This is a genomic window from Campylobacteraceae bacterium, from assembly GCA_013215945.1.
Taxonomy (GTDB): Bacteria; Campylobacterota; Campylobacteria; order Campylobacterales; family Arcobacteraceae; genus NORP36.
This window is the reverse complement of record JABSOM010000006.1, coordinates 115,344-173,014: the sequence shown is the minus strand read 5'-3', so window position 1 is coordinate 173,014 and position 57,671 is coordinate 115,344. Positions and strand designations below refer to the sequence as shown.

The following is a 57,671-nucleotide window of genomic DNA, read 5'->3' as shown; positions in this document are numbered from 1 at the left end:
TCCATTAATGGTTTTTGAGTAAGAACTATAAATATCATAAAAATAGATGCCCAAAATGCTGATAAATCGGGGCTTAGTCTTTCAACTGTTAATAACCAAACCAAAACAACAATAGGTAATAAATAATGGAAACCTGATTTAACAGTAAGTCCAACTTCCGGTAATTCAACAATATCATCATCTGTTAAATCAGGTACCTTAGATGATAAATACACCAACGTTACATAAGAAATTAGAATTAAAACTAAAATAGAAATAAAAGTATCATCACCCATAGTCATTTTAATAAATGCTATAACAGGAGGGAGCACATACATTAAAAAACTAATTATAATAATAACAGATAAAACACCAATCATTTTTGCTTTTTTAGTCATGAAATGTACTCTAGGTAAACCTTTCATATCCATCTTCATTGCTTCCAAATGCACAATATAAATAAGTGCGATATAAGAAATAATTGCAGGTAAAAAGGCATGTTTAATAATCTCTACAAAAGGAATTCCTACATATTCAACCATTAAAAAAGCGGCAGCTCCCATAATTGGAGGAGTTAATTGCCCGTTGGTCGAAGCAGCAACTTCAATAGCACCTGCTTTTTCAGCCGAAAACCCAACTTTTTTCATCAACGGAATAGTAAACGTTCCTGTTGTAACAACATTTGCAATTGAAGAACCAGAAATCATTCCCGTCATCGCAGAAGATACAACAGCAGCTTTAGCAGGTCCACCTTTAAAGTGACCCATTAATGAGAAAGCAACTCTAATAAAATAATTACCTGCTCCTGCTTGCTCTAAAAGTGCACCAAAAAGTACAAATAAGAAAACCATAGTGGCAGATACACCAATAGCAATACCAAAGGTACCTTCTGTTGTAATCCACATATGAGAAACAATTTTATTAATTGAAGCTCCACCATAATCGCCTAAACCAAAATATGCATAAACTAAAGCACAAAGCGCAACTATCATAAGAGGAGGGCCAAGTGATCTTCTTGCAGCTTCAAGTAATAACCCTAAACCAATAAGAGATGTAATTAAATCAAGTTGATTTGGAACTCCTAATCTCATTTCAAATACTTCTGAATTCCATACTTGATTGTAAATTAAATAAGAAACACATAATAATAATAATATTCCCATAATCCAGTCAGTAATAGGAACATAGTGTTTTGGAGAATTTTTTAATGGCAAATAACTCATATAAGCAAGAAAACCTGCAAACATTAAGTGAATTCTTTTAACAACATCGGCATTCATCCATGGTGTAAACTCTAATACCAAAGGGGATGAAACATATAGTTGGAATACAGACCATGCTAGCGCTAAATAAACAATAAAATTAGCTAAATTAGGGTTAGAGGGTGTTCTTCCTCCTGATTCTGATTCTGCTGCTATTTCTGCACCAGAAAGTTCAGGTTTTTTTTCTTCATTCATAAATACTCCTTATGAAAATGAATTTTTAAATCTCAAAGATGTGACAAATAAACGAAATGAATTTTAAAAATTAATTTTGTAAGGGAAATTTCTTTCCCTTACGTGTAAGTTTAATGAAAGCTGGGCTTACAGTAAACCTGCTTCTTTATAATATTTGATTGCGCCTCTATGTAAAGGAGCTGATAAACCATTTTTAATCATTGCTTCTTTAGTAAGATTAGTAAATGCTGGGTGAAGTTTTTTAAATGCTTCAAAGTTTTCAAATACTGCTTTAACTACATTATAAACAACTTTTTCAGAAATTTTTGAAGAAGTTACAAATGTTGCAGCCATTGAGAATGTATTAATATCATCAGGGTTTCCTCTGTACATTCCACCAGGAACAATATCTTTTCCATAGTAAGGATGAGCAGCAAGCATTTTCTCTAAATTTGGTCCTTCAAATGAAACTACTTTACTATCACAAGTAGTAGTTGCTTCTTTAATCGCTCCAGATGGATGTCCAACAACATAAATCATTGCATCAATTTTATTATCACAAAGTGCTTTTGATTGCTCAGATGCTTTTAATTCACCTGCTAATTTAAAGTCAGATTTTGTCCAACCATTTGCTTTCATTACAACTTCCATAGTACTTCTACTACCAGAACCAGGATTTCCAATATTAACTCTTTTACCTTTTAAATCAGCAAGTGTTTTAATTCCAGAATCAGCTCTTGCAATAACAGTAAAAGGCTCTGAATGTACAGAGAATACAGCTCTTAAGTTTTTATCTGCACCATTTGCTTTAAATTTATCACTACCATTGTATGCATGATATTGCCAATCCGCTTGTGCAACACCCATATCTAATTCGCCAGCTCTAATTGTATTCAAGTTATACGTTGACCCACCAGTTGATTCTACAGAACATCTAACCCCATGCTCTTTTTTACCTTTATTTACTAATCTACAAATTGATCCACCTAGTGGGTAATAAACACCAGTAACTCCACCAGTACCAATTGTTATAAATTCTGCCGCGAAAGCTGGAATTGATATTGCACCTGCTAAAACAATAGTTGCTAATTTTTTATTCATTATATCTCCTTTAATTTTAATGCTAATTTATATGTATTTCATAAATAACAAATAATCTATAAAATTATAATAGAAGTGGTTTTTTTTGAAAAACCGAACTTCTTTGCCTATAATTTTATATTTATTGCGCTAATTTTATAAATGTTTACGATAAAGATATCTTCATCTTATAAACTATCACCATTAACATTGATAAAGTATATAAATAAATAATGACATGATTATGACAAAGTAAGATTATTAAAAGAAAATAAAAATTATTAATTTAAATATAAAATTACAATGTAACATGATAATGTAAAGCTAATTTAAGTTATTAAAAAGAAGGATTCTTTCAATGCAATTGTCAGCTCCTCTTTATTGGAACTTAGCTAAGATACTTAAAAAATAAGGATGATAATGCAGCATTTAATTACTAGCTCTGATTTTACGAATGAAGAAATTTTAGACTTATTTGCAGAAGCCAAAATATTTAAAGATTTGACTACAAATAAGGCTCTTAGTGGAAAATTAATAGTAACTTTGTTTTTTGAAAACTCAACGCGTACGAGGTCTGCTTTTGAAATTGCTGCTAAACGATTAGGGGCGGATATTGTTTCTTTGGATATTGGAACTTCATCTGGTTCTAAGGGTGAAACTATTTTTGATACAGTTGCTAATATCAATGCTATGAAACCAGATGCTATTATAATTAGACATTCTGAATGTGGTTTACCTGCAACACTTGCACAACATGTCGATTGTCCTTTAATTAATGCAGGGGATGGGAAAAATGCCCACCCTACACAAGCTTTGTTAGATTTATTCACCATAATGGAACATTTTAATGATGATGTAAAAGGAAAACGTATAGCAATTGTAGGAGATGCTAGAACATCAAGAGTTGCAGGTTCGAATAAAATGCTTTTACCAAGATTTGGAATTGATGTTTGTTTTGTAGCTCCAGATTGTTTTAAACTTGAAGGAAATGATTTTAAACAATATGACAATTTAAGTGAAATTATTGATGATATTGATATTGTAATGAGTTTAAGAACACAGCTTGAAAGACACAATGAAATCTACTTTGCTTCCATTCAAGAATATGCAAAAGATTATTGTATTACTAAAGAAGTTTTTGGAGATCGAGACATTTTATTATTACATCCAGGTCCTGTAAATAGAAATGTAGATATTTCAGATGAAATGTTAAAAGATAAAAGAAATAAGATTCTTGAACAAGTTTCAAATGGTGTAGCTGTTAGAATGGCAATATTAAAAAAATTAATAAAGTAAATGATTAAAGAAAATCTTAAAAACAAACTTAATCACTATGGCTCATTAAAAGAGCCCTTTTTATTTATTAATTCATATGATTCTTCTATGAATGATTTTTTCTTACTAAAAGATCTTCCACAGGATGTAAATTTTGAAATGAATGTAAAAGTTTCTTCAAAAATAAATAAAAATATTCAAATAAAAAAAGAGCTGATCTCTTTTAAAGCCTATAAAAAAAAATTTGACACTATTCAAGAAGAAATAAAAAGTGGAAACTCCTATTTATTAAACTTAACCTGTAAAACAAAAATCAACTGTGATTTATCTTTAGTGCAAATATATGATTTAGCAAAAAGTAAATTTAAAATAAAATATAAAAATGAATTTGTGTGTTTTTCTCCTGAGCGTTTTATTGAAATTAAAAAAAATAAAATTTCTACCTATCCTATGAAAGGCACAATTGACGCCAATCTTCCTAATGCAAAAACAAGAATTTTGGGAGATTTAAAAGAAATGGCCGAACATACTATGGTTGTTGATTTATTACGAAATGATTTATCTATGGTTTCATCTAATGTAAGGGTAAATACCTTTAGATATATTGATAAAATAAATGCAGGAAATAAAGAACTTTTACAAATAAGCTCCAAAATTTCTGGAAACCTAGAAAGTTCATGGCGTAACAATATTGGAGACATCTTAGACAAACTTTTGCCTGCTGGTTCCATTACAGGTTGCCCTAAAATAAATACTGTTAAAATTTTAAAAAACGTAGAAGCTTATGAGCGTGGGTATTATACGGGTATATGTGGCGTTTTTGATGGAGAAAATTTAGACACTTTTATAATGATTCGATTTATAGAGAAATCAAAAGAAGATTTATTTTACAAAAGTGGTGGTGGAATTACTTGTGATTCTGATGTTTCTAGTGAATATAAAGAACTTGAAGATAAAATATATATCCCTGCTTAAGGAAAATAATGGAATATTTTGAGACAATTAAATGCGAAAATTTGGATGTATATAATTTACACTATCATGAAAAACGTATTATGAATGCTATATCAAGAAATTTTTCTTTAAGTGAATTTATTTATCCTCCTTCAAAAGAATTATTGAAATGTAAAGTAATCTACAATGAAGATGAAATTTTAAGTATAGAATTCTCACCTTATATAAAAAAAGAGATTAAACGTTTTAAATTTGTTCGTGATAATAAAATAGAGTATTCTAAAAAAATGTTAAACAGAGAAAAAATAAATCTTTTGTATCTACAAAAAGAAAATGCTGACGAAATTATTATTGTTAAAAATAATTTGATAAGTGATACTTCAATAGCGAATATAGCAATTTTTGATGGGGATATATGGTTAACACCTAAAATACCTTTATTAAAAGGAACTATGAGAGAAAAGTTACTGCAAAATGGTGAAATATTTGAAATAGACATTAGTGTAAAGATGTTTAAAAAAGCAAAAAAAGTAGCTTTACTTAATGCAATGATTGGTTTTGATGTACTTAAGACTTATTCGTGTTTATCATAAACTCTTGTTAATAATTCTTCCCACTTATTGTTACCTTTCCAATTAATTCTAACTTTTTTTCCAAAACTTTCATTTGAAAGTAAATAAGAAGCACTTTCATTAAAAGCAAACTTTGGACTTAATTTTTTTCGTATGGTCAAAGGAACAACTTTAAAACTTAAGTTATCCATAACCAAAGGAATGGCTTTTTTATGTTGTAAATACAAAAGAACCATATGATCTGTTTTTGCGCCTTTTACTTTAACAACAGATAAATAGAGTTTTTTCTTTGGAATTCCTAATTCAATGAGTGAAAAGTATTTTGCAATAACATAATCTTCACAATCTCCTTTTCCTTGAATTAAAAATTCTTTTCTTGTTGCCCAATGATCGCCAATTTTATATTGTGTTTGGTCTAAAACGGGCATAATCTTATTGTAAAAAGCATTAATATGAGAGAGTTTGCGTATTGTTGAATAATCTTTTATTTTTTCTTTTAATTCATTGTACATAAGGATACGTTTTAATGCAGCTTTTTTTTGGGGTAAGTGTTTTATTGTTTCCACATCTTTTTTTGTAAAACTTAAACGATTAGCCTCTAAAACATTAAAAAGCAAAATTAATGATAAAATTAGTTGTTTCATAAGTTAGTTTAGCATAAAATTGTACTTTAAAGAAATAAATATGAAAAAAATATGGAGTAAGAATATGATAAATAATATATTAAAAGATGAAGAATATAAACACTTAATTTTAAAACAAAGCAAAGAAACAATTGAATTATTAATGGCAAAAAACGTTGAGTTCGCAGTTACAGCAAATTTAAAAGGTTTGCATTTTGAACCAGACTTACCTAAAAGTATTAAATCCAAGTTGGCTAATTTCTCACTATTTGTTTTAAGTAATTATACTTATACTACAATATCCTTAAGCGATACGACTATGACTTTTGAAGCTGGTTTTGGGGCTGAAAACTTTGCTACAATAGTAAGTGTTCCTTATATTTCGATTTTTCAAATCGTTATTGATGAATCAATTATTTTCATAAATACGCTTGCAACTATGGATGATTTACAAGAACAAAATAACTTTCATGACAAATCTATGAATGTGTTTAAAAACAACCCATCTAATAAAGATTTATTGGATTAATGCAAAAAGAATTTAAAAAAGCTTTTGAGGTCTCTATTCCCGTAATGATGGGATATTTGGTTTTAGGCTTTGCATTTGGTCTTTTATTGGTTTCTATGTCCTATGATTGGTATTTAGCACCCCTTATGTCTGTATTTATTTATGCAGGAGCTTTACAATTTGTTGCCATTGGTTTTTTTAATGCAAAAATGGGGTTTATTGATATTGCTATTGCTTCTTTATTCATTAATATAAGACAGAGTTTTTATGGTTTGTCTTTATTAAAACGTTTTAAAGATACTAAACCCTTTAAAAACTATTTAATTTTTGCATTAACAGATGAAACCTATGGTTTATTAACAAGTATAAAAGAGGATAAAACCTTATCCAAAAAACATTTTTATTTTTATTTAGCCGCGCTTAATCAATCCTATTGGATATTTGGTACACTTCTTGGTTCAATTATTGGTCTAAATATTCATTTTAATACAGCAGGTTTGGAATTTTCTCTAACCGCCTTATTTGTTGTTTTATGTTTGGAACAATATAAAAATTTAAGAAATATTTACCCTTTTCTTATTGGTGGGAGTTCTGCTTTATTTTCTTTATGTTTTGTAAGCAGTGATAAAATGTTAATTGCTTCTATTGTGATTTCAATAATATCTCTCTTAGTATTAAAATCTAGGGTGATTAATGAACAATAATGAGATATATATAGCCATAGTTATTATGGCACTTGTTAATTATGCGACAAGATTATTTCCTTTTTTATTTTTTAGAAAAAAAGAACTGCCGGCATTTTTGGTTTATATTGAAAAGTACTTTCCTGCTGTTATTATGACTATACTTGTATTATATACGCTAAAAGACATCTCTTTTGTTACTGTTCCTTATGGGTTTAAAGAAATAAGCGGAATTGTTTTTACTGGACTTTTACATATATTTTTAAGAAACTATTTAGTGTCTATTTTTCTAGGAACACTGTTTTATATGATACTCATACAATATTTTTAAAGAAAGAAATAATAGAAATTCTTAGCTTTGATAACAACTCTTTTTAATAACATAAATCTTTTTTTAGATGCAAGTTTACTGACAGCATTCAATGTTAGAATATTTTTGTAAATTAAAGGAGTTATTATGAATGTGAAAAATGTTATTGCAAGTACTCTTGCAAGCGTTGTTTTTTTTGCACCCTTAAGTGCAAAAGAATTAGAGAACAAGTTAGTAGTTATTACGTCTTTTCCTAAAGATTTAACAAAATCTTTTAAAAAAGCCTTTGAAAAAAAATACCCCAATGTTAAAGTGGAGATGTTAAAGAAAAAAACCACAGCAGGTATTAAATACATCCAAGAAACAAAAAAGAATAATAAAGCAGATATTTATTGGGTCTCTGCTCCAGATGCTTTTGAAGTATTAAAAGACGATGATTTGTTGCAAGTGTATAAATCAGTGACAAAAGGAATTCCTGAAACAATTGGATCTTATCCTTTAAGTGATCCCGATGGTTTTTATTCAGGAGTAGCAGCTGCTGGATACGGAATTATGTGGAATAATAGATATTTAAAAGCTAAAAAATTACCAGCGCCACAACAGTGGAAAGATTTATCCAAAGCAATATATTATAGACATATAGGTATGTCCGCACCTTCTCGTTCAGGTACTACGCATTTAACTGTTGAAACCATGCTTCAAAGTGATGAAGGTTGGAAAGGTGGTTGGAGAAATATTAAACGAATGGCTGGAAACTTTAAAACAGTAACAGAGAGAAGTTTTGGTGTTCCAGATGGGGTTAATACTGGTTCTTTTGGTATAGGAATTGTGATTGACTTTTTTGGTTTAAGCTCAAAAGCAAGTGGTTTCCCCGTTGATTTTACCTACCCTAGATATACAGCTGTTGTTCCTGCAAATGTTGGAATTATTGCCAATGCACCTCATGTAAACACGGCACGTGCTTTTGTAGATTTTTTAAGATCAAGCGAAGGTCAAAGTATTTTATTGGAACCAAAGATTTCCAGATTACCTATTAATCCAGATGCATATAAAAATGCGCCTGCAAATTTTCCTAATCCTTTTAAAGACTCTAGTATTGGGCAAGATATTAATTTTGATGTAAAATTATCAAAATCAAGATATAACCTAGTAAATGCTTTGTTTGATGTGATGATTACATATAGATTAGCAGATTTAAATGAAGCTACCAAAGCTTTACAAGAAGCTGAAAAACTATTAGCAAGTAATGGGAATGACAAAGCAAAAAAATTAATTGCAGATGCTTGGCTTTTAATAGATAAAACGCCAGTAAGCGAAGAATTGGCATTAAATGATGATTTTACAGCTATTTTTAAAACCAAACGTAAAAAAAGAACAGACAAAGTATTTGGAAGACAAGCTCAAGTTGAAGAAAAATGGGATCGAGAAGTAAAAGACAATTACCAACAAGCAAAAACCTTAGCTAATTTAGCTATTGATATTTTGAATTAGTCTTAATATGGCTAAGAACGGTACATTAGGTGAAAAAGGGTTATTTTTAATAATAGCCCTTTTTTTACTTGTTTTTTTAGTAGGACCTGTTGTACAGGTCTTTTATGTTGCATTTATTGATGTTAGCACAGGTAACTTAAGTCTTATTAATTTTGTGGACTTTTTTAATACCTCTTTATTTATGGAATCATTTTATAATTCTTTTTATGTGGCATCAATGTCTGTTGTTGTGGCTTCTATTATTGCACTACCTTTGGCGTATTATACTTCACGCTTTGATTTTAAAGGTAGTGTAATAATACAAAGCTTAGGATTTATTCCGTTAATTATGCCTCCTTTTGTAGGTGCCGTTGCAATGCAGCTGTTTTTTGGAGAAAATGGAAGTGTAAATTTATTTTTAGAAGATACTTTGGGATTTAAAATTCCTTTTATGGATGGTTTAAATGGAGTAATATTTGTACAAAGTATTCATTATTTTCCTTTTATATTATTAAATCTTTCTGCTGCATTAAATAATATTGATAGAAGTATGGAAGAATCAGCTCAAAACTTAGGATCTTCTGGTTTTGGTTTATTTAGAAAAATTGTATTTCCTTTAGCAATGCCTGGTTATATAGCAGGGGCTGTTTTAGTATTTATAAAAGTATTTGATGATTTAGGAACTCCTTTGTTATTAAATGTAAATAATATGCTTGCACCTCAGGCGTATTTACGAATTTCTTCTATTGGTATTGATGATCCTATGGGATATGTTATTGCTGTTGTATTAGTTGTATTTTCTTTGGGGGCGCTGGGAATTGCAGGCTGGGCCTTAAAAGGAAAAGATTATTCAACCACACAAAAAGGTGGGGGTGGTCTTAATAAAAGGAAAATGACAACAATGGAAGCCATTGGTGCCTATAGTATTGTTATTTTTACTTTGTTGATTGTTTTATCACCTCATTTTGCTTTGACTTTATTATCTTTTGCAACAATTTGGTCTTATAGTATTTTTCCAGATGCGTATACAACTGCACATTATGCAGAAGTATTTACAGAAACACCTGAGTTTATTACCAATACACTTATTTATGCTTCAGGCGCAGCCATTATGGATATTATTTTAGGCGTTAGTATTGCTTATTTAGTAATACGAAGTAAAATAAAGATTAGAAAAACTCTGGATTACGTAGCTATGTCAGCCCTAGCAGTTCCTGGTTTGGTTCTAGCTATTGGTTATTTAAGAACGTTCTCAGATGTGGAATTACCAAATGGACAAATGTTAGCTTCTTGGTGGTTAATGTTAGTGATTGCTTTAGCTGTAAGAAGATTACCTTATGCACTTAGAGCTTGTACTGCTGCCATGCAGCAAGTTTCTGTTTCTTTAGAAGAAGCCAGTGAAAATCTTGGTGCTTCAAAATTTAAAACCATGAGAAAAATTACTATTCCTTTAATGGCAGGAGGAATTTTAGCTGGTTTTGTCACCAGTTTTGCAACCGCTGCTGTTGAATTATCAGCAACGATTATGTTGATTTCATCCGAATCAGATGCCCCTTTAGCTTATGGTATTTATATTTTTATGCAAAGTGCATCGGGAAGAGGTGCCGGAGCAGCTTTAGGAATTATTGCTGTTGTTATTGTAGCTCTTGGAACGTATATATCGTATAGATTTATGGAAAATAGTAGAAAACAAAGAGAAGTGGAGAGTAAAGATGAGTAAACATGGAATTTCACTAAAAAATATTGAATTGTCTTTTGGTTCAGTAAAGGTTATTAAAAATGTCAGCATAGAGATAAAGCATGGAGAGTTTTTTACTTTTTTAGGCCCCTCTGGGTGTGGTAAGTCCACTTTATTACGACTAATAGCTGGTTTTGAGCACTGCCAAAAAGGTCAAATACTCATAGAGGGGAAAGATATTACCAATCTTCCTCCTTGGAAAAGAAAAGTAGGAATGGTTTTTCAATCCTATGCATTGTGGCCACATATGACTATTAGACAAAATATTGAGTTTGGATTAAAAGAGCAAAAAATGCCGCAAAAAGAAGTAAATTATAAAGTTGACAAAGTTTTAGAATTGGTTTCATTAACAGAGTTTGCTTCAAGGTATCCCAATCAATTATCTGGAGGTCAACAACAAAGAGTTGCACTAGCTAGAACAGTAGTTACTGAGCCTAAAGTTTTACTTTTAGATGAACCCTTATCCAATCTTGATGCTTCATTAAGAGTTGAAATGAGGCAAGAATTACTTTCTTTACAAAGAGAATTAAATCTAACAACTATTTTTGTAACCCATGACCAAGAAGAAGCCAATACGACTTCTGATAGAATAGCTTTGCTTAAAGCAGGAATTGTTCAGCAAATAGATACGCCTAATAATCTTTATGATACCCCTAAAAACTTATTTGTTGCTAACTTTATTGGTTCTGCTAATATTTTAAAAGGAAATGTTGTTAAAGAAAATGGTGAGTGTATTTTTATTACTTCTGATAATTTTAAGATTCCTGTAAAAACAGACATTCTTGGGAAGTGCAGCATCCTTTTACGTCCGCATACGCTTGTAGTAAGTACGAAAGAGGATTGTCATTTAGAAGGAAAAGTAATAAATAAAGAATTTTTAGGAAATATGGTTCGATATTTTGTAAAAGTCTTAAACAATGAATTAATTATTGACTCAATTCATTTTAAATCGAGTGTATTGTTAGATATAGGAAAACTTATTTATATTAAAACAAATGAAAATGAAAATTATATTTTAAAAAACGAATAAAATTTTACCTAAGATAAAATCTTAGGTAAAACAAGGAAATAGAATGTTAGAAACGAATATATATTTAATCAGACATGGACAAACCAAATGGAACCTTGAAAAAAGATGGCAGGGTTCTTTAAATGCAGACTTAACACAAGAGGGTATATCTCAAGCGCATAAAGCAAAAGATTTGATGCAAGAAATTACACTTCATAAAGCTTATGTGAGTCCTTTGAAACGAACAATAGATACTATTGCCATTATTTTAAAAGAATCTAACTTAGAAGCTATTTGTGTAGAGGGATTAAAAGAGATATCTTTAGGTGTTTGGGAAGGTAAAACGCAAGATGAGATCAAAAAAAATGATGCAGTACAAACTCATAACTTTTGGAATGAATCTCATTTATTTGATGTGATCGGGGCGGAAAGTTTTTTAGAAGTACAAGAACGTATGATAAAAGCTTTGGAAAATATTTTTGAGAATAATCAAGGAAAAAATATTGTTGTTGTTTCTCATTGGGTGGCAATTAAAGTGGCACTGGCACACTATTTAGAAAAAGACTTAAGCGAATTATCAAGTATCGCTGATCCCCAAAATGCACAAATACTGCGTTTCCAAAAAATAGGAGAGAAGGTTAGTATTCTTTAAGTATTAAAGAGTTCTTCTTTCTTAAATTCAATAATAACACAAAACTCATTTTCTGTATTTTCTAGCGATACCTTAGCTTTATGTAGTTCTACAATTTGAGCTACAATATTTAATCCTAAACCCGTACCTTGAGTATTACAATCTAATCGTACAAAACGCTCAAAAACATTTTTATGATGTATTTCTTCAATACCTTCTCCTTTATCCTTCATAATTAAATAGACACAATCTTTTGATTCTTTTATTTCAAAAGTAATTAAATCTTCTCCTAAAGCATTTTTAGCATATTTTAATGAATTATTAATTACATTACTAACTAAGGCTTCTATTAAAATAACATCACAATTAATATTAATCTCTTTTCTTGAATAAATAAATTCAAATTCAAAATTATTATCGTAAATTGTTGGCACAATTTTCTCAAATATGTCTTGGCATAAAGATACAAGATTAACAGTTCTAAAATGTTCTTTATTAAAAGCACCAGGATTGGTTTTAGCATAAAATAAAAGCTGATTAACAGTATGCGCCATGCTATCGATTAATTTTATTTTTTTATAGTAGTTTTTATCTACTTTTTTATCATTGAGTTGTACAAAAGCTTTTAACTCAGCAAGTGGTGTTCTTAATTGATGAGAAACGTCAGCATTAAAACGTTCCATATAAGAAATATTGCCTTTGATTCTTTGTAATAAAGCATTAATACCATCAATCATTATTTGTACTTCATTTGGTACTTTTACATGGATGGGATTTAGATCATGTGCATCCCTTGATTGTAATGTTTTTTGTAAACTGTATAAAGGGGAAAGGGCATTTTTAACTCCCCACTTTGAAATAACAGTTGCTGTAATAATGATAATAAGAGAAATGAAGATTACAAGTAATAATATCTCCCTTAATACTTCTTCTCTATTGTCTAAGGTTACAGCTAATTTAATGGTTGCATTATAAATAGAGTCTTTTTGCAAGATTTGTGTTTTTAAATAAATAACTCTGACTTCTTTATCATAATAGTTTGCATAATAAAATTGTATTTCATTTTCTTTATTTAATGGATCTGGAATATTTTTAAAACCAGCAATTATTTTGCCATCTTCATTTTGAACACTATAAAAAGCATGTCCTTTATTGTTATTTTCAAGCATATCAATAGAAAAATAAGGCAGATTTACAATTAACTTATCGTATTCAACCAGCGTCTTTTCTTTAATACTTTTTGCGGCTGCTAAAAGATTGTGATCAAAAAAGGTATTTACTTTTTGCCCAAATAATAAATACACCAGAGCAAAAATAAGTATATTAATTAAAATCATGGGGATGATAAGACGAAGTATTAATCTGTTGTATATCGAGTTATTATTCATTGTAGAGAGGTTTTTTTAAAATATATCCCAAGCCCCTTATTGTTTTTAAATCTATAGAAGTATTTAATTTTTTACGTAAACGCGAAATATAGGTTTCTATAGCGGTTGGATTAAAATCTTCATCAAAAGAAGTAATATATTGAGCAAGATTGTTTTTTGAAATAATGTTATTCGCATTTTTTAATAAGTATTCTAAAATATCATTTTCTCTTTTACTTAAATTGACAATAATATTGTTTTTTCTGAGTGTTTTTGTAAATAAGTCGAAGTGCAAATCATTGTGTATAATGCTTTTTTCCACTTTTTTATTTTTTCGTCTTAATACAGCTTCTATCCTGGCTAATATTTCTTCAAATTCAAAAGGTTTACAAATGTAATCATCTGCTCCTGAGTGTAATCCCAATATTCTTTGATCCAATTTATCTCGAGCTGAAATAATAATAACTGGAATATCATTTTTCTCTTTTCGTAATTGCGTTAAAATATCAATGCCATCAAGTTTGGGAAGTCCTAAGTCAAGAATTAATAAATCATACACATGGTTCTTTAATGCATAAATACCTTCTTCTCCATCACTAAATACATCTACAATGTAATTGGCATGAGTAAGTATAGATTCAAGTGCATCTGCTAGGGTAAAATTGTCCTCAATAACTAGTATTTTCATAACTATACATTATCATAAAGTACTTAATAAAAGAGTGAAATAGGGTTTAGTAGAAGTATTTTGGCATAAAAAAAGCTTGAAGAAATCTTCAAGCTTTTTTTAATCAAGAAATTTTATTCTTTTCCTGCAAAAGGAAAAAGAGCAGAACCCCAAGTAAGACCAGAACCAAAAGCATCAAATAAAATAGTATGACCTGCTTTAATTTTACCTTGTTCATAAGCATAATTCATAGCCATAGGAATAGAAGCTGCTGATGTATTACCGTATCTATCAACAGTTACAACAGTTTGTTCTTCAGTAAGTTTTAAAGCAGTTCCAACAGCTTTAATAATTCTCATATTTGCCTGATGTGGTATAAAATGATTAATATCTTCATTAATTAAATTATGTTTTTTCATCATAACTTGAACATCAGAAGTCAGGGTTTTAACTGCAAGTTTAAAGGTTTCATTTCCCTTCATTTTAATGCAAGCCATTTTTTGATCCAAAACTTCTTGGCTGCATGGATGCAAACTTCCGCCACCAGGAGTTTTAATTAAATCACTATAATTACCATCACTGCAGCAGTTAACATCAATAATCGCTTCATCTTTATTAGACGTAGCACATATCATTGCAGCACCGGCACCATCTCCAAAAATAAAACAGGTTCCCCTGTCTGTATAATCTAAAATAGAAGTGTAGGTTTCAGCTCCAACTATAAGAACATTTTTTTTCATTCCAGCTTCAATAAATGCTTTTGCAATACTAAGAGCATATACAAAACCAGTACAAGCAGCTGAAATATCAAAAGCTTGAACAGGTGGTAAATCTAATTTTGATGCGATTAAACATGCTGTTGAAGGCATGCATAAATAATCAGGTGTCACAGTAGCACAAATAACCAAATCTATATCTTCTTTGTTTATGCCTGCTCTTTTAATAGCAACTTCTGCTGCTCTGTATCCTAAATCAGATGATGCTTCATTTTCTTCAGAGATTCTTCTTTCTCGGATTCCTGTTCTTTTGACAATCCATTCATCGGTGGTATCGATAATTTTTTCAAAATCTGCATTCGTCATTATTTTTGGTGGAATATAAGCACCAATAGACTTAAAAGCTGCATAAGCCATATATCTTCCTTAGTCTTTGTATTTTTTTAATCTGTCTTCAATATCTTGGTTGAGATTTGAACTAGCTGCATTAATTGCTTGAAAAATAGCATTTTTTATTGCTTTTGGATTGGATTTTCCATGGGCAATAATAACAGGAGCTTTAACCCCTAATAAAGGAGCTCCACCATATTCAGCATAATCAACTCTAACTTTTAAACTCTTAAATACTTTTCTCATTAAAACAGCACCAGCTATTGATATTAATGATCTTTTTAGATTCTTTTTAAGAATCAAACCAATAGTATCAGCAACACCTTCTGCTGTTTTTAATACAATATTTCCAATGAAACCATCACACACAACAACATCAACAGTACCTTTAAAGATATCAGCACCTTCAATATTACCAGCAAAATTTGGAAGCGCAGAAATTAGCTTGTAAGCTTCTTTTGTTGCTTCGTTCCCTTTTGATTCTTCTTCACCATTTGATAATAAACCAATAATTGGTTCATCAAGTTCTAGTACATCTTCTGCATATACTTGTCCCATAATAGCAAATTCTAAAAGGTTTTTTGCATCACAATCTACATTCGCACCAACATCTAAAACCAAAGTATTTTGATTTTCACTTGTTGGCATTAATGTAGCAATTGCGGGTCTAGTAACCCCTTTAATCCTACCTATTCGTAAAGTAGCTAAAGACATTGAAGCGCCTGAATGTCCTGCTGAAACAACAGCTGCTGCTTCATTATTTCTTACAAGTTCAATGGCTTTATAAATAGTTGATTCTTTTCTTTTTAATGCATCAGTTGCAGAATCAGACATAGATATTACATCTTTAGTATCAAGTATTTCTATTCTATTAAGGTATTTTTCGGGGATTAATCTTAGGAGTTGTTCTTCATCACCTACAGCAATAGCTGTAAATTTGTTGTTGTTTTTGAGTGCCGCTAAAAGTCCATCTACAATAGGCTCGGGACCAAAGTCCCCACCCATCGCATCAATTGCGATCTTTAACATTAGTTTTTGTATTCACCAGTGTTAGGGTTAACCGTATGAGGCATCTTCCAAGTTCCATCAGTATCTTTAACAGGTCTTTTTAATGTAATCTTGTAATGTGTTCTTCTTTTAGCCGCTCTGGAATGAGAGACTCGTCTTTTTGGTACTGCCATAATATTTCCTTAAAATTCTTTTTCGAAGTCCTCATTGTTTTCTTTGCAGGTATCACATAAGTAATACTCACTTTGAAAAGATGCGACTTCACTTTGTATAATTTCATCAAAATCAATGATGTCATTGTTTAGTTCTATGATTAAATCTTCCGATTCTTCATTTTTGTGTACTCTATCGCTTACTAAAAAATCAAACGTTTCATCAAGGTCTAATGTATCAGTTTCGCTACATCTACAACACGCACACTCAATTGTTCCACGCAAGGTGGTTTCAAATTTCGCTAATGTTGATGATATCTTACAGAAAGTACCTTCAAATTTAACTGAAAGCAAAGAAGTTGAGAAATCTTTCTTTACTGTTGGTAACTTTCTAAATTCAATTTTCATAATAATTACTTATTAAGAAAGTTCTCTTGTTGCAAAATAGAAAGCGATTTCATTTTTTGCATTTTCAACAGAATCTGAACCATGAACTGCATTTGCATCAATTGAATCTGCAAAGTCTGCTCTAATTGTACCAGCTTCTGCTTCTTTAGGGTTAGTAGCACCCATTAAGTCTCTATTGATTTGCATAGCGTTTTCACCTTCTAAAACAGTTACAACAACTGGCCCAGAAATCATGAATTTAACTAAATCAGCGAAAAAAGGTCTTTCTGCATGAACTGCATAAAAAGCTTCTGCATCAGCTTGGCTTAATTGTAACTTTTTTGTAGCAACAATTCTTAAGTTTGCAGCTTCAAATCTAGATAGAATTTGACCAACTACATTTTTTGCAACTGCGTCAGGTTTAATGATAGATAATGTTTGTTCCATTTATATTTTCCTATTTTTTGTTTTTAAGTCGCGGATTATACCTAAATAAAATTTAAAAGGCAAGGCTTGATTTCTTATTTAGTAAAAAGAGCTGTATTTACTCTTTTTTGCATAAAATAAAATTTGTTTAAGTGAAATAAAGGTTAAGTTTTACTTAACCTTTATATAAAGAATACTTTTTATTCTTCGACTACTGCTTCATTATGAACAGCACCAGATGTAGTTGGATTATCCCAAACAATACATCCTTCTGTTGGACAGGCTTCTGCACATGCTGGTTCATCATTATCTCCAACACATTCTGTACAGGTTTCTGGGTTTACATAATAAATATCTTCACCAGTTGGGTTATCGTCGTTGTCCACAATTGACTCTGTTGGACATTCATCTAAACATGCATCACATGAGATACATGTATCCGTTATTCTTACTGCCATATCTTTTCCTAATGTATTTATATTTTACTTTATCACAGTAATAATAAATATTTCTTTAATATATACAGTATATTAAGTACTAAAGCAGAGTATTATGTATCAAAAAGAAACATACTATAGACAAGTTTTTTGCTTGTGATTAAAATTTATCTATTTTTATTATTAAAAATGATAGTAGTTCTTACTTTAAAGGATAAAAATTATCCATAAATAAAAATTATCTTAAATTTAAAAATTTATTCCTAAACTGTGTTTAAATTTTAGAATTTTATAATACAATACTGCAAAAGAAAAACAAAACTTTTCTTAAATCAAATTAATTATAAACAAGGAATTAAATATGTTAGTAACAAAAAAAGCTCCAGATTTTACAGCTACAACTGTACTTGCTGATGGTCAAATCGTTGACAATTTTAACTTATATGAAAACTTCGGAGAAAACGGTACTGTTCTATTCTTTTACCCACTAGACTTTACTTTTGTTTGTCCTTCAGAAATCATTGCTTTCTCTAAAAGAGTAGCTGATTTTAAAGAAAGAGGTGTAAATGTTATTGGTGTTTCTGTTGATTCACAATTTTCTCACTTTGCATGGAGAGAAACTGATGTTAAAAATGGTGGAATTGGAAGAGTTAATTTTCCATTAGTTGCTGATATCACTAAATCAATTGCTAGAGATTATGATGTTTTACTTGATGATTCAGTTGCATTAAGAGGATCATTTTTAATTGACAAAGACGGAACTGTTAGACATGCAGTTATTAATGATTTACCATTAGGTAGAAATATTGATGAAATGGTTAGAATGGTTGATACTATGTTATTTACTAATGAGCATGGTGAAGTTTGTCCTGCTGGTTGGACTAAAGGTGACGAAGGTATGACTGCTACAACTGAAGGTGTTGCAAAATACTTAGGTTCTAACGAAGACAAACTATAAGCCTTTTGTAAATAAAATTATTTACATAGCTTGGCAAAAAGCATTAATGCTTTTTGCCACTTCTTTTAACTCTTTTCCCCTTAATTAATATTATTTAATGAATAATTTGACAAAATACTAAATATAGACTACAATAAGGTAATCTAAAGAATCATCAAATTAAACTACCAAAATCTACATACTTAATGTAAAAATAAAAAGGTCATATTTCATATGGAAGAGCCAAAAACTCAAGCAAACCCGAATGCTAAACAAAATATAAAAGCAAAAAATACGAAGAACAGTCCTAGGAAACCTAGAACACATATTCCTGTTGATGGATATAAAATTGAAAAATTAAGACAATTAACATTAGAAGAGCTCTTGGTTATTGCCAATGAAGTTGATGTTGAAAATCCTCAAGAACTCAAACGACAAGAATTGATGTTCGCAATTTTAAAATCTCAAATTGATGCAGGTGGTTTTATACTTTTCACAGGTATTTTAGAGATAAAAGACGGAGGTTTTGGATTTTTAAGAGCAATGGATGGAAATTTCTCTGATACCTCTAATGATTCTTATGTATCTGCTACGCAAATTAGAAAATTTGCTTTAAGGACAGGAGATATTGTAACTGGACAAGTACGACCTCCTAATAAAGAAAGTGAAAAGTATTACGCACTTCTAAAAATAGAAGCTATTAACTACCTACCTATAAAAGAATCAAAAAACAGACCTCTCTTTGACAACTTAACTCCTTTATACCCTACTGAACGTTATACTTTTGAATATGAATCAGAAAGAATGACAGGACGAATGTTAGATTTATTTGCTCCTATGGGTAAGGGACAACGTGGTTTAATTGTTGCTCCTCCAAAAACAGGAAAAACAGAGTTATTAAAAGAACTGGCACATGGAATTTCTAGAAATCATCCCGATGTACATTTAATGGTTTTATTAATTGATGAAAGACCAGAAGAAGTGACTGATATGCAACGTTCAGTTAAAGGAGAAGTGTATTCTTCTACTTTTGATTTACCAGCACATAATCATGTACGAGTGGCTGAAATTGTAATTGAAAAAGCAAAACGTTTAGTTGAAATGAAAAAAGATGTTGTTATTTTATTAGATTCTATTACGAGGTTAGCACGGGCTTATAACTCAGTAACACCTAGTTCTGGAAAAGTACTTTCTGGTGGAGTTGATTCAAATGCTTTACACAAACCAAAACGATTTTTTGGAGCTGCACGTAATATTGAAGAGGGTGGTTCTTTAACAATTATTTCTACTGCATTAATTGAAACAGGTTCTAAAATGGATGAAGTTATTTTTGAAGAATTCAAAGGTACTGGAAACTCAGAAGTTGTATTAGGTAGAAAAGCTGCAAATAGAAGAATTTATCCTGCCTTAGATATTATCAAATCAGGAACAAGAAAAGAAGAATTATTATTAGATCCAGAAATTTTACAAAAAACGTGGATTTTAAGAAATGCAATTGCTTCTATGGATGAAGTAGAAGCACTTAAATTCTTATACAGTAAAATGAAAAAAACAAAAAATAATGACGCCTTTTTTGCAGGTATGAACGAATAATATCTTTTGTGAACTCCAATACTATTTGGAGTTCTTTCTTATATAAAAATCACTTTTAAAACAATAAAAATTTTAATGCAACTATAACAGATGCAAAACGAATAAGTGTTTTAAAAATACTCATATTTATCATTTTCAAGAATTTTACCCCCAAAAAAGCACCTACTACAATAACAGGAACAAAATACATATTAAGCGTAAGTGTTTCAAAAGTAATTAATCCAAGTCCAATTGAAAAAGGTAATTTAAAGAGATTTAAAATTAAAAAATACATGCTTCTTGTACCTACAAAAGTGTTTTTATTTAAACCCAATTGTAAAAAATAAATAGCAAGTAAAGGACCTGCCGCATTTGCTAACATAGTAGCAATTCCTGCACCTAAACCAACTACAATAAGAATAATATTGTTTTGATAGGGTTTAATTGTTTTATTTTCAAGGTAATAACCAATAAATAACATTAATAGAATAACAAAACCCAAGGTTTTCTCAAATACATCTTTATCTAAATTATCCATAATAAAATAACCTAAAATTACACCCATAGCGGTTGTTGGAAATATCTTTTTTAACAGAGTATAATCGCAGTCTTTTCTATAATAAAAAACAGCAAAAGCATCGGCAACAATTAACATTGGCAATAAAATGCCAACAGATGTTTTTGCATCAAAAGCCAAAGCCATTAATAAAACAACAATGATGCCAAGACCACCTACAGAAGTTTTAGAAAAACCAGCCAAAAAAGCAGATAAAAAAAGATAAAAAAGTACTAAATAAGATAATTCCATATAATCCTGCTTATTTTATTGTCTAATTATTTAAAAGGTTTATAATATTAGCGTAAGCACAATATAAAAAACAAATGAAAATGAGTGTTTAAAAGAAGGAGATTATTATAGTATAGGTGAAAATATTATATGTTTGAGAACTGTCATCTAATAAAATTAAAATTAATTATAAAATTATATTTAAGTTGTATAATACTAAGAGATTAATTATAAAAAAAGGATTAATATGGAAAGTATAACAATGGCAGTTTTACCTATAGCATTGATAATAATTGCAATTATTATCATAATACAGGGTTTAAAGATTGTACCTCAGTCTGATATGTATGTAGTAGAAAGACTAGGTAAGTACAATAAGGTACTTTTAGGTGGTTTAAATTTCATTATACCTTTTGTTGATACTGTTAGAACAAAATTAACAACAAGAGAACAAATGGTAGATATTCCTAAACAAGCCGTAATTACGAAAGATAATGTAAATATATCTATTGATGGCATTGTATTTTGTAAAGTTGATGATGCTAAAGAAGCTACTTATAATATTATTGATTTTAAAAAGGCTATCTCTAACCTTGCAATGACTACATTAAGAAGTGAAATTGGTTCAATGGAACTGGACAGCACGCTTTCAAACAGAGAATCGTTAAACTCTAAACTTCAAGAATCACTGGGAGCTGCAACTCAAAACTGGGGTGTTACTATTACAAGAGTAGAAATTAGTGATATATCCGTTCCTATTGAAATTGAAAAAGCAATGAATATGCAAATGGAAGCTGAGCGAGCTAAAAGAGCTACTTTAACCAAAGCAGAAGCAGATAAAGAAGCAACGATTAGAAATGCAGAAGCTTTTAAACAATCAGAAGTACTAAAAGCTGAAGCAATCGAAAGAATGGCCGATGCTTTAAAATATGAGAAAGAGAAGATTGCTGAAGGTGAAAAAAGTGCAATGGAAAGTATAAATCAAGCAATGAAAGAAAACAAAGATGCTTCTACATTCTTATTAGCAAAAGACAGTATTGCAGCATTTAAAGCACTTGCCCAAAGTTCATCTGTTGATAAAATGATTCTTCCTTATGAAGTAGCTAACAGTATAGGTGCCGTTAGTTTGATGGGGGATGCATTTTTTAAAGGAGTCAGTAATGGAAAGCCTAATTCTTAATCCTCTCGATCCTTTTCTTTTAATTGGTTTAGGGTTTTTATTAATAGCAAGCGAGATGCTTGTTACTGCATTTGTTATGCTTTGGTTTGGTCTTGGTATCATCATTGTAGGTATAATTAGTTATTTCTATTCATATACTGATGGTATCTGGCAATTAGCCAGTGCTTCAATTATTGCACTCTTGTTGTTAATAGTTTTACGAAATAAGTTTGTTCGTAAGTTTTTAAGTCCTGTAGATAAATTACCTGAAGAGAATTTCTTAAACGAAGAAGGGCAAGGAGTTATAAAAGATGGAAAGGTTTATTATAAATCTATTTTTTGGACTCCTTCTGATCTTGCGAATATTAATGATTTCGAAGAAGGTGAGGTTGTTGATGTCCTTGAGGCTTTAAAAGGCAAGGCAAAAATTAGAAAAATAATAAAAAAGTAGCCTAAGCGTGATGCAGTGATTTAACAAAATACTTAGAATTAAATTCCAGTCTTTATGTTACAATCTTGGCTTCAAAGGAATATAAATGGATTCATCTTTTTCAATTATCTCTACAGCAATATTATTGTTTTTTATTTTAGACCCTTTTGGTAATGTACCTTTATTATTAAGTATTTTAAAGAATATTGACAAAGAGAAACATCATTTCATTATTATTAGAGAGACTTTTATTGGACTTATAATCTTATTAGTATTTTTGTTTTTTGGGGAAGAGTTTTTAAGTATTTTTCATCTAGAAACTCATTCTATTACCATAGCAGGTGCTATTATATTTTTTATTATTTCTTTAAAAATGATTTTTCCTGATGCTAATTCTGAATTGTTTTCTTCTAAAAAAGGAGAAGATCCTTTGGTTGTTCCTATTGCAATGCCAATGATATCTGGGCCTGCTGCTATTGCTACTTTATTGGTATTGTCTAAAACCAACCCCAATGAAACAAGTAATTTATTTTTGTCTTTACTGCTTGCATGGTTTTTATCTTCTTTGGTTTTATTTTTTTCTCCCTTATTGTATAAAGTACTTAAAACAAAAGGACTTAATGCTTTGGAGAGGTTAATGGGAATGTTACTTCTTATTATGTCTGTACAAATGTTTGTAGATGGTATAAGAACACTCTTACCAACACTTTCGTAAACATTGAAATAAGATACTACGTTTTAAAACTTTTTTATATTGTTCAACTGTAAAATAATAAGAAGATAGTTTTCATATGTGCAAGAGATATATATGAAATTTATTTAGTATATTAATAAGACTAATTTCTTCGTAATATATAATTAATATACACTATATAATTTTCTTAAGGAATTAAGTGATTTTTGGTTACCATTCTTTCTAATATAATTATTTTTTTACTTATTTTATTCTTTTTCCCACAAATATTTGTATAGATAAATTATTTAATTAGTTATTAAGTTTTTTATTATACTATTAGATATTAATTAATTGAGGTGTAAAATGTTTAATAATATAAAATTAACAACAAAAGTCATACTTGCTGTTTTTGCAGGTGTTTTAGGCATGCTTATTATTGCCGGAAGTTCTTACAGTGGAATCTCAAAATTGGGTGTTAAAATTGAAGAAATTGCTGAATATCAAATTCCATTAAACCGTCTTATTACAGAATTAGAAAAAGATATTCTTAAAGAAGAGATTCTAACCTATGAACTAATTGTAGAGAGTAAAGATATTAATAGTACTTCTTTTAAGGAGATTAAAAAAAGAATCCTACATTTAGAAGAAGAAACGGATAAAACCTTAAGTGAAACCAAAAAAATGGTTAGCCTTGCTATCAATCATGCACAGCTTGGAAAAATTAAAGATATTTATAAACTCTTTGCTAAAGAATTACAGGTATTAGAAAAAGAGCAAGATGTATTCAAGAAAGACTTGAGTATTTTTGAAAATAATTTAAAAAATGGAAGTAAGGAAGATTTACAAAAAATGAAAGATCTCTTACATACTGAATTAGATGAAATGGATGGAAATATACAGGAATTAGTATCTCAAATGCAAGATTTATTAGACTATTCTACGAGTGAGGCAGAAGATGAAGAAAAAAATCTTTTACTTATTATTGAAGTTATTTCAATTTCAATGTTAATTTTTGTATTGATATTCTCACTTTTACTTATACGAAATATTAAAAAACTAATGGTAAATTTTAATTCAGGTTTACTAGAATTTTTTAAATATTTGAATAAAGAAAGCAATGTAATTGTTCGCTTAGATGATCGATATAGTGATGAGTTTGGATTAATGTCAAAAGCAGTAAATGAAAATATTGATTATGCAAAAAGAAATCTTGATGAAAGCCAAGCATTAATTGATGAATCAATTAATGTTTTAGGTAAGTTTGGGAAAGGTGAATTATCACAAAGAATTAATATTGATATAAAAGATGAAACACTGAATAATTTAAAAATAGTTCTAAATGAAATGGGAGCGAATACGGAAAAAAATATTGATGCAGTATTAAGTATACTTAATGAGTATTGCAAATACAATTATTTAAAACAAATTGATACACTTGGTTTAGAAGGTCATATTTTAAAACTAGCAAAAGGTATTAATTCTTTAGGCGATGCAACGACACATTTATTATGTGAGAATAAATCCAATGGTTTAAGTTTGCAAAACAGTTCAGAAGTTTTATTATCTGATGTAAGTGCATTAAACCAATCTTCAAATAAAGCAGCAGCTTCTCTAGAAGAAACATCTGCTGCATTAGAAGAAATTACGGCTAATGTAAGAGCAAACAATCAAACCATAGTAAATATGACAAGTTTTGCAAATGAGTTAAATAATTCTGCTGAAAAAGGGGAAGACTTAGCAAGCAAAACAACACAGAGTATGGATGAAATTGATACACAAGTTACAGCTATTAATGACGCCATTACTGTAATTGATCAAATATCTTTTCAAACGAATATTCTCTCTCTTAATGCAGCTGTTGAAGCTGCAACAGCAGGGGAAGCTGGGAAAGGTTTTGCAGTCGTAGCTCAAGAAGTAAGAAATCTTGCAAATAGATCAGCAGAAGCTGCAAAAGAAATTAAAGGTTTAGTTGAAAATGCAAGTGCAAAAGCAAATGAAGGAAAAAATATTTCACTTGAAATGATTAAAGGTTATAAAAACTTAAATGAGAACGTAAAAAATACAATTGAGTTAATATCCAATATAGAAACTTCGTCGAAAGAACAATTATTGGGAATTGAACAAATTAATGATACGCTTAATGCACTTGATCAACAAACCCAAAAAAATGCAGCTGTTGCTAGTAATACAGAACTTGTCGCGCAAGAAACACAAAGTATAGCAAGACTGGTTGTTTCAAATGCGGATGAAAAAGAATTTAAAGGAAAAGATTCTGTACAAGCAAAATCTTTTTCAAAAAAAATAAATCAAAATAATACAAGTACGGATGAAATAAATACTGGCATTGAAGCAAGAAGTGTAGCCCAAGCTTCACCTCTTTCTAAAAATACTGGAAGAATAAAAGACAATTCAAATTCAAAAGACGAATGGGAAAGTTTTTAAGCCATAAATACTTTTTGATATTGCTCAACTCTAAAATCAAAAGTACTGTAGTTTTTATTGTTTCTTTTGTTTTCTTTATAAATTTTGGTGCTTCCAATAAATCTGTTGGCAGCATTGGAAGGCGAGGTTAAAGAAATACTTTGAATTACCCGGTTATCATAATTAAATGAGTGTACTTTTGGTATTTCTTTATTCATAGAAATAAATTTTATGTTTTCTTCTTTGAGTATTTTCCTAAAAAAATATTCTGGGCCATTTTTTGAGTTTCCACCTGTAAATATAATCGTATCTATATTTTTGTATTCTTTTAAGTAGGACAAGATATCTCTTAATACTACATTTTGCATACCTAAATCACTGGCATCAATTTTTTCCCTACTGCAAGACTCTACAATATCACAAATGGAAATATTATGTTTATATAAAAAATCTTTCCTTTGTGTGATGGCTTTATTTGTATTTTCATATACTAAGTTTAAGGTAAAAATTCTGTCCAAACTAGGCCACAATAAACCATCACATGAACCATAAGAGAAATTGACATCTTTTACTTTTAAATCTTTTGTACAAAACCTAGGTGGGGGAAGTGTTCCTACTATCATTTTTTTTGCACTTTTAAACAAAAAAGGCTTGTGTGGGTGAAAATGCTTAAACATGTTTTTCCTCAATATTACTAAGAAATATTTTAGCTTTATTTTAACACAGTAGTTATAACTTTTTTGTTATAATAATCAAAATGTAAAATACTTAGACAAAAAGCATAAGCAGATAAAAGGCAAAATTTGAATGTTGGCATATTTGATTCAGGACTTGGAGGATTAAGCGTAGTACGTGAGATTTCTCAACGTTTTAAAGGCTTAGAAATATTTTATTTAGCGGATACTGCTTATGCTCCTTATGGAGATAAAAGCAAAGAAAAAATCTTAGCGCGTTGTATTGAAATAACATATTCTTTAATAAAAAAGCATAAGATTGATGCTTTAGTACTTGCTTGTAATACAGCAACCTCTGTTGCTATTAAAGAGCTGCGTATATTATTTCCTTCGATGATTGTTATTGGTTGTGAGCCAGGACTTAAACCAGCCACTGCATTAAGCAAAAGTTCGAAAATAGGTGTTCTTGCTACGTCTTTGACACTAAAAGGTCAAAAATACCAAGATTTAGAAAAACAATTGTCTCTAAATAAAAACGTAAGTTTTTTTGAGCAAGCTTGTCCTGGTTTAGTAGAAAAAATTGAAGAAGGAAATATAAGTAAAACAAAGGACATGTTAAGAAAGTGGCTTTTGCCAATGAAAGATAAAAATGTAGATACAATTGTTCTTGGATGTACACATTATTCATTAGTAAGTGAGATTATTAAACAAATAATGCAATATAAAATTACTCTTATAGAAACAAGCAAAGCTTTGGCTAATAGATTAATGGAATTAAGCCTTGAAAGAGGTCACTTAAATGAAGGTTTATTAACAATTAAAATCTTTTATACAGGAAAAATTAATATAAATATGGTAAATATGATATTTGAAAAACAAGAAAAAATGATACTAGGAAAATATAAAATATGAGTAATGTAGCAAATAATACGAAGGTTTTAGCCTTAAAGTACAGACCAAAACGATTTGAAGATTTAGTAGGTCAAAGTACTATTTCTCAAACATTAAGTTTAGCCCTTGATACAGATAGGTTATCTCATGCTTATTTGTTTTCTGGTTTACGAGGTAGTGGAAAAACATCAACTGCACGAATAATGGCAAAAGCTTTATTATGTGAAACAGGACCAACATCAAAACCTTGTGAAACATGTGAACATTGTAAAAGCGCTAATAGTAACAGGCATTTAGATATTATTGAGATGGATGCTGCATCCAATAGAGGTATTGATGATATTAAAGACTTGATTGAGCATACAAAATATAAACCTTCTTCTGCTAGATTCAAAGTATTTATTATTGATGAAGTACATATGTTAACTACTCAAGCTTTTAATGCTTTATTAAAAACTCTGGAAGAACCTCCTGGTTTTGTAAAATTCATTTTAGCAACAACAGATGCTTTAAAATTGCCAGCAACAATTCTTTCACGAACACAACACTTTAGATTTAAAAAAATATCTAATAAAGATGTTATTCATCATCTTTCTCATATTTTAAATGAAGAAAATGTTGATTTTGAAAGTGAGTGTTTAGACATAATTGCAAGATCTGGGCAAGGAAGTTTACGTGATACCTTAACGCTCTTAGATCAAGCTATTATCTTTTCAAAAGGAAAAATAACAACAACGAGTGTTGTTGATATGTTGGGTCTTATTGATCCAGCTTTTATGGATGAGATATTTGATATTGTATTAAATAAAAAAGACATTAATGATATTATTTTCAAACTAGAAGAATATGAAGCTAGTTCCGTATGTGATGAAATGTCAATTTATTTAAAAGACAAAATGCTTTCAAGAGATCCTCATTTTGATATTTTATTATTTGATCGATTTTTTAGAATTTTAGCAGATGCAAAACATCTTTTGGGTTTAAATTCGGATGCTTCTTTTGTAATGTTATTGTCTTTATTAAAAATGCAAGAAGCTACAAATATTAGATCAATTGACGATTTGATTAACAAAGTACAAAATGTTGAAATAATCCATCCTATTAAAGATGCAATCAATACAAATATTGTAAGTTCTCATGCAAAAACAGATGAGAAACATGTTTATGAAAACCTTAAGACTGAAGATACTCCTATTATAAAAAGTGAAAGTCAAAATCAAACAATAGAAACAAGTGAAGAAGTGAAAAAAGAAGCAACACCTACTCAAACTCCTAACAAAGAAGAAGATACAAACAACACACTTGTTTCTTTAAAAACAGAAAAAATAGAAGTGATAAATTTAACGCAAAACTCAAAAGAAGCTATTATTGAAGATATTGTTTCACATAATGCAGCCGTAAATTATGCAAATCCTTTTGATTCTCCTTCTCTTGTAATAAGTGAAAAAGTAATTATCCAAGAAGAACTTTCTTTAAATACAAATGAAAATATTACAAGTACAAATAATAATATTATTGAACAAACAAAATCCCTAGAAGATTTTTTAAGTAAAAATGATCTTGAAGCAGTAAATACTTTAAAAGAAAAAACAGTAGAAGAAACAAGTAGTTTAGAAAACGACTTAACAAAAAATTTAGAAAACAAAACAGAAGAAAAAGCGGAAGAAAAAACAGAAGAAAATATTGAAGAAAAAGTTCATGATGAATTTAAAGATAAGTTTGAACTGGTAATTAATAAAGTGTATGACAGAGATATTCAATTGGGTGAGGTTTTTGAAGAAAACTTTATTTACAAAAAGTTTGAAGAAAGTATTTTATACATCTCTTCTTTTGCACAAGGAGAAGAACGGAAATTATTATTTAAACATTTTGCACTTTTAAAATCGTTTATGTACGATGTTTATGGAAATACTATTGAAATAGAATTTGTAAAAGAAGAAATAGAAGAGCAAAAAAAAAAGCCCAGTGAGCTAAATAATGAAGTAAGTATAGATGCTAATATAGCTTCTATGGTAGAAGACGTAGTAATGGATCAAAATCCAGATAACTACGGTTCTGGATGTGTTGCTGATATGCACAAGACATCTACTCAAAGCCCTGCACAACAAGAATTACAAATAAAAGATATTTTAGAATCTCCTATGCTTAATAAAGCAAAAGAACTCTTTGATGTAAGAAAAATAACCGTTAAAACTAAAACATAAGGTAAAGAATTGAAAAAATTAGTAATTGCAACAAGAAGAAGTAAATTGGCTTTATGGCAAAGTGAATACATAAAAGCTGAGTTGTTAAAACATTATCCAGATATGGAAATTACTTTACAAGAGTTTGTAACCAAAGGCGATAAAATTCTTGATGTTCCCCTGGCTAAAATTGGTGGAAAAGGTTTGTTTACTAAAGAACTTGAAGTTGCAATGTTAGAAGGAAATGCCGACTTAGCCGTGCATTCTTTAAAAGATGTTCCTACTCAATTTGAAGAAGGTTTGACTTTGGCTGCTGTTTCTAAAAGATATGATCCAAGAGATGCATTATTAAGTAATAAATACAAAAATATTGAAGATTTACCTAAAGGTGCTGTAATTGGAACTACCTCTTTGCGAAGAAGAATGGCTCTTAAATTATTACGTCCAGATATTGAACTAAAAGATTTACGTGGAAATATAAATACACGAATTAAGAAGTTAAATAATGGCGAATACGATGCTATTATTTTAGCAGCAACAGGTGTTCAAAAACTAGGTATCCAAGATGAAGTGAAATATTTTACACCTATTGATACAAGCCTAATGATTCCTTCAATGGGACAAGCAACGCTGGCTATAGAAACGCTTGATGAACCAGAAATCATAAAATTGGTTTCTGTTTTAAATGATAAAAATGCACATATTGAATCGTTTATTGAAAGAAGTTTTGTTCATACACTAGAAGGTGGCTGTCAAGTTCCAATTGGTGTTAAAGCTACTCTTATAAAAGATGAAAAGATTCATGTAGAAGCAATAGTTGGTTTGCCTGATGGAAGTGAATATATAAAAGAAGAAATGATAGCTTCTATTGATGATTATAGTACAGTTGGCGAAGAATTTGCCCAGCTTTTTATAAAACAAGGTGCTAAAGAGTTATTGGCAAGAGCAGAGAAATTAGCGTTTAAATAGTTTAATACATTTTAAGGAGTAGATATGAGAATTAATATAGATGAGTGTTTGTTTTGTTTGGTTGATGTTCAAGAAAAATTATTCCCTTTGGTAAGCAATCATGAAGCTGTTGAGAATAACTTACTTATTTTAATAAAAGGTTTACAAGCATTAAAAGTTCCTTTTATTATAAATGAACAGTACAAAAAAGGTTTAGGAGATACTATTGCTTCTATTAAAGAGCTTGTAAAAGATGAACCTCATTTTGAAAAAGTAAGTTTTTCAATTTGTAAAAATGAAGCTATATTAGCTGCTCTTAAAAAATCAAATAAAAAAGTAGTGATAGTTGCTGGTATTGAAACACATGTTTGTATTTTACAAACGTGTTTAGATTTATTAGAAGAAGGGTTTCAGCCTGTTTTAGTTACAGATTGTATTTCTTCAAGAAGTGATTTTAATAATATTATGGCAATTGAACGTCTCGTTCAAGCAGGTGTTATTCCTACAAGTTATGAATCAATATTATTTGAATTAACTGTTCACTCAAAACACGAAGCTTTTAAAACTATTTCTTCTTTAGTAAAATAAACAAGCTTATTTACTTTTATACAAAGTGCATCTTTTTTTGTATAAAAGTAAAGCATTTAACATCTTTACCTATTTTTATTTATAAGTGTCCGCAGGTACATGCACAAAACCGTCCATAATGATTCTTGCACTTCTACTCATAGAAGCTTTTTCTACTATTAATTTATTGTTTTTTTTACTAATAATGGCTCCTACTTTCATAGCACCAGAAGGGTGACCAAAAGTCACTGTATCTTTTTCTCCGCCACCTGCTGCAATATTAACAAGCGTTCCTTGAATACAAGCAGCAACACCAATGGCAACACTCGCTGTTCCCATCATTGCATGATGTAATTGTTGCATAGATAAAGCACGTACTTGTAAATCCATTTCAGAAGCTTTTACTTCTTTTCCACTTGATGTTATAAAATCTTTTGCTGGAGAAACAAAAGCAATTTTTGGAGTATGTTGTTTTGTTTGGGCTTCTTTTGCATCTTTTATAAGACCCATTTTAAGAGCGCCTGCAATTCTGATTTTTTCGAATCTTTCTAGGGCTTTTTTATCAGAGTTGATATCCCCTTGAAGTTCAGTTCCTTTGTATCCAATTTCATGTGCATTTACAAAAATAGTAGGAATTCCAGCTGTTATCATAGTAGCTTTAAATGTTCCTACTCCTTCAACTTCTAAATCATCAACTACGTTTCCTGTAGGAAACAGGTTTTCGTCTGGATCAACAGGTTCCACAAATTCAAGTTTTATTTCTTCTGCTGCAAAAGCTACTCCATCAATAAAATAATCGCCCATTTCTTTTACCATGCCATTTTCCATTGTTACATAACAAAGAATAGTTTTTTTGATATTGGCTTGCCAAATTTTTACACAACAAACACCATCTTTGGGAACATTAGGCACTAAACCTTCATGTATTGCAAAAGGACCAACGGCTGAGCTTAAGTTTCCGCAGTTTCCGCTCATATCCACAAAATCTTTATCTATTGCTACTTGACAAAAATAATAATCTACATCATGACCTTCTACTTCAGATTTTCCAACTAAAATAGCTTTAGAAGTACTAGAACTTGCACCTCCCATGCCATCCATTTGTTTTTTGTATACATCAGGACTTCCTACAATTCTTTGAAGAAGTTTATCTCTTTTTTTTGTATCTTTTTGTACTTCTTTGGGAAGATTTTTGATATTAAAGAAAGTACCTTTTGAAGTACCACCTCTCATAAAGGTAGCTTTTACTTTAAATTGTGGTGTATATGCCATTTGAATATCCTTAGAAAATATCCCCTTTTTAAAGGGAATTATTGTTTTAGTTTTGTAAAAGTATTTAGAAAAAATTTTATAATTTCTTCTAAATACTTTTAGGGCCTTACCCTAAAAGATTTGTATTAGTTTTATTTACTTGCTACGAAATCAACAGCAAATTTTTGCAGTATCCCACCAGCATTATATACTTCAACTTCAGCAGATGTATCAAGTCTACATATAACAGGAATATTTATAACTTCGCCGTTCTTTCTTGTCATAATAACAGTAAGACTTCCTCTTGCTTCAATATCCCCTTTTACTTCATAGGATTCACTTCCCACAATACTGTAAGTATGTCTGGTATCTCCATCTTTAAATTGTAATGGAAGTACTCCCATTCCTACAAGATTTGTTCTGTGAATTCTCTCAATTGATTCAGCAATTAAAACTTCAACACCCGCTAATCTAACGCCTTTTGCAGCCCAATCTCTTGAGCTCCCTTGACCATAGTTAGTACCAGCTATTATAATTAAAGGCTGTTTTCTCTCCATATACGTCTCAATAGCTTCCCACATTCTTGACTCTTTACCTTCTGGCATTATAGTTGTAAGAGAGCCTTGTTTTGTTTGCCCCTTTTCATCTTTAACCATTTCATTAAAGAGTTTTGGATTAGCTAAGGTTGCTCTTTGAGCAGTATAATGATCCCCTCTATGTGTTGCATAAGAGTTTAAATCATTTATAGGTAAACCCATTTTTAAACAATACTCTCCTGCAGCACTTTCAGGTAAGATTGCATTTGAAGGAGATAAATGATCTGTTGTTATATTATCAGGAAATACACCAAGCGCTAACATGTTTTTCAAGGCTGGTTTTCCCATAAATTCATCGTCCCAATATGGGGGTTTATTTATATAAGTACTTTTTCTGTTCCACTTATAAAAAGGTGAAATCTCAATATCTCCTAAAATTCTTTTGGCAAACATTGGATCATAGATTTCATCAAACATTTCTGGACGAACAGATTCTTTTACTACTGCATCTATTTCTTCATCACTTGGCCATAAGTCATTTAATGTAATAGGATTTCCATCTTTATCCTTACCTAAAATACCATTTTCAATATCAAACCTAATTGTACCAGCTAAAGCATAGGCTACAACAAGAGGTGGCGAAGCTAAAAATGCATCTTTTACATAGGGATGAATTCTTCCATCAAAGTTTCTATTTCCTGATAATACGGCTGTTGTATAAATATCATTATCAACGGCTTCTTTTTGAATTAATGGATCAAGAGCGCCGCTCATTCCATTACAGGTAGTACAGGCAAAACCAACAATTCCAAAACCTAAACTTTCTAATTCTTTAAGTAAATTGGCATCTTTTAAATAGGTTTCAACTACTTTAGAACCAGGTGCAAGTGATGTTTTCACCCATGATTTTCTTTTTAATCCCAAGGCATTTGCTTTTTTTGCTAAAAGTCCCGCTGCAACTACATTTCTTGGATTTGAAGTATTGGTACAAGAAGTAATTGCTGCGATTAAAATAGCACCGTCGGGCATTTTATTTCCATCAATTGTAAAGTCTTTTATAATTCCTTCTTTTTTTAAAGTGTTAGTAGGAACTAACTTATGTGGTTTTGAAGGTCCTGCTAAGGATCTGCTTACTTGTGATAAATCAAAAATTAATTCTCTTGCATATGTAGCATCTTTTAAACTACTTGCCCACAAACCATTGGCTTTTGCATATGCTTCAACCAGTTTGACTTGTGAAGATTCTCTTCCCGTTAATTTTAAATAATCTAAGGTTTGTTCATCAATCGCAAACATAGCGGCACTGGCTCCGTATTCAGGAGTCATATTCGAAATAGTCGCACGATCGCCTAAGTTTAAATATTCTAATCCTTCTCCGTAAAATTCTAAATAAGAAGAGATAACATTATTTTGTCTTAGAAAGGAAGTTAAATTAAGAGCTATATCTGTAGCAGTAATTCCAGGGGCTCGAACTCCTACAATATTTACTCCTACAAACTCAGGAACTCTCATATAAGAAGGATTTCCAAGCATTACATTCTCGGCCTCTAATCCTCCCACTCCAAGAGCAAAAACTCCAAGTGCATCAACATGAGGTGTATGAGAATCTGTTCCTACTAATGTGTCAGGTGAGGCAATGCCATCAATATTATGAATTACTGGTGACATTTTTTCTAAATTGATTTGATGCATAATTCCATTACCAGGAGGTATTACATCTACATTATCAAAAGCTTCTTTCGTCCAGTTAATAAAATGAAATCGGTCCGCATTTCTTCTGTCTTCAATATCTCTGTTTTGTTGGAATGCATCTTCAATAAAACCACCGCACTCAACAGCTAAAGAGTGATCCACAATTAACTGTGTTGGAACAACAGGATTAACTTTCTTAGGATCTCCACCTTTATCTGCTATTGCTTCTCTTAAACCAGCTAAATCAACCAAAGCAGTAAGACCTAAAATATCATGAGTAACCACACGGCTTGGATACCAAGGGAAATCTTTGTCTGTTCTTTTTTCGATTAATTGAATTAGAGAATCTTCTAAATCAACACTTGGACATTTTCGTAAAAGGTTTTCTGCTAATACTCTGGATGTATAATTAAGTTTTGAAAAACTTCCAGGAGTAATATCCTCAACAGCCGCTTTTACATCATAATATTTTGTATTAAAACCTTCTAATTCTTTAAGATATTTTTCACTTGTCATATTTATATCCATTTACTTTAAATTAAAAAGGATGAGCATAACTCATCCTTATTTGATTGCCTATAGGGCACTTTGGTATTAAAATTGTTTATTCTTATCGCTCTTCAATAGGAACAAATTTTAAACCTTCTGGTCCTGTATAAGTAGCTGAGGGTCTAATGATTTTTCCATCTTCTCTTTGCTCAATTACATGAGCTCCCCAACCTGTTACTCGTGCAATTATAAAAAGAGGAGTAAACATATCAGTTGGAATTCCCATTTGATTATAAGAAACTGCTGAGAACCAGTCAAGATTTGGGAACATTTTCTTTTGTTCCCACATAATTGTTTCAATTCGCTCAGCAACATCATACATGTCCATATCATCATTTTCTTGCGATAAATCATGAGCAACTTTTTTAATAACTACGTTTCTTGGATCGCTTGTAGTATAAACAGGATGTCCAAAGCCAATAATGATTTCTTTTTTCGCCATTCTTTTTTTGATATCTTCTTCTGCTTGATCTGCTGAGGTGTATCTTTGTTGAATTCTAAATGCAACTTCATTCGCCCCACCATGTTTTGGACCTCGTAAAGCTCCAATAGAACCAGTAATACATGAAAACATATCAGAATTAGTACCAGCAATTACACGCCCTGTAAATGTTGAAGCATTAAACTCATGTTCAGCATATAAAATTAACGATACATGCATAGCTTTTACCCATGATTCTTTTGGTTTCTTTCCATGTAATAAATGTAAGAAGTGACCACCAACGGTATCATCATTTGTAACTACATTAATTCTTTTACCATTATATGCGAAGTGGTACCAATATAATAAAATAGATGAAAATGATCCCATTAATCTGTTAATAATATCTTGAGCTTCACTTTTATCATGTGCTTCATTTTCTTGATCAAGAGCCCCAAGAACAGAACAACCTGTTCTCATAACATCCATTGGATGACAATCTTTTGGTAATTGCTCTAAAGCAACTTTTACACCCTTTGGAATATCTCTAAAAGCTCTAAGTTTTTTTTTGTAGGCATCTAACTCTGCTTGATTTGGCAATTTTTCATGAACAATTAAATAGGCAATTTCTTCAAATTCTGCTTTGTCAGCAAATTCTAAAATATCATATCCTCTGTAATGTAAGTCATTTCCCGTTTTACCAACGGAACAAAGTGCTGTATTTCCAGCTGATATTCCAGAAAGTGCAACTGATTTTTTTGGTTTAAATCCTGTAGCTGTAGTGCTCATAATTCTTCCTTAGTATTATTTTTGTATTGTTAAATTATTTAGCTTTACCAGCAGTAAATAATGAATCCATTTTTTCTTCGTATTCATGGTAACCTAACATATCGTAAAGCTCCATTCTTGTTTGCATAATTTCCAGAGTACCTTGTTGTGTACCTTTTTCTCTTAAGTCTTGGTATACGTTTAAAGCAGCTTTGTTCATTGCACGAAATGCTGATAAAGGATATAAAACCATAGAAATACCGACACTTCCTAATTCTTCTGTTGTGAACATAGGAGTAGAACCAAATTCAGTAATATTTGCAAGAACTGGAACTTTAATTACATCTGTAAATTGTTTATACTCTTTAAGTGTATGAATAGCTTCTGCAAAAATCATATCTGCACCTGCTTCAACATAAGCCAAAGCTCGCTCAATTGCTGCTTGTTGACCTTCGCTCGCATGTGCATCTGTTCTTGCCATGATTACAAAATCAGGATCTGTTTTACCAGATACCGCAGCTCTAATACGATCACACATTTCTTCTGTACTTACAAGTTCTTTATTGGGTCTGTGACCACATCTTTTAGCAGCAACTTGATCTTCAATATGAATACCAGCAGCACCTGCTTTTGTCATTTCTTGTACGGTTCTTACTATATTAAAAGCATGTCCCCAACCCGTATCTGCATCAACTAATAAAGGTAAATCTGTAATAGAAGTAATTCTTCTAATATCAATACAAACATCTTCTAACATAGTCATACCTAAATCAGGTAAACCATACGATGAGTTTGCAACACCTGCTCCTGAAAGATATAAAGCTTTGTATCCAACTTTTGTAGCTTGTAATGCAGAGTATGCATTAACTGCTCCTACAATTTGTAAGGGACTTTCTTCTTCTAAGGCTTTTCTAAATTTTTTTCCTGCGCTCATGTGATTCCTTTTTATTCTTGTATTAAAGTATACAGGATATTGTTTGTCAGATATGTATATTTATTGAGGGAGCATTCACAATTTATTTACATAATTTGAATTTATGTACAATATTTGTTTTTATGTAAAAAAATAGTACACTGTTGAATAATTTTTGTAAGGAAGCCCATGTCATTAAAATCAGGAATAGAAAAAATCATAGAAATTTATAAACGATCTAATTTGAGTATATCAAAGTTTTCTTCACTTATAAAGAAAGACAGACGAACAGTAACGTCTTGGATTGATGGGGTAACCAGTATAGAACCCTCAGAAGAAATTAAAAAAAGTATATGTTCTATTTTTAGATATCCTGATTATATTTGGGAAGAGGGTTGTAATGATGACGAGTTTGTACGCAGCATCACTCAAATTCCACAAAAAGAAGTGCGTATTATTGATGAAGACTATTATGGTCGATTAAATTATATTATGGAAATAGAACAAAACAGACGTTTTGTAATACAGGCACAATTTCCAGGACCTATGTACAGAGATACTGCTGTGCAAAAAGTTTATAGAACAAAAAACTCAAAAGATATTGAAGACTTAAAACAAAAAAGAATCAAACAAATGCTGAGGTACGATTATGATACAACAGAGTGGTATTCTATTAAATCTATTTTAGGTTTTTGTTTTGCAAGTATTGGAAATTTCTACAAAAAAGAAGAAAAAGTTAAAATTTTAGACTTAATATATGAACTATTTCATAACAACTATAATAAAAAACTCTTTCTTTTTGATTCTTTTTCAAGAAAAATATATGGCATGGAGACTACTTATATATCTATTAATGTTAAACAAAAAATACTCTTTTTCAAATCTCCCATTGAGTCTGTTTTTATAGAAATAAGAAATAAAAACTTAGTTGAGCGTATGCATAAATATTACAGCTCCCCTATAGAAGCTCCTTCACATGTGAATTTTTTAGAATCTATTAAAATTATCAAAATCTTACAAGATGCGCTAAGATATAATAATACTTTGGTTCAAGCCTATGAAACAATTAATAGAACAACAGATTATGGGGAATTGTTTTTCAATAATTTATCTTATGATTTGCAAAAAGAAGTTACACCTCCCAAAGAGGGTCAAAAAAGACATTAAGGATAAGCATGAACAGCAAAGAAAAACTTCTTAGTATTGCTTTTGAGGAAATTTATTTAAATGGTTACCATGCCACTTCTGTTGACAAAATACTAAAAAAAGCAAATATGAACAAGGGTTCTATGTACCATTTTTTTAAATCAAAAAAAGAATTGGTATTAGCAAGTATAAACATAAATTTAGCTAATAATATGAAAAAATATGAGACTTTATTAGAACTTGAAGATAATATTATTGAGGGACTTCTTTTTATTTTTAAAAACAGAAAAGAGTTTGATGTAGCCCATGGATGCAAATTAAATAACTTAGTACAAGAACTGTCTTGCAAAGATGCAGATTTTAAAACAGCCCTAGAAAAAGTATATTTAAGATTTGAAGAAGTTATAGAAGAAGTATTGAAAAATGCCATAAAAAATAAAGAAATACAACATAAAAACAGTAAATCACTTGCTCTTTTTGTAGTAGCTTCTTTTGAAGGTTGTTTAGGAACAGGTAAAAAATCTCAAAGCTTAGCTGTATTTTCTAGCTGTATTTGTGAACTAGAGGCGTATTTAAATTCTCTTAGAGTATAAACTTGACTGCATAGTTTAATCGTGCTATAATTTCTTGACTAAACAGTCAAGGAGTTGAAATGAATATGAAATACCTAAGTTTGAGTATGCCTTTTGTTTTTATTGTTTTATATGGAAGTGGTTTTGTTTTTACTAAAATGGGTTTAGCATTTGCAAGTCCTATGGCATTTTTAATTCTTCGTTTCTTTATTGCTTTTTTAATTTTATTTATTCTTTCTTTGTTATTAAAAAGTTCTTGGCCAAAAACACAAAAAGAATTTTTGCATATAGCATTTGCTGGTACGTTAACTGTAGGAACCTTTTCTATTGGTGTATATTTGGCTTTATCTTATGGTTTATCCGTTTCTTTATGCGCTTTAATTATTTCACTACAACCTTTATTAGTAACATTAATAGCACAAAAATATTTAAATGAACGTATTAATAAATATATTTGGAGAGGTTTATTTATTGCTTTTTTTGGTGTGTTTTGTATTGTTTTATTTAAATTAAATACGCAGAATTTGAATATTCTTTCACTTTTTTGTGCTTTTGTAGCACTTATTGGATTATCCTTTGGAAATATTTATCAAAAAAAATATTGTTCTAATATGAATTTATTTACAGGGGGAGCTATTGGAACATTAAGTTCTTCGCTCTTAGTAATACCTTTTTTATTTTTAGAAGAAAGTTATATTATATATAACAAAGATTTTTTTATTGCTTTGTTTTATATGTCAATAGGTGTTAGTATTGGGGCTTTATCTCTGTTGTATTTAATGATAAAAAAGAATAATATTTCTAAAGTGGCTTCTTTATTTTATTTAGTACCTGTAAGTGCTGTTGTAATTTCATATTTTTTATTAGATGAGAGTATAGATTTATTGGTGCTATTTGGCATTGGAATGGTTCTTTTAGGTCTTAGAGAAATTCACAAAAAACAGCAAAAAACAGAAGAAATAAAAACAGTAAATGCAAAGATATAAGAAAGCAGATGACTATTATTTTATGTTACACTGCTTAGAATAAAAAGGATAAACATGTTTGAATATACTATGTACTTAAATGAATTTTTAATTTTTGCTTTTGCATTACTTTTAGCGCTTCTTTCCCCTGGCCCTGATTTTGCAATGATTTTAAAACAAAGTATTACTTATGGAAAACGCTCTTCAGTAATTGCTAGCTTTGGTGTTGGTTTAGGAATTTCTGTTCATATTATTTATACATTATTGGGAATTGGTTTTATTATCTCTCAATCGATTTTATTGTTTTCTATTGTTAAATATTTAGGTGCTGCATATTTAATATATATTGGTTACCAAAGTTTAAAATCAGCTGGTTTAAAATTAAAAAAACAGCAAGTACAAAACTACAGTGATATTTCAGATAAAAAGTCTTTTGTACTTGGTTTTTTGTGCAATGCCCTGAATCCAAAAGCTACCTTATTTTTCATCTCTATGTTTACAGTAGTAATTAGTCCAAGTACACCAATGAGTGTACAAATATTTTATGGAATTTTTGCAATGTTGGCAACAACATTATGGTTTGTATGTTTAAGTTTAATTCTTTCAAAAAACAAAGTAAGAAAGTTTTTTAATTCTTTTGGAAAAATGTTTGATAGAACAGTAGGTGCGGTACTTATTTCTATGGGTATTTCAGTGGCTTTAAGTAAATAAAAAATTAGGAAAAAATATGAAGATAATAATGTTAGATCGTGCAACCCTAGGTTTTGATGCAAAGGTAGATGTTTTTAAGGATTTAGGAGAGTTTATCTCTTATGATGTTACTTTAGAGAAAGACGTGCAAGAACGTATTAAAGATGCAGATATTGTAATTACGAATAAAGTAATTATAACTAAAGATCATATGGATAAAAGTTCTTTAAAGCTAATTTGTATAAGTGCTACGGGTATGAATAATGTGGATTTAGAACATGCAAAAAAATCCAATATTGAAGTTAAAAATGTAGCAGGTTATTCTACGTCATCAGTAGTACAACTCTCTTTTGCAATGATGTTTCATTTTATACAAAAACTTTCGTATTATAAAAAATATGTAGATGATGGTAAATGGGAAAAGTCTGATATTTTTACCCATATAGATGAACCTTTTTATGATTTAGATAAAAAAAGACTGGGAATCATTGGTTTGGGAAATATCGGAGAAAACCTTGCTAAAAAAGCCCAAGCTTTTGATTGTGAAGTCGTATATTATTCTACATCTGGAGCTAATAATAACAGTAAATACAAACAAGTAAGTTTAGAAGAACTTCTTAGAAGCTCAGATATTATCTCAATTCACTGCCCTTTAAATGATAAAACTCAAGATTTATTAAATTATGAGAATATGAAGAGCATTAAAAAAGGGGCTATTTTATTAAATCTTGGTCGTGGTGGAATTATTAATGAGAAAGACTTAGCAAAAATTATTGATGAACAAGAGATATATTGTGGAATAGATGTGGTTTCAAAAGAACCAATATTAAGCACAAACCCACTCTTAAAAGTAAAAAACAAGGAACAATTACTTCTTACTCCACATATTGGCTGGGCAAGTATAGAAGCTAGGACTAGGCTTATTAAAGCAGTGGCTAAAAATATAGAAACATTTAAGGCTAAATAATAAATTCTTTTTTTCTTAACATCGTTGAATTTTTTATACTTTTAAGTGAATAAAAAATTCAGCACCTTCGTTTTCAGTACTCTTGCACGTAATATTTCCTTTGAATCTTGAGGTAATAATATTATAAATAATATTTAATCCCAAACCAGACCCCCCATTGTTTCTATTGGTTGTAAAAAATGGATCAAATATTTTGTGCAGATTTTCTTTTTTAATGCCTTTCCCATTATCTGTATATACAATAATAAGTTCATCGTTGTTTTGTGTAATACTGATGATAATCTTACCTTTTTCTTTTTTCTTAAAAGCATGAACTATTGAGTTCATAATCAAATTTGTCATAATTTGTGAATACTCACCGGCATAAGAGTTGATAACAATATCTTTTTCACACAGTACATCTATTTGAATATCTGCTTTTTTAGTAACTGAATGTATGCTTTGCAAAATTTCATCCATGTATTCTTTTAAATTAAAAACTCTTTTTTCTTCACTGCTTTGATCAACTGCTACTTGTTTAAAAGATCTAACTAAAGATGCTGCTTTTTGCAAATTCTTGTGAATTAAATTACTTAAATCTTTTGAGGTTAATAAATACTCTTCAAAATCATTTTGAGTCATAATATCTTTATTATATTGTTTGTTTATAGTTTCAGTAAGTACTTCTAAGTGAGATATTCCAGTAAGTCCAATGCCTACTGGTGTATTAATCTCATGAGCAACTCCTGCAACTAAACCCCCTAAAGAGGCCATTTTCTCAGATGCTACAAGTTGTTCTTGTGTTTGTTTTAAATTTAGTATGGTTTTTTGTAATTCTTCATTTGAATTTTCTAATTCTTTGTTACTGTATTCTAAATCATTGGTTCTGTTTTTAATTTGCTCTTGTAATCGTTTTGTTGCAGAAATATTTCTAAGAACTACATGAATAATATTTTCATTGTTAATTTTTATATGGCTTAATACAATCTCAGCCCAAAAAATCTCGCCAGAGACTTTTTTATGTATCCATTCAAAACGATTTGAGCCATATCTAACACTGTCAATCATTTTAAGTTTTGCTTCTTTGCTGGATTTTTTATTATTTTCTTGATATAAAGGAGATATATCACTAAAACTTAAAGAGACAAGCTCACTTTTGTTTTTAAAACCAAACATACTTAGTACTGCATTATTACAATCAACTAAAAGACCATCTTTAATTAAAGCAACACCATCTGCACTGTCATTAAATAAAGTTTCAAAGATATTTTTTTGCTCTTTTAACTCCAGTTCTAAGAGTTTGGTTTTTGTAATATCTCTGCATAACATATGTAAAATATCTTCATTGAAATATTTTACTTTACTTACAACAAACTCAATCCAAAGAATCTCTCCTGAAGTTCTTCTACTTTGCCATTGAAAACGAATGTTTCCTTTTTTGTAAGCTATGTCTAAAAATTTATGCATTTCATTATGAGATAATTCTCCATTGGCCTGGTACTTAGGTGCCATTGAACCAGGAACTTGATCTAAAAAGTCTTTTTTGTTTTTTATATTAAAAAGTTTTAATAAAGAATTATTAACATTAATATACCTACCATCCTTAGCAAGTATTACAGCATCTTGTATATCCATAAATAATGTTTCAAGATTCTTTTTCTCTGCTTCAATTAAATTTTTTGCTTTGTTTAATTTTCTCATAAAAAAGAATATGATAATAAGAATAAGAATAAATACAGCTAACAATTGATACACCAGCGTGTAATCAGTAATGGTTTTTTTTGAGCTGTGAATCCATTTATTTCGAATTTTGTTTTTTTGGTCTAAAGTAATGCTTTTAATGACTTTATTTAAAATTGACAATAAAATAGGATTATTTTCTTGTACTAAAAGATGATGACTGTATTTTTTTTCTAATACCCCTGCGATTTTTAAATCTTTATAAATCGTATTGATTTTGTAAGATGCAATGGCATAATGTTCAATAGTGGCATACGCTTTTTTTGAAGAAATGAGTTTGAAAACATCTTCTTCATTTTTTGCTTCTAAAGTTTTAATATTTGGGTAGGATTTTTCAATAAATCTTTTTATCGAAAAGTTTTTTCTTAAAGCAATAGTTTTGTTATTTAAATCACTTATATTATCTACAAAAGCAGTATCTTTTTTTGTAACGATGACATATTTAAAGGTTTCATACGCATTAGAGACTAAACCTCTTGTTGGATTCAATTCAAAAGGATTATAGGATAATAATATATCAAGTTCTTTGTCTTTAAATGCCTTGACTACATTTCCCCAGTTATCATGATTAATAGATTTAATATGTTTAAATCTCAAATTCGTTTTATTCTCAATTATTTTTTTGTATTCAGCTATTATTCCTTCATCGTTATTGTCTTTATCTAAAAATGCAAAAGGTTCCCAGTTGGTTTCTGCATAAGTTACTATAGGCTTGTTTTTGATGTATTCTAGTTCTTTTTTTGTAAAGCTTAGTTGTTGTGTTAAATAGTCAAACCTTTGATAAATTTTTTTTATTTGTGGAAATATATTCAAATGCTTAAATTTTCCTATCTCTGGAATAAGCACATTATTAGAAACTTTTTCCTTGAGTTTTTTTTCATCAAAATAAATTCTAATAAAACCAACTTCAATGGGCTTAAAAAAAGCATTGTAAAAACTTTTTCCTTCTAAAAAAAACTTTTTCTCATTATTTTTAGATGTAAAAATAATCTTTCCTTTTTCATTGAATACCTCAAGTTTATCTATATAGCCTAATGCTAAAAAGATTCTAGAAATTTCTTTTATTTCTTTTATGTTATTTAATGCAATACTTTTTCCAAGTATTGCAGATAAAAAAAGACTGAGTTTTTTTTTGGATTTAATATCGTATCTTGTATAGTTATTAATTATTTCTTGATATTTTCCTGAGTCTTTTATTTCACGTAATTTTGTATTGAAGATATCTCTTAATTTCTTGTTTTTAAAAGCAACGTATAATGTGTTCTTTTCACTAAAAATATCATCAAATTTATATTCTGAAATACTTTTTGAACTTAATTCCCTCAACTGCCACTTAAAAATATTTCTATCAATGATTAATACGCTAGATTCACTATTTAAAAAGTCTTTTACTTGTTTTCTTTGTGATTTATATTCCTTATATTGCTCATTATTTGTTACCGCATTAAAGAATTCATAACCTAAGTGCTTTGTTGCTAAATTAAAAGAGAGTATTTTTTTGTTTTTTAGTGCGGAAATATCTTTAATAACTATATTGTCTTTATATCGTGTAATGGCTGTATCATCAAACGTGATAAAATTATCTGAATAATAAAAATCATTGTTTCTTTTTTTTAGGGAAAAAGCTATATCAAATTCTTTATTATTTTTAAATTCTTTATAGATATTTTCCATAGAGCTTATTCTTTCCTTATTAATAGAAATATTCATCTTCTTTAAAATAAACTCAAGTAAATCGTATTCAATACCAGTTAAAAAGGAATTCTCAAAAGAATAAGGTTCTCCATTTTGCCCTAAAATTATATTTACTTCTTTTGTTTGTTTTTTTTCTTTTATCCAGTTTTCAAATATTGCCTCTTTCTCTTTTAAAGAAATAGCACTAAGGGATTTTTTTAAAATAGAATTTAACACATAATCGTCTTTTCTGGAGAAAATACGAACGTCCTCTTTTTGTATATCATTTTGAAAGATTGTTTTAATAGACGTAATAAGGGATTTTTTTAAAATATAATTTCCATTCAGCTCAAAACCATAAAAAGCATCTACTTCATTATTTAATAAAAGTTGAATTGATTCATCAAGGCTAGATACTTCTTTAATTTTAATATTGGGGAATTTCTTTTTAATTTTTTCAATGGATGCATAACCTCTTATCATACTTAATGTTTTAAAGTTTAAATCTTTAAAGGATTTAATTGTACTATTGGATTTCTTTACAAATAAAGCACTAAGATTTGTTAGATAAGAGGGAGTATATAAACCATATCTTGTTCTTTCTTTTAAAAATGCAGTAGCCGGTAGAATATCAAGTTCTTGTTTTTTAAATTTATTTAGAATCCAAGGCCAATCTCCTAGAATATAATTAAATTTAAGACCAGATATATTTCCTATCTTCTTAAGTAGATCTGCTACTATCCCCTGTACTTTATTTCCATCTTCAGAGAAAATAAAAGGAGGCCATTGCTCCACTCCTACTTTTAATGGAGGAGTTTTTTTTATATATATTAATTCCTCTTTTGAAAAGATTGAATTATTTGTATTTTCCAACCACTTGTTTCTTAAAGAGTCTTTTTGTTCTTGACTTAAAGAATCTACACCTTTTTTAAATATTCCTGCTAATACTTTATTGTTAATTGAAGTTCCTAAAGAAAATTCACCTGCTTTTAAATACAGGGTATAGAAAATTTTTAACTTGTATTTTTTTAAATCTTGATTGTTTACATTATTTACAAAAAATACATCTGCTTCTTTATTTTGAACTTTTTCATATCTTTGTTTCAGCGTTTTTACTAATATTACTTTAGTACTTGGATAGTATGTTTTTAATAATTTAAGTATTAAAGCGTCTTTTATGCTAACAACTGTTTTATCTTTTATATCATTAATGTTATTAACACTATTGTCATTTTGTCTTGCAATAAGATAAGTAGGGGAGTTATAATAACTAGGAGAATAAATAAAGTCTTTTTCTCTTTCTTTTGACCAATACAAACCCATGATTCCATCTACTTTTGTATTTTTAGCAGAGGTATAAGCCTCTGACCAAGAAGAAAAACCTTGTATTTCAAAATTGGTTTTTAGATTTTTATTAATAATTTTTATTAAGTCTATATGATAACCAATGAATTTTCCATTTTTATCTTTGTAAGAAAAATTCTCCCAATTTTCAAATACAGCAATATTTATACTTGGTTTTTTTTCTAAGAAGAGTTTTTCTTGGGCTGTTAAAATATTATTTTCTTTTAAATTATAATGTATTTCAGCATTTAAAAGGTTATCACAAAGAACTATAATAAATAAAATCTTTAACAGGCTTTTCATAACTTTCCCTTTTTTACTCTTTTTATTATAATAAAGTATTAATAGAAATTATCTTCTTTACTTGAGTTAATATTTCTTCTTAATATAAATATAATAATACAAAAGATTATATATAATGAGACTTATTTAAGCAAACAGTGCCCTTATTGTGATAAAATAAAAGTCAATTAGAATAAGGAATATATATGGAAACGCTACAGGATAAATTGTTCGCAAACTGACAAGATTGGAAATCATTTTTTAAAGTACTTTTTAATATTGTGTTTGTAGCTCTTATCTCAATTATATTGTGGTTCTTTCCTTTAAGTCTTGTAGTAGCTCCCTTTTACAGCATTACGACTGATGACGTTAAAAGTATTAAACAATACAACAACCTATTAGGAAAAACAACAGTATACTCAGTACGCAATGGAATTAATGATCTTTTAGATGAGGGTTTAGTTACTAATTTTACAGGGGTTAATTTATACATTGATAATAAATATTATGAGCAAGTAGGTCAAATTGAAATGTACCGTATTGCTGTTAATACCTTAGAAAATAATCTTGCAAGAAATAGGGGTACGGGTGGGGCTAATAAATATTTAGTAAAAGCGCGATCAAATATTTATGCCGATTATACCTTGCCTATTTTTACTTCTTATACTACAAGATTAAAACAAACAGTATCTAATATTGATTCTTATGTCGTACAATTGCAAAAAGATAAAAATGTAGGCATGAATAAAAAAGAAGCTGTATTTATTATAAATTCTGATAATTTAGCAGAAGTTCTTGATAAATTAAAACAACAATTACAAACCAATACTATGGTGAAATCAAGTTTTTTTACTGATGATGATAAATTTTATCAGTTAAAAGGAAATTTAATCGCAATATCTAAATTTTTGCAAGGTATTGATTATGATTTTAAAGACAAAATGAAAGATAAATCTTCTTATGTTGAAAACTTTGTTCCCTTATTAGAGTTAGTAAATGAAGCTATTTCACAAAACCATATTGTTATATTAGAAGCTTTAGGACATGTTTCCAAACTAGAAAAACAAGCCAATATTATTGCTCAAAAACTGGGTGAATTAAGAGACAAACTAAGAAACGGCTAAAAACAAAAGTAAATTATTTTACTTTTGTTTTATTCTTCTTAATCTACATTATTGTAAAATACAAAAAATAAAAACCATAGGTTTTATCTTACAGGAATTTTAATGAAACAATATTTAGATTTAATGCAACACGTCTTAGCTAATGGCGTAAAAAAAGAAGACAGAACGGGTACGGGAACTACCTCTGTATTTGGTTACCAAATGCGTTTTGATTTAAATGAAGGTTTCCCTTTAGTTACTACAAAAAAATGTCATCTAAAAGCAATTGTTTCTGAATTATTATGGTTTATAGAAGGTTCTACTGATGAAAGACGTTTGGCTGAAATTCATTATGCAGATGAAGCTAAAAATTTAATTGGTAAAAAAACAGTATGGACTGCAAATGCAGATCAACAAGGAAAAGACTTAGGTTATACGAACAGTGATACTATTAAAGAATTAGGACCTGTTTATGGATCACAGTGGCGTTCATGGAAGAAAAACAATGGAGAGTCACTTGATCAATTAAGTGAGCTTATTCATCAAATAAAAACCAATCCCGATTCAAGACGTTTAATCTTATCCGCATGGAATGCAGGTGAGATTGATAAAATGGCCTTGCCTCCTTGTCATACCTTTTTCCAATTTTATGTTGCTAAGGGGAAACTGTCTTGCCAATTGTATCAACGAAGTGCGGATATCTTTTTAGGCGTGCCTTTTAATATCGCTTCTTATGCTCTTTTAACTATGATGATTGCACAAGTATGTGATTTAGAGTTAGGAGACTTTGTACATACCTTTGGGGATGCGCATTTGTACTCTAATCATATTGAACAAAGTACTTTACAATTAAGCAGAACACCCTTTGCAAAACCAAGAATGAAAATTAATAAAGATATTAAATCTATTTTTGATTTTAAGATGGAAGATTTTGTTTTAGAAGATTATAAATGTCATGATTCTATTAAAGCAAAGATGGCAGTATAATGATAGTTTCACTTATCGTTGCTTATGGAAAAGATTATCAAATTGGTTTAAACAATCAAATGCTTTGGCATATTTCGCAAGATTTTAAGAACTTCAAAAAAATAACATCAGGTCATCATATTTTAATGGGAAGAAAAACGTTTGAGTCTATTGGAAAACCTTTACCCAATAGAACCTCTCTTGTTTTATCACAAAGTACTTTTGAATATGTGGGTGTGAATGTTTATACTGATTTAAAAAAAGCCATCAACTATGCTAAAGAAAAGGGTGAAAAAGAATTGTTTATTATAGGTGGGGCATTAATTTATGATTTGGCATTTGATCTAGTAGATAGAATGTATGTGTCCGAAGTAAATTATGAGGGTGAAGCCGATGCTTATTTTAGAACATATGATCAAGGTTTATGGAATATAAAAGAAGAAAAGTTTTATGAAGAAATCAAGGAAGATGAAGAAATTATATCTCCATCTTGGGTTTTTAAGGTTTTAGAAAAAAAGTCTTAATTAAATACTAGAAATTCTAGTATTTAATATAGGCTGTTTTACTTGTTGTGTAAAAATCACTAGCAGCATAAGATTTTTCACGTGATCCATAAGAAGAATTTTTTCTTCCACCAAAGGGTACATGGTTATCCATTCCAGCTGTTGCTAGGTTAATCATTACATTTCCTACTACTGCATCGTGTTTGAATTTCATAGCCATGCTTAACGACTCAGTTATAATTCCACCTGATAATCCAAATTCAGTATCATTTAAAATTTCAACTGCTTCTTCATAATTTTCAGCTCTAATTACACAAGCAACTGCACCAAATATTTCTTCTTGGTTTAGTCTCATTTGTGATTTTCCATCTACAAACAATGCTGGGCTGAAAAAATATCCACCTGTTTCACTTTTGATTGCTTCTCCGCCACAAACTAAAGTAGCACCTTCTTCAATACCTAATTTAATATAAGCTAAGTTTGAATCCAATTGTTTTTTATCAATACAAGGTCCAATTGCAGAGTCTTTATCCATAGCATTTCCAACAACAAGTGTTTTCATTTTCTTAGTAAAAGCAGCTATAAATTCATCATAAATACCAGGTGTTACTATTAGTTTTGAACACGAAGTACATTTTTGACCATTCGCATTGTAAGCTCCTTTAATAGCAGCATCAACAGCTAAATCTAAATTGGCATCGTCTAAAATGATAAGAGAGTTTTTACTTCCCATTTCAAGCTGTAATTTAGTCATAGATCTCATAGATCTAAATGCTAAATCTTTTCCAACATCAACAGAACCTGTAAAGGTAATAGCTTGTACTTTTTTAGAATCAGCAATAGCATTTCCAATTACAGAACCTGCACCTGATATATATGAAAATACACCTTTAGGCAAATTACTTGAATCAATAATCTCAGCTAATATATAAGCAATTGCAGGAGTTTGACTTGATGGTTTTAAAATAACAGAATTCCCATAAGCTAATGCTGGTGCAATTTTCCATGCAGGAATTGCTAAAGGATAATTCCAAGGGGTAATAACTCCAACTACTCCAATAGGTTCGTTGATGATTTCAATATCAACATTTTCTCTTGGTGAGTCCATGTATGCACCCTTATTTCTACTTGCTTCTGCTGCAAAGTATGAAAAGAATTCAGCTGATTTTACTACTTCATCAGTAGCTTCTTTAATAGGTTTACCAGCTTCCCTTGCAATTACTTCTCCGTAATATTCTTTATTGTGCATTAACTTATTTGCAATATCGTTAAGTACTTCTTCTCTTAGTTTCATTGATGATTTTGCCCATTCTTTTTGAGCTTCATGTGCAAAGTTAATTCCATCAAAAACTTGGTTCAAGCTTGCTTTATAAAATGTTGAAACAATATCTGAGGGGTCAGATGGATTAACATTTTGCGCAGTTTCTTCACTGTCTACCCATTCTCCACAGATTAAATTTTTCATAGTTTTTGTTTTAAGTGATTTCATAAATGTTGCTTTTAATATATCATTATGTAATAAGTTTTTCATTTTGTATCTTCCTTGATTAATTGTTATGTCATTATAATGAATATAATCTTAATATTAGCTTAGTTGTCATAATGACATGATAGTATGTCATTAAAAATTATTATCTTAGTATGTATTATTAAAGAAGAAAATTATTATTAATGTTAGCTATGAGTACTTAGCTTTTCAGTAGATTTCTCTACTAAAAAGCCTGTATTATTTTGAGTGTATGTGAATTATAAAATGAAGTTTATGTGGACAGTGTACGTTTCACAGCATCTTTCCATCCCATGTATAAAGCTTCACTTTCTTCTTTTTTCATACTTGAAGTAAAGCGTTTTTCAAGTTTCCATGTTTTTGCAAATTCTTCTTTTTTAGGATAAAAACCTGCTTGCATTCCTGCTAACCAAGCTACACCTAAAGCAGTAGTTTCAAGTATTTCAGGTCTATCTACACTTTTTCCTAGAATATCTGATAAAAATTGTATTGTCCATGAAGAAGCTGACATTCCTCCATCAACTCTCAGTGTTGCATTGGATTTTATTGCATCATCACTTACATTCCAATCGTTATACATGGCTTCAAGTAAATCACGCGTTTGGTAAGCAACACTTTGCAGTGCAGCTTTTGCAAATTCATTAGGTCCAGAATTTCTTGTTAGTCCATAAATAGCACCTCTACAGTTTGCATCCCAATAAGGAGCCCCTAAACCAGTAAAAGCAGGAACTATATATAATTGTTGAGAAGGGTCTGCATTTATAGCCATGTCTTGCGTTTCTTTAGCATCTTTGATGATTTTTAAACCATCTCTTAACCACTGAACTACAGCACCTGCTACAAAAATTGAACCTTCTAGTGCATAGGTTGTTTTTCCATCCAGTTGATAAGCAATAGTACTTAAAAGTCTGTTTTTAGATAAAACCATTTCATTGCCTGTATTTAAAAGTGCAAAACATCCTGTTCCATAAGTAGATTTTAGCATTCCCGGCTCAAAACACGCTTGCCCTATAGTTGCAGCTTGTTGATCCCCTGCAACTCCATTAATAGCTATACTTGTTCCTAATATTGAAGCGTCCATACTTCCAAAATCGCTTGCGCAATCTTGAACCTTGGGTAACATAGACATTGGAATATCTAAAAGTTCACAAATGTCTTTATCCCACTTGCCTTCTTTTATATTGTATAACATTGTTCTTGCAGCATTTGTAGCATCTGTCACATGGTTTTTACCTCTTGTAAACTTCCATATTAAATAAGAGTCAATGGTTCCAAAAAGAAGATTGCCAATACTTGCTTCTTTTCTTGCACCTTCTACATTATCCAAAATCCATTTTAATTTTGTACCTGAGAAATAGGGGTCAAATAATAAGCCCGTTTTTTCTCTTAATGCGTTTTCATGACCTTGTTCTTTTAAACTATCACATAAAGCAGCTGTTCTTCTGTCTTGCCAAACTATTGCATTATAAATTTCTTCACCTGTATGTTTATTCCAAACGACTGTTGTTTCTCTTTGATTGGTAATTCCAATTGATACTATATCAGAAGAACTTGCATTGGCTTTTTTTAGTACATCTTTACAAGTTGAGAGCACCGTTGCATATATATCTTTACAATCATGTTCAACCCACCCAGAATTTGGAAAGTGTTGTGGAAACTCTTCTTGGGAAATGGCTTCAATTTTCATTTCTTTATTGAACAAAATAGCTCTACTTGATGTAGTTCCTTGATCAATGGCTAAAATATATTTCATAATACCTACTTTATTTTAAGTTCATTACACAAAAAGTTTTAAAAATACTTACTGTGAAATAATCTTGTGATGTTTTGAAGAAGTATATCTGATTTAAGAAAAATCTTAAATCAGATAAAGATAAATTATTTAGACCAAGATTTAATTAATTCATCATAAGAAACTGTAATTGCTTGAGGTTTCTCATTTGCTAATTTAGGTTTTGGAGAACCTGGTTGTGCTAACCAATATGACTCAGCTTTTTTGTCATTTAATTTAGGACCAATATCACCTTGAACACCAGCTCTTTCGATTCTTTTAAGAACTTTTTCTTGAGCTTTACATAAAGAATTTAAAGCTTCTTGTGCAGTTTTTTGCCCAGATGATGCATCACCAATATTTTGCCACCATAATTGTGCTAATTTTGGATAATCAGGAACATTAGTACCAGTTGGAGACCATTGAACTCTTGCAGGAGATCTATAGAATTCAATTAATCCACCAAGCATAGGAGCTCTTTTCGTAAACGATTCATGATTAATAGAAGACTCTCTAATAAAAGTTAATCCTACATGAGATTTCTTTAAATCCACAGTTTTAGATGTAACAAATTGTGCATATAACCATGCAGCTTTTGCTCTTTTAACAGGAGTAGATTTCATTAAAGTCCAAGAACCAGCATCTTGATAACCAATTTTCATTCCTTCTTTCCAATATGCACCATGTGGTGATGGAGCCATTCTCCATTTAGGAGTTCCATCTGCATTTACAACAGCAATTTTTTCTTTAACCATATCAGCTGTAAAAGCTGTGTACCAGAACATTTGTTGTGCAATTTCACCTTGTGCAGGTACTGGACCAGCTTCAGAGAATACCATTCCAGCAGCACTTGGTGGTGCATATTTTTTCAACCATTCAGAGTATTTTTCAATTGCATAAACAGCAGCTGGTGAATTTGTAGCTCCACCTCTTGCTACACAAGAACCAACAGGCTGAGATTTATCATTTACTCTAATTCCCCATTCATCAACAGGTAATCCATTTGGCTCACCAATATCGCCCATACCAGCCATAGACATCCAAGCATCAGTAAATCTCCAACCTAAAGAAGGATCTTTTTTACCATAATCCATGTGTCCATATACTTTTTTACCATCAATAACTCGACCTGTAAAAAATTCTGCAATATCTTCATAAGCAGACCAGTTAACTGGAACACCTAAGTCATAACCATATCTTGTTTTAAAATCAGCCATGTTTTTTTTGTCTGCAAACCAATCCGCTCTAAACCAATAAAGGTTAGCAAATTGTTGATCTGGTAATTGATATAATTTTCCATCAGGACCAGTTGTAAAATCTAAACCAATAAAATCATTTAAATCTAAACCTGGGTTAGTTACATCTTTACCTTCGTTTTTCATCCACGAAGTTAAATCTCTAGCTTGTTGATATCTCCAATGCGTTCCAATTAAATCTGAATCATTAATATATGCATCATATATATTTTGACCTGTTTGCATTTGTGTTTGAAGTTTTTCAACAACATCACCTTCTCCAATAATGTCGTGAATAACTTTAATACCAGTTAAATCAAAAAATGCTTTTGTTAATGTTTTACTCTCATAAACGTGAGTACCAATACCTTCAGAAACAACTTTAATAGTCATTCCTTTATAAGGTTGTGCTGCATTCTCAAACCAAGATAATTCTTTCTTTTGTTCAGAAACACTTAAAACTGATGGTTGAAATTCTTTCAACCATTTACTCATATCTGCTGCGCCAAATGCAGCAGTACTAGAAACTAAGGCAGTTAATAGAATTGAAGTCGTCATTCCATTTCTAATTTTCATTTCATTCTCCTATGTTAATGTTTTCCCATAAATGGGAAGGTGCGATAATCGCACGCCTAAATATTAAATTAATACTTAGGTGTGGAATTATGTAAAAAGGTAAAAACCAAAAAGGTTTTTACATTAAATTTTATACCCAACGAAAAACGCAAAGGCTATAAAAAAAACAAACGATTAAAGCTCCAAAAATGGGTGCTCCAAAAGCTGCCAAATACGCTAAAGAAATAAAAGCTGATCCAAGTAGACTTAAAAAAAGTCTATCCCCTGGTGTTGTTTCTATACGTAAAATTCCAAGACGTGGTGCTTGTGGTGCTTTAATAGCCCAAATTGTCATCACGAACAAAGCCATAAAAATACAGATAAAAAATATAGCTGTTGGTGTTGTCCATGCCATCCAAGATAAATTCATAATTCTTCCTTATACTCTTCCAAGAGATAAACCCTTAGCAATGTGATGTCTCACAAAATAAATAACAATAGCCCCAGGTAAAATAGTTAATATTCCTGCTGCTGATAATACACCCCAGTCAACGCCTGAAGCAGAAACTGTTTTAGTCATTGTTGCTGCAATAGATTTAGCATCAACTGCTGTTAAGGTTCTACTTAATAGAAGCTCAACCCATGAAAACATAAAACAAAAGAACGCTGCTACACCTATACCTGAAGCAATCATTGGCGTAAAAATTTTTGTAAAGAAACCAAAGAATGAAAACCCATCTACATAAGCAGTTTCATCTATTTCTTTTGGCACACCTTTCATAAATCCTTCTAAAATCCATACGGTTAAAGGAACATTAAAAAGTGTATGTGCAAGTGCAACTGCTATATGTGTATCAAATAAACCTACACTTGAATACAGTTGAAAAAATGGCAAAGCAAATACAGCAGGAGGTGCCATTCTATTGGTTAATAACCAAAAGAATAGGTGTTTATCTCCTAAAAAACGATAACGAGAAAATGCATAAGCAGCAGGTAAAGCTACCCCTAATGAAATAAGCGTATTCATAACAACATATGTCATTGAGTTGATATAACCCCAGTACCAATCAGGGTCAGTAAAGATAACTATATAATTATCAAAAGTTATATCATTTGGAAACATAGAAAAGGTTCCCAGTATTTCTTGATTGGTTTTTAAACTCATATTCAATAACCAATAAATTGGCAACATTAAAAATATTATATATAAAAGCATAATTGCAGGTGATTTACTAGAGAAAAAACCTTTTTTTACAGGAGCGTTATTCATTGTCTAACCTTCTTCTTTGTCAATATTGGACATAACAGTAAAGAACACCCAAGATACTAATAAAATTACTAAAAAATACATTAATGAAAATGCAGCCGCAGGTCCTAAGTCAAACTGTCCAATAGCCATTTTTACTAAATCAATAGAAAGGAACGTTGTTGCATTTCCTGGTCCTCCACCTGTTAAAACCATAGGTTCTGTATAAATCATAAAACTGTCCATAAAACGTAAAAGAGCTGCAATTAATAAAACACCCATCATTTTAGGTAATTCTATATATCTAAAAACATTCCATCTTGAAGCCTGATCAATTTTTGCCGCTTGATAATAAGCACTTGGAATTGATTGTAATCCTGCATAACAAAGTAAAACAACTAATGAAGTCCAATGCCATACATCCATAACAATAATAGTAATCCAAGCGGATAATATATCTTGGGAATAATTATAATCAATACCCATAGCAGCAACGGTATGCCCTAAAAGACCAATATCTGTTCTTGCAAATATTTGCCAAATAGTACCTACAACATTCCAAGGTATTAATAAAGGAAGTGAAATTAGTACCAAACATACAGAAGCCCAAATTCCACTTTTAGGCATTTGTAAAGCAATATAAATTCCTAAAGGAATTTCAATGGCCATAATAATACTTGTAAATAAAACTTGTCGTCCAAGTGCATCATGAATACGTTCTGAATGCAGAATTTCTTCAAACCACTCAAGACCTACTGGAAAAAACTGATTGTTTCCAAAAGTATCTTGAATCGAATAATTCACAACAGTCATTAAAGGAATAACGGCTGAAAACCCAACAAGAAGAAGCACTGGTAAAACTAAAAACCATGCTTTTTGATTGACTGTTTTTTTCATTATATTTTTTCTCCTTCAACTAACCATGAGTTTTCGTAAATATTTACTCTACTCATATCAAAAGTCATATTGTTCATCGTTTCCGTAATAACTACATCTTCTTGTACAATAATATTGATATCTTTATTATCATAACGAGCTCTCACTATTTTATGATGTGCAACATCTTCAATTCTAGTTATTTCTATTTTAATTCCTTGACCTTCTTCGCATAAAGTCATGAATTCAGGTCTGATTCCAAGTTCTAACTTACCTTCTAAACCAGAATAACTTTGCGTTAATTCAACATTGGCATCAAAAAGTTTTGCTTGATTTCCTGAAATTTCTACATCTAAAATATTCATACCAGGAGAGCCTATAAAATAACCTACAAAAGTATGAGCAGGTTTTTCAAAAAGCTCTTGAGGTGTTCCTATTTGAACCACTTCTCCTACATTCATAACAACTACTTTGTCTGCGAATGTCAAAGCTTCTGTTTGATCATGGGTTACAAAAATCATAGTATGTTTAAGTTCTTTATGTAAAGCTTTTAATTGAGTTCTTAATTCCCACTTCATATGAGGGTCAATTACTGTTAAAGGTTCATCAAATAAAATAGCATTTACATCTTCTCTAACCATTCCACGGCCAAGTGAAATTTTTTGTTTTTGATCTGCACTTAAGCCTCGTGCTTTTTTATGTAAGATATCTTCTACTTGAATTGAGCGTGCAATTGAAGCTACTCTCTGAGCAATATACTTAGCATCTTTTCCTCTGTTTTTTAAAGGAAACTCAAGGTTTTGTTGTACTGTCATCGTATCGTATACAACAGGAAACTGAAAAACTTGTGCAATATTTCTGTCTGTTGTATCTTCAAATGTTACGTCTATATCATCAAATAAAATACGTCCATGAGAAGGAGTTACTATTCCTGAAATAATATTTAGTAAAGTTGATTTTCCACAACCTGAGGGTCCAAGTAGGGCATAAGCCGCACCATCTTCCCATTCGTGATTTAATTCTCTTAAAGCATAATCTTTGTCACTTTTTGGATCTTTAACATAAGAATGTGCTAATTTTGAAAGAGTTATTCTAGCCATAAATTTTCTCCTTCTATCTGTTTGTTACATAAGAGGCAGTTTGTAATAAATCACCATCTTTTTTAAAAATAAAAATATGTCGTAAATCTAAGTAAACACTTAAATTTGAACCATATTCTAAATCATGTACGCCATGAACCAAACCAATCCAATTTTCATTGTCATAAGACAAATGTAAAAAAGTTTCAGAGCCTGTAATTTCTGTTACTGATAAGTTCGTATCAAAATGAAAAGCAGAATCACTTTTTGCTTTTAAC

The 57,671-nt window shown here is 30.1% G+C and carries 54 protein-coding genes (2 of these 54 cut by a window edge); 28 read left to right on the top strand and 26 right to left on the bottom strand.

Features of this window, described 5'->3' with window-relative positions:
- Together HRT41_08130 and HRT41_08125 are read right to left on the bottom strand one after the other, a co-directional pair.
- On the bottom strand, positions 1 to 1,436 hold the 5' portion of the coding sequence (locus HRT41_08130; protein NQY23990.1) for a TRAP transporter permease. 1,144 nt of this gene lie to the left of the window's left edge; the window shows 1,436 of its 2,580 coding nt (coding positions 1–1,436); it begins with the start codon at positions 1,434 to 1,436; the stop codon falls past the left edge of the window.
- Between the two features lie 126 nt (positions 1,437 to 1,562).
- Positions 1,563 to 2,516 (bottom strand): TAXI family TRAP transporter solute-binding subunit, encoded by a 954-nt coding sequence (locus tag HRT41_08125; GenBank protein NQY23989.1) that lies wholly within the window; start codon positions 2,514 to 2,516, stop codon positions 1,563 to 1,565.
- A 399-nt stretch (positions 2,517 to 2,915) separates the two neighbouring features.
- On the opposite strand from HRT41_08125, the gene HRT41_08120 reads away from it, so the two are divergent.
- From HRT41_08120 to HRT41_08110, 3 genes are read left to right on the top strand one after another with little or no spacing between them, the layout of a single operon-like run.
- Positions 2,916 to 3,791 (top strand): aspartate carbamoyltransferase catalytic subunit, encoded by an 876-nt coding sequence (locus tag HRT41_08120; GenBank protein ID NQY23988.1) that lies wholly within the window; start codon positions 2,916 to 2,918, stop codon positions 3,789 to 3,791.
- Entirely contained in the window at positions 3,792 to 4,745 is a 954-nt protein-coding gene (locus HRT41_08115) for an aminodeoxychorismate synthase component I (protein ID NQY23987.1), read from the top strand.
- Between the two features lie 8 nt (positions 4,746 to 4,753).
- The gene (locus HRT41_08110; GenBank protein NQY23986.1) at positions 4,754 to 5,317 is read left to right on the top strand and encodes an aminotransferase class IV; all 564 of its coding nucleotides are present in this window, start codon (positions 4,754 to 4,756) and stop codon (positions 5,315 to 5,317) included.
- Here HRT41_08110 and HRT41_08105 read toward each other — a convergent pair.
- Positions 5,299 to 5,940 carry a transglutaminase-like cysteine peptidase gene (locus HRT41_08105; GenBank protein NQY23985.1) on the bottom strand — a complete coding sequence of 214 codons (642 nt, stop codon included), beginning with the start codon at positions 5,938 to 5,940 and terminating at the stop codon, positions 5,299 to 5,301. The genes HRT41_08110 and HRT41_08105 overlap by 19 nt on opposite strands.
- A gap of 64 nt (positions 5,941 to 6,004) precedes the next feature.
- On the opposite strand from HRT41_08105, the gene HRT41_08100 reads away from it, so the two are divergent.
- The 7 genes from HRT41_08100 to HRT41_08070 all read left to right on the top strand — a co-directional run bounded on the left by HRT41_08100 (position 6,005) and on the right by HRT41_08070 (position 12,289).
- Positions 6,005 to 6,448, top strand: coding sequence for a hypothetical protein (locus HRT41_08100; GenBank protein NQY23984.1), 444 nt, complete (start codon positions 6,005 to 6,007; stop codon positions 6,446 to 6,448).
- A complete protein-coding gene (locus HRT41_08095; protein NQY23983.1) occupies positions 6,448 to 7,131 on the top strand; it encodes an AzlC family ABC transporter permease in 684 nt (227 codons plus the stop codon). The genes HRT41_08100 and HRT41_08095 overlap by 1 nt, the downstream gene beginning before the upstream one ends.
- On the top strand, positions 7,121 to 7,441 hold the full coding sequence (locus tag HRT41_08090) for an AzlD domain-containing protein (GenBank protein ID NQY23982.1): 321 nt from the start codon (positions 7,121 to 7,123) through the stop codon (positions 7,439 to 7,441). The genes HRT41_08095 and HRT41_08090 overlap by 11 nt, the downstream gene beginning before the upstream one ends.
- A 126-nt stretch (positions 7,442 to 7,567) precedes the next feature.
- Positions 7,568 to 8,911: an extracellular solute-binding protein gene (locus HRT41_08085; GenBank protein ID NQY23981.1), complete on the top strand. Its 1,344-nt coding sequence runs from the start codon at positions 7,568 to 7,570 to the stop codon at positions 8,909 to 8,911.
- Between the two features lie 7 nt (positions 8,912 to 8,918).
- Entirely contained in the window at positions 8,919 to 10,610 is a 1,692-nt protein-coding gene (locus HRT41_08080; protein NQY23980.1) for an iron ABC transporter permease, read from the top strand.
- Positions 10,603 to 11,658, top strand: a complete 1,056-nt coding sequence (locus tag HRT41_08075; protein ID NQY23979.1) for an ABC transporter ATP-binding protein — start codon at positions 10,603 to 10,605, stop codon at positions 11,656 to 11,658. Before HRT41_08080 ends, HRT41_08075 begins: the two co-directional genes overlap by 8 nt.
- A 43-nt stretch (positions 11,659 to 11,701) precedes the next feature.
- On the top strand, positions 11,702 to 12,289 hold the full coding sequence (locus HRT41_08070; GenBank protein NQY23978.1) for a histidine phosphatase family protein: 588 nt from the start codon (positions 11,702 to 11,704) through the stop codon (positions 12,287 to 12,289).
- On the opposite strand, the gene HRT41_08065 is transcribed toward HRT41_08070, so the two are convergent.
- The 8 genes from HRT41_08065 to HRT41_08030 all read right to left on the bottom strand — a co-directional run bounded on the left by HRT41_08065 (position 12,286) and on the right by HRT41_08030 (position 17,839).
- A complete protein-coding gene (locus HRT41_08065) occupies positions 12,286 to 13,605 on the bottom strand; it encodes a sensor histidine kinase (protein NQY23977.1) in 1,320 nt (439 codons plus the stop codon). The genes HRT41_08070 and HRT41_08065 overlap by 4 nt on opposite strands.
- A gap of 43 nt (positions 13,606 to 13,648) precedes the next feature.
- Entirely contained in the window at positions 13,649 to 14,323 is a 675-nt protein-coding gene (locus HRT41_08060) for a response regulator transcription factor (protein ID NQY23976.1), read from the bottom strand.
- 113 nt (positions 14,324 to 14,436) lie between these two features.
- The gene (locus tag HRT41_08055) at positions 14,437 to 15,435 is read right to left on the bottom strand and encodes a ketoacyl-ACP synthase III (protein NQY23975.1); all 999 of its coding nucleotides are present in this window, start codon (positions 15,433 to 15,435) and stop codon (positions 14,437 to 14,439) included.
- Between the two features lie 9 nt (positions 15,436 to 15,444).
- Positions 15,445 to 16,437 (bottom strand): phosphate acyltransferase PlsX, encoded by a 993-nt coding sequence (plsX, locus tag HRT41_08050; protein NQY23974.1) that lies wholly within the window; start codon positions 16,435 to 16,437, stop codon positions 15,445 to 15,447.
- Entirely contained in the window at positions 16,437 to 16,589 is a 153-nt protein-coding gene (rpmF, locus tag HRT41_08045; GenBank protein NQY23973.1) for a 50S ribosomal protein L32, read from the bottom strand. Before rpmF ends, plsX begins: the two co-directional genes overlap by 1 nt.
- Before the next feature lie 9 nt (positions 16,590 to 16,598).
- Positions 16,599 to 16,976 (bottom strand): hypothetical protein, encoded by a 378-nt coding sequence (locus HRT41_08040; protein NQY23972.1) that lies wholly within the window; start codon positions 16,974 to 16,976, stop codon positions 16,599 to 16,601.
- Between the two features lie 12 nt (positions 16,977 to 16,988).
- Positions 16,989 to 17,402 (bottom strand): nucleoside-diphosphate kinase, encoded by a 414-nt coding sequence (gene ndk / locus HRT41_08035; GenBank protein ID NQY23971.1) that lies wholly within the window; start codon positions 17,400 to 17,402, stop codon positions 16,989 to 16,991.
- 179 nt (positions 17,403 to 17,581) lie between these two features.
- Complete coding sequence (locus HRT41_08030) at positions 17,582 to 17,839, bottom strand: 4Fe-4S dicluster domain-containing protein (GenBank protein NQY23970.1); 258 nt, start codon at positions 17,837 to 17,839, stop codon at positions 17,582 to 17,584.
- A 340-nt stretch (positions 17,840 to 18,179) separates the two neighbouring features.
- Between HRT41_08030 and HRT41_08025 the strand changes: the two genes are divergently transcribed.
- Both HRT41_08025 and rho read left to right on the top strand, forming a co-directional pair.
- Positions 18,180 to 18,776 carry a peroxiredoxin gene (locus HRT41_08025; GenBank protein ID NQY23969.1) on the top strand — a complete coding sequence of 199 codons (597 nt, stop codon included), beginning with the start codon at positions 18,180 to 18,182 and terminating at the stop codon, positions 18,774 to 18,776.
- A 213-nt stretch (positions 18,777 to 18,989) separates the two neighbouring features.
- Positions 18,990 to 20,348, top strand: a complete 1,359-nt coding sequence (rho, locus tag HRT41_08020; protein ID NQY23968.1) for a transcription termination factor Rho — start codon at positions 18,990 to 18,992, stop codon at positions 20,346 to 20,348.
- Positions 20,349 to 20,403: 55 nt separating this feature from the next.
- Here the strand turns inward: rho and HRT41_08015 are convergent, their stop codons facing one another.
- Entirely contained in the window at positions 20,404 to 21,135 is a 732-nt protein-coding gene (locus tag HRT41_08015) for a sulfite exporter TauE/SafE family protein (protein NQY23967.1), read from the bottom strand.
- A gap of 226 nt (positions 21,136 to 21,361) precedes the next feature.
- Here HRT41_08015 and HRT41_08010 point away from each other — a divergent pair, with 226 nt between their 5' ends.
- The 4 genes from HRT41_08010 (at position 21,362) to HRT41_07995 (ending at position 25,821) form a co-directional block, all read left to right on the top strand.
- Complete coding sequence (locus HRT41_08010; protein ID NQY23966.1) at positions 21,362 to 22,294, top strand: SPFH/Band 7/PHB domain protein; 933 nt, start codon at positions 21,362 to 21,364, stop codon at positions 22,292 to 22,294.
- Positions 22,275 to 22,724: a nodulation efficiency protein D gene (locus HRT41_08005; protein ID NQY23965.1), complete on the top strand. Its 450-nt coding sequence runs from the start codon at positions 22,275 to 22,277 to the stop codon at positions 22,722 to 22,724. Before HRT41_08010 ends, HRT41_08005 begins: the two co-directional genes overlap by 20 nt.
- Positions 22,725 to 22,809: 85 nt before the next feature.
- Entirely contained in the window at positions 22,810 to 23,418 is a 609-nt protein-coding gene (locus HRT41_08000) for an NAAT family transporter (GenBank protein ID NQY23964.1), read from the top strand.
- Between the two features lie 642 nt (positions 23,419 to 24,060).
- Positions 24,061 to 25,821, top strand: a complete 1,761-nt coding sequence (locus tag HRT41_07995; GenBank protein ID NQY23963.1) for a chemotaxis protein — start codon at positions 24,061 to 24,063, stop codon at positions 25,819 to 25,821.
- On the opposite strand, the gene HRT41_07990 is transcribed toward HRT41_07995, so the two are convergent.
- Positions 25,818 to 26,477 (bottom strand): uracil-DNA glycosylase family protein, encoded by a 660-nt coding sequence (locus HRT41_07990; protein NQY23962.1) that lies wholly within the window; start codon positions 26,475 to 26,477, stop codon positions 25,818 to 25,820. The two genes, HRT41_07995 and HRT41_07990, sit on opposite strands and share 4 nt — an antisense overlap.
- 126 nt (positions 26,478 to 26,603) lie before the next feature.
- On the opposite strand from HRT41_07990, the gene murI reads away from it, so the two are divergent.
- The 4 genes from murI to HRT41_07970 are packed head-to-tail and all read left to right on the top strand — an operon-like array spanning position 26,604 to position 31,084.
- Positions 26,604 to 27,386 carry a glutamate racemase gene (gene murI / locus HRT41_07985; protein ID NQY23961.1) on the top strand — a complete coding sequence of 261 codons (783 nt, stop codon included), beginning with the start codon at positions 26,604 to 26,606 and terminating at the stop codon, positions 27,384 to 27,386.
- Positions 27,383 to 29,569: a DNA polymerase III subunit gamma/tau gene (locus HRT41_07980; GenBank protein NQY23960.1), complete on the top strand. Its 2,187-nt coding sequence runs from the start codon at positions 27,383 to 27,385 to the stop codon at positions 29,567 to 29,569. Before murI ends, HRT41_07980 begins: the two co-directional genes overlap by 4 nt.
- Before the next feature lie 9 nt (positions 29,570 to 29,578).
- Positions 29,579 to 30,517, top strand: a complete 939-nt coding sequence (hemC, locus tag HRT41_07975) for a hydroxymethylbilane synthase (GenBank protein ID NQY23959.1) — start codon at positions 29,579 to 29,581, stop codon at positions 30,515 to 30,517.
- Positions 30,518 to 30,541: 24 nt separating this feature from the next.
- Positions 30,542 to 31,084, top strand: a complete 543-nt coding sequence (locus HRT41_07970) for a hydrolase (protein NQY23958.1) — start codon at positions 30,542 to 30,544, stop codon at positions 31,082 to 31,084.
- A 75-nt stretch (positions 31,085 to 31,159) separates the two neighbouring features.
- Here the strand turns inward: HRT41_07970 and prpF are convergent, their stop codons facing one another.
- From prpF to prpB, 4 genes are all read right to left on the bottom strand, one after another.
- Entirely contained in the window at positions 31,160 to 32,335 is a 1,176-nt protein-coding gene (prpF, locus tag HRT41_07965) for a 2-methylaconitate cis-trans isomerase PrpF (protein NQY23957.1), read from the bottom strand.
- A 131-nt stretch (positions 32,336 to 32,466) separates the two neighbouring features.
- Positions 32,467 to 35,058 (bottom strand): Fe/S-dependent 2-methylisocitrate dehydratase AcnD, encoded by a 2,592-nt coding sequence (gene acnD / locus HRT41_07960; protein ID NQY23956.1) that lies wholly within the window; start codon positions 35,056 to 35,058, stop codon positions 32,467 to 32,469.
- A 94-nt stretch (positions 35,059 to 35,152) separates the two neighbouring features.
- Positions 35,153 to 36,301 (bottom strand): 2-methylcitrate synthase, encoded by a 1,149-nt coding sequence (gene prpC / locus HRT41_07955; protein ID NQY23955.1) that lies wholly within the window; start codon positions 36,299 to 36,301, stop codon positions 35,153 to 35,155.
- 34 nt (positions 36,302 to 36,335) lie between these two features.
- On the bottom strand, positions 36,336 to 37,214 hold the full coding sequence (prpB, locus tag HRT41_07950; GenBank protein ID NQY23954.1) for a methylisocitrate lyase: 879 nt from the start codon (positions 37,212 to 37,214) through the stop codon (positions 36,336 to 36,338).
- Between the two features lie 168 nt (positions 37,215 to 37,382).
- Here prpB and HRT41_07945 point away from each other — a divergent pair, with 168 nt between their 5' ends.
- From HRT41_07945 to HRT41_07925, 5 genes are all read left to right on the top strand, one after another.
- Positions 37,383 to 38,360 carry a hypothetical protein gene (locus tag HRT41_07945; protein NQY23953.1) on the top strand — a complete coding sequence of 326 codons (978 nt, stop codon included), beginning with the start codon at positions 37,383 to 37,385 and terminating at the stop codon, positions 38,358 to 38,360.
- Positions 38,361 to 38,368: 8 nt separating this feature from the next.
- Complete coding sequence (locus HRT41_07940) at positions 38,369 to 38,932, top strand: TetR/AcrR family transcriptional regulator (protein NQY23952.1); 564 nt, start codon at positions 38,369 to 38,371, stop codon at positions 38,930 to 38,932.
- A 59-nt stretch (positions 38,933 to 38,991) separates the two neighbouring features.
- Complete coding sequence (locus HRT41_07935; GenBank protein NQY23951.1) at positions 38,992 to 39,897, top strand: DMT family transporter; 906 nt, start codon at positions 38,992 to 38,994, stop codon at positions 39,895 to 39,897.
- A 69-nt stretch (positions 39,898 to 39,966) separates the two neighbouring features.
- Positions 39,967 to 40,587 (top strand): LysE family transporter, encoded by a 621-nt coding sequence (locus tag HRT41_07930; protein ID NQY23950.1) that lies wholly within the window; start codon positions 39,967 to 39,969, stop codon positions 40,585 to 40,587.
- Between the two features lie 16 nt (positions 40,588 to 40,603).
- Positions 40,604 to 41,533 carry a D-2-hydroxyacid dehydrogenase gene (locus HRT41_07925; GenBank protein ID NQY23949.1) on the top strand — a complete coding sequence of 310 codons (930 nt, stop codon included), beginning with the start codon at positions 40,604 to 40,606 and terminating at the stop codon, positions 41,531 to 41,533.
- A 33-nt stretch (positions 41,534 to 41,566) separates the two neighbouring features.
- Here HRT41_07925 and HRT41_07920 read toward each other — a convergent pair whose 3' ends face one another.
- The gene (locus HRT41_07920; GenBank protein NQY23948.1) at positions 41,567 to 46,573 is read right to left on the bottom strand and encodes a transporter substrate-binding domain-containing protein; all 5,007 of its coding nucleotides are present in this window, start codon (positions 46,571 to 46,573) and stop codon (positions 41,567 to 41,569) included.
- A 260-nt stretch (positions 46,574 to 46,833) separates the two neighbouring features.
- On the opposite strand from HRT41_07920, the gene HRT41_07915 reads away from it, so the two are divergent.
- The 3 genes from HRT41_07915 to HRT41_07905 all read left to right on the top strand — a co-directional run bounded on the left by HRT41_07915 (position 46,834) and on the right by HRT41_07905 (position 49,145).
- A complete protein-coding gene (locus HRT41_07915; GenBank protein ID NQY23947.1) occupies positions 46,834 to 47,676 on the top strand; it encodes a DUF2333 family protein in 843 nt (280 codons plus the stop codon).
- Positions 47,677 to 47,778: 102 nt separating this feature from the next.
- A complete protein-coding gene (locus HRT41_07910) occupies positions 47,779 to 48,642 on the top strand; it encodes a thymidylate synthase (GenBank protein NQY23946.1) in 864 nt (287 codons plus the stop codon).
- Positions 48,642 to 49,145, top strand: a complete 504-nt coding sequence (locus HRT41_07905; protein NQY23945.1) for a dihydrofolate reductase — start codon at positions 48,642 to 48,644, stop codon at positions 49,143 to 49,145. Before HRT41_07910 ends, HRT41_07905 begins: the two co-directional genes overlap by 1 nt.
- Positions 49,146 to 49,161: 16 nt before the next feature.
- Here the strand turns inward: HRT41_07905 and HRT41_07900 are convergent, their stop codons facing one another.
- The 8 genes from HRT41_07900 to HRT41_07865 form a co-directional block, all read right to left on the bottom strand.
- Positions 49,162 to 50,655: an aldehyde dehydrogenase family protein gene (locus HRT41_07900; protein ID NQY23944.1), complete on the bottom strand. Its 1,494-nt coding sequence runs from the start codon at positions 50,653 to 50,655 to the stop codon at positions 49,162 to 49,164.
- A 229-nt stretch (positions 50,656 to 50,884) separates the two neighbouring features.
- Positions 50,885 to 52,384 carry a glycerol kinase GlpK gene (gene glpK / locus HRT41_07895; protein NQY23943.1) on the bottom strand — a complete coding sequence of 500 codons (1,500 nt, stop codon included), beginning with the start codon at positions 52,382 to 52,384 and terminating at the stop codon, positions 50,885 to 50,887.
- A gap of 125 nt (positions 52,385 to 52,509) precedes the next feature.
- Positions 52,510 to 54,213 (bottom strand): carbohydrate ABC transporter substrate-binding protein, encoded by a 1,704-nt coding sequence (locus HRT41_07890; GenBank protein NQY23942.1) that lies wholly within the window; start codon positions 54,211 to 54,213, stop codon positions 52,510 to 52,512.
- 130 nt (positions 54,214 to 54,343) lie between these two features.
- Positions 54,344 to 54,622 (bottom strand): DUF2160 domain-containing protein, encoded by a 279-nt coding sequence (locus tag HRT41_07885; protein ID NQY23941.1) that lies wholly within the window; start codon positions 54,620 to 54,622, stop codon positions 54,344 to 54,346.
- Between the two features lie 9 nt (positions 54,623 to 54,631).
- Positions 54,632 to 55,462, bottom strand: coding sequence for a carbohydrate ABC transporter permease (locus HRT41_07880; protein ID NQY23940.1), 831 nt, complete (start codon positions 55,460 to 55,462; stop codon positions 54,632 to 54,634).
- A 3-nt stretch (positions 55,463 to 55,465) separates the two neighbouring features.
- Entirely contained in the window at positions 55,466 to 56,335 is an 870-nt protein-coding gene (locus tag HRT41_07875) for a sugar ABC transporter permease (GenBank protein ID NQY23939.1), read from the bottom strand.
- On the bottom strand, positions 56,335 to 57,414 hold the full coding sequence (locus HRT41_07870) for an ABC transporter ATP-binding protein (protein ID NQY23938.1): 1,080 nt from the start codon (positions 57,412 to 57,414) through the stop codon (positions 56,335 to 56,337). The genes HRT41_07875 and HRT41_07870 overlap by 1 nt, the downstream gene beginning before the upstream one ends.
- 13 nt (positions 57,415 to 57,427) lie before the next feature.
- Positions 57,428 to 57,671, bottom strand: the final stretch of a protein-coding gene (locus HRT41_07865; GenBank protein ID NQY23937.1) for an ABC transporter ATP-binding protein. 845 nt of this gene lie beyond the right edge of the window; 244 of the gene's 1,089 nt are visible here — the last part of the coding sequence; its start codon lies off the right edge, out of view; its stop codon occupies positions 57,428 to 57,430.

What these genes read in the sequence shown, in the direction of transcription:
- HRT41_08125 (NQY23989.1), bottom strand. Translation starts at nt 2,516, where the DNA reads ATGAATAAAAAATTAGCAACTATTGTTTTAGCAGGTGCAATATCAATT.
- HRT41_08120 (NQY23988.1), top strand. Translation starts at nt 2,916, where the DNA reads ATGCAGCATTTAATTACTAGCTCTGATTTTACGAATGAAGAAATTTTA.
- HRT41_08115 (NQY23987.1), top strand. Translation starts at nt 3,792, where the DNA reads ATGATTAAAGAAAATCTTAAAAACAAACTTAATCACTATGGCTCATTA.
- HRT41_08110 (NQY23986.1), top strand. Translation starts at nt 4,754, where the DNA reads ATGGAATATTTTGAGACAATTAAATGCGAAAATTTGGATGTATATAAT.
- HRT41_08105 (NQY23985.1), bottom strand. Translation starts at nt 5,940, where the DNA reads ATGAAACAACTAATTTTATCATTAATTTTGCTTTTTAATGTTTTAGAG.
- HRT41_08100 (NQY23984.1), top strand. Translation starts at nt 6,005, where the DNA reads ATGATAAATAATATATTAAAAGATGAAGAATATAAACACTTAATTTTA.
- HRT41_08095 (NQY23983.1), top strand. Translation starts at nt 6,448, where the DNA reads ATGCAAAAAGAATTTAAAAAAGCTTTTGAGGTCTCTATTCCCGTAATG.
- HRT41_08090 (NQY23982.1), top strand. Translation starts at nt 7,121, where the DNA reads ATGAACAATAATGAGATATATATAGCCATAGTTATTATGGCACTTGTT.
- HRT41_08085 (NQY23981.1), top strand. Translation starts at nt 7,568, where the DNA reads ATGAATGTGAAAAATGTTATTGCAAGTACTCTTGCAAGCGTTGTTTTT.
- HRT41_08080 (NQY23980.1), top strand. Translation starts at nt 8,919, where the DNA reads ATGGCTAAGAACGGTACATTAGGTGAAAAAGGGTTATTTTTAATAATA.
- HRT41_08075 (NQY23979.1), top strand. Translation starts at nt 10,603, where the DNA reads ATGAGTAAACATGGAATTTCACTAAAAAATATTGAATTGTCTTTTGGT.
- HRT41_08070 (NQY23978.1), top strand. Translation starts at nt 11,702, where the DNA reads ATGTTAGAAACGAATATATATTTAATCAGACATGGACAAACCAAATGG.
- HRT41_08065 (NQY23977.1), bottom strand. Translation starts at nt 13,605, where the DNA reads ATGATTTTAATTAATATACTTATTTTTGCTCTGGTGTATTTATTATTT.
- HRT41_08060 (NQY23976.1), bottom strand. Translation starts at nt 14,323, where the DNA reads ATGAAAATACTAGTTATTGAGGACAATTTTACCCTAGCAGATGCACTT.
- HRT41_08055 (NQY23975.1), bottom strand. Translation starts at nt 15,435, where the DNA reads ATGGCTTATGCAGCTTTTAAGTCTATTGGTGCTTATATTCCACCAAAA.
- plsX (NQY23974.1), bottom strand. Translation starts at nt 16,437, where the DNA reads ATGTTAAAGATCGCAATTGATGCGATGGGTGGGGACTTTGGTCCCGAG.
- rpmF (NQY23973.1), bottom strand. Translation starts at nt 16,589, where the DNA reads ATGGCAGTACCAAAAAGACGAGTCTCTCATTCCAGAGCGGCTAAAAGA.
- HRT41_08040 (NQY23972.1), bottom strand. Translation starts at nt 16,976, where the DNA reads ATGAAAATTGAATTTAGAAAGTTACCAACAGTAAAGAAAGATTTCTCA.
- ndk (NQY23971.1), bottom strand. Translation starts at nt 17,402, where the DNA reads ATGGAACAAACATTATCTATCATTAAACCTGACGCAGTTGCAAAAAAT.
- HRT41_08030 (NQY23970.1), bottom strand. Translation starts at nt 17,839, where the DNA reads ATGGCAGTAAGAATAACGGATACATGTATCTCATGTGATGCATGTTTA.
- HRT41_08025 (NQY23969.1), top strand. Translation starts at nt 18,180, where the DNA reads ATGTTAGTAACAAAAAAAGCTCCAGATTTTACAGCTACAACTGTACTT.
- rho (NQY23968.1), top strand. Translation starts at nt 18,990, where the DNA reads ATGGAAGAGCCAAAAACTCAAGCAAACCCGAATGCTAAACAAAATATA.
- HRT41_08015 (NQY23967.1), bottom strand. Translation starts at nt 21,135, where the DNA reads ATGGAATTATCTTATTTAGTACTTTTTTATCTTTTTTTATCTGCTTTT.
- HRT41_08010 (NQY23966.1), top strand. Translation starts at nt 21,362, where the DNA reads ATGGAAAGTATAACAATGGCAGTTTTACCTATAGCATTGATAATAATT.
- HRT41_08005 (NQY23965.1), top strand. Translation starts at nt 22,275, where the DNA reads ATGGAAAGCCTAATTCTTAATCCTCTCGATCCTTTTCTTTTAATTGGT.
- HRT41_08000 (NQY23964.1), top strand. Translation starts at nt 22,810, where the DNA reads ATGGATTCATCTTTTTCAATTATCTCTACAGCAATATTATTGTTTTTT.
- HRT41_07995 (NQY23963.1), top strand. Translation starts at nt 24,061, where the DNA reads ATGGTTAGCCTTGCTATCAATCATGCACAGCTTGGAAAAATTAAAGAT.
- HRT41_07990 (NQY23962.1), bottom strand. Translation starts at nt 26,477, where the DNA reads ATGTTTAAGCATTTTCACCCACACAAGCCTTTTTTGTTTAAAAGTGCA.
- HRT41_07980 (NQY23960.1), top strand. Translation starts at nt 27,383, where the DNA reads ATGAGTAATGTAGCAAATAATACGAAGGTTTTAGCCTTAAAGTACAGA.
- HRT41_07970 (NQY23958.1), top strand. Translation starts at nt 30,542, where the DNA reads ATGAGAATTAATATAGATGAGTGTTTGTTTTGTTTGGTTGATGTTCAA.
- prpF (NQY23957.1), bottom strand. Translation starts at nt 32,335, where the DNA reads ATGGCATATACACCACAATTTAAAGTAAAAGCTACCTTTATGAGAGGT.
- acnD (NQY23956.1), bottom strand. Translation starts at nt 35,058, where the DNA reads ATGACAAGTGAAAAATATCTTAAAGAATTAGAAGGTTTTAATACAAAA.
- prpC (NQY23955.1), bottom strand. Translation starts at nt 36,301, where the DNA reads ATGAGCACTACAGCTACAGGATTTAAACCAAAAAAATCAGTTGCACTT.
- prpB (NQY23954.1), bottom strand. Translation starts at nt 37,214, where the DNA reads ATGAGCGCAGGAAAAAAATTTAGAAAAGCCTTAGAAGAAGAAAGTCCC.
- HRT41_07945 (NQY23953.1), top strand. Translation starts at nt 37,383, where the DNA reads ATGTCATTAAAATCAGGAATAGAAAAAATCATAGAAATTTATAAACGA.
- HRT41_07940 (NQY23952.1), top strand. Translation starts at nt 38,369, where the DNA reads ATGAACAGCAAAGAAAAACTTCTTAGTATTGCTTTTGAGGAAATTTAT.
- HRT41_07935 (NQY23951.1), top strand. Translation starts at nt 38,992, where the DNA reads ATGAATATGAAATACCTAAGTTTGAGTATGCCTTTTGTTTTTATTGTT.
- HRT41_07930 (NQY23950.1), top strand. Translation starts at nt 39,967, where the DNA reads ATGTACTTAAATGAATTTTTAATTTTTGCTTTTGCATTACTTTTAGCG.
- HRT41_07925 (NQY23949.1), top strand. Translation starts at nt 40,604, where the DNA reads ATGAAGATAATAATGTTAGATCGTGCAACCCTAGGTTTTGATGCAAAG.
- HRT41_07920 (NQY23948.1), bottom strand. Translation starts at nt 46,573, where the DNA reads ATGAAAAGCCTGTTAAAGATTTTATTTATTATAGTTCTTTGTGATAAC.
- HRT41_07910 (NQY23946.1), top strand. Translation starts at nt 47,779, where the DNA reads ATGAAACAATATTTAGATTTAATGCAACACGTCTTAGCTAATGGCGTA.
- HRT41_07905 (NQY23945.1), top strand. Translation starts at nt 48,642, where the DNA reads ATGATAGTTTCACTTATCGTTGCTTATGGAAAAGATTATCAAATTGGT.
- HRT41_07900 (NQY23944.1), bottom strand. Translation starts at nt 50,655, where the DNA reads ATGAAAAACTTATTACATAATGATATATTAAAAGCAACATTTATGAAA.
- glpK (NQY23943.1), bottom strand. Translation starts at nt 52,384, where the DNA reads ATGAAATATATTTTAGCCATTGATCAAGGAACTACATCAAGTAGAGCT.
- HRT41_07890 (NQY23942.1), bottom strand. Translation starts at nt 54,213, where the DNA reads ATGAAAATTAGAAATGGAATGACGACTTCAATTCTATTAACTGCCTTA.
- HRT41_07885 (NQY23941.1), bottom strand. Translation starts at nt 54,622, where the DNA reads ATGAATTTATCTTGGATGGCATGGACAACACCAACAGCTATATTTTTT.
- HRT41_07880 (NQY23940.1), bottom strand. Translation starts at nt 55,462, where the DNA reads ATGAATAACGCTCCTGTAAAAAAAGGTTTTTTCTCTAGTAAATCACCT.
- HRT41_07875 (NQY23939.1), bottom strand. Translation starts at nt 56,335, where the DNA reads ATGAAAAAAACAGTCAATCAAAAAGCATGGTTTTTAGTTTTACCAGTG.
- HRT41_07870 (NQY23938.1), bottom strand. Translation starts at nt 57,414, where the DNA reads ATGGCTAGAATAACTCTTTCAAAATTAGCACATTCTTATGTTAAAGAT.